Annotated in this window: 51 protein-coding genes; 15 read left to right on the plus strand and 36 right to left on the minus strand. The window is 33.7% G+C overall.

What is annotated here, in order from left to right:
- Positions 1–33 precede the first annotated feature (33 nt).
- Entirely contained in the window at positions 34–558 is a 525-nt protein-coding gene (locus DES36_RS09750) for a spore maturation protein (protein ID WP_113921017.1), read from the minus strand.
- Positions 551–1,132, minus strand: coding sequence for a nucleoside recognition domain-containing protein (locus DES36_RS09755; protein WP_242981749.1), 582 nt, complete (start codon positions 1,130–1,132; stop codon positions 551–553). The genes DES36_RS09750 and DES36_RS09755 overlap by 8 nt, the downstream gene beginning before the upstream one ends.
- A 205-nt stretch (positions 1,133–1,337) precedes the next feature.
- On the opposite strand from DES36_RS09755, the gene DES36_RS09760 reads away from it, so the two are divergent.
- Positions 1,338–1,577, plus strand: a complete 240-nt coding sequence (locus tag DES36_RS09760) for an AbrB/MazE/SpoVT family DNA-binding domain-containing protein (RefSeq protein WP_113921064.1) — start codon at positions 1,338–1,340, stop codon at positions 1,575–1,577.
- Between the two features lie 331 nt (positions 1,578–1,908).
- Here DES36_RS09760 and rsmI read toward each other — a convergent pair whose 3' ends face one another.
- The 28 genes from rsmI to DES36_RS09895 all read right to left on the minus strand — a co-directional run bounded on the left by rsmI (position 1,909) and on the right by DES36_RS09895 (position 30,874).
- Positions 1,909–2,745, minus strand: a complete 837-nt coding sequence (gene rsmI, locus DES36_RS09765) for a 16S rRNA (cytidine(1402)-2'-O)-methyltransferase (RefSeq protein ID WP_113921019.1) — start codon at positions 2,743–2,745, stop codon at positions 1,909–1,911.
- A 382-nt stretch (positions 2,746–3,127) separates the two neighbouring features.
- Complete coding sequence (locus DES36_RS09770) at positions 3,128–4,519, minus strand: NAD(P)/FAD-dependent oxidoreductase (protein ID WP_113921020.1); 1,392 nt, start codon at positions 4,517–4,519, stop codon at positions 3,128–3,130.
- A gap of 242 nt (positions 4,520–4,761) precedes the next feature.
- Positions 4,762–6,837, minus strand: coding sequence for a type I DNA topoisomerase (gene topA / locus DES36_RS09775; RefSeq protein WP_113921021.1), 2,076 nt, complete (start codon positions 6,835–6,837; stop codon positions 4,762–4,764).
- A gap of 383 nt (positions 6,838–7,220) precedes the next feature.
- Entirely contained in the window at positions 7,221–8,552 is a 1,332-nt protein-coding gene (gene dnaB, locus DES36_RS09780) for a replicative DNA helicase (RefSeq protein WP_113921022.1), read from the minus strand.
- A 188-nt stretch (positions 8,553–8,740) separates the two neighbouring features.
- Entirely contained in the window at positions 8,741–9,187 is a 447-nt protein-coding gene (gene rplI, locus DES36_RS09785) for a 50S ribosomal protein L9 (protein ID WP_113921023.1), read from the minus strand.
- The gene (locus DES36_RS09790) at positions 9,184–11,181 is read right to left on the minus strand and encodes a GGDEF domain-containing protein (protein ID WP_113921024.1); all 1,998 of its coding nucleotides are present in this window, start codon (positions 11,179–11,181) and stop codon (positions 9,184–9,186) included. Before DES36_RS09790 ends, rplI begins: the two co-directional genes overlap by 4 nt.
- A gap of 122 nt (positions 11,182–11,303) precedes the next feature.
- Positions 11,304–11,531, minus strand: coding sequence for a 30S ribosomal protein S18 (gene rpsR, locus DES36_RS15060; protein WP_187387074.1), 228 nt, complete (start codon positions 11,529–11,531; stop codon positions 11,304–11,306).
- 18 nt (positions 11,532–11,549) lie between these two features.
- Positions 11,550–11,960 carry a single-stranded DNA-binding protein gene (locus DES36_RS15065; protein WP_187387075.1) on the minus strand — a complete coding sequence of 137 codons (411 nt, stop codon included), beginning with the start codon at positions 11,958–11,960 and terminating at the stop codon, positions 11,550–11,552.
- 14 nt (positions 11,961–11,974) lie between these two features.
- Positions 11,975–12,262: a 30S ribosomal protein S6 gene (gene rpsF, locus DES36_RS09800; RefSeq protein WP_113921025.1), complete on the minus strand. Its 288-nt coding sequence runs from the start codon at positions 12,260–12,262 to the stop codon at positions 11,975–11,977.
- A gap of 129 nt (positions 12,263–12,391) precedes the next feature.
- Entirely contained in the window at positions 12,392–12,571 is a 180-nt protein-coding gene (locus DES36_RS09805) for a DUF951 domain-containing protein (RefSeq protein WP_113921026.1), read from the minus strand.
- Positions 12,572–12,590: 19 nt separating this feature from the next.
- Positions 12,591–13,211, minus strand: coding sequence for a CvpA family protein (locus DES36_RS09810; protein WP_113921027.1), 621 nt, complete (start codon positions 13,209–13,211; stop codon positions 12,591–12,593).
- Positions 13,212–13,506: 295 nt separating this feature from the next.
- Entirely contained in the window at positions 13,507–13,773 is a 267-nt protein-coding gene (locus tag DES36_RS09815) for a YkuS family protein (protein WP_170128261.1), read from the minus strand.
- Positions 13,774–13,829: 56 nt separating this feature from the next.
- A complete protein-coding gene (locus DES36_RS09820) occupies positions 13,830–14,324 on the minus strand; it encodes a hypothetical protein (RefSeq protein ID WP_113921029.1) in 495 nt (164 codons plus the stop codon).
- Between the two features lie 262 nt (positions 14,325–14,586).
- Positions 14,587–15,453, minus strand: coding sequence for a ParB/RepB/Spo0J family partition protein (locus DES36_RS09825; protein WP_113921030.1), 867 nt, complete (start codon positions 15,451–15,453; stop codon positions 14,587–14,589).
- Positions 15,446–16,222, minus strand: coding sequence for a ParA family protein (locus DES36_RS09830; protein WP_113921031.1), 777 nt, complete (start codon positions 16,220–16,222; stop codon positions 15,446–15,448). Before DES36_RS09830 ends, DES36_RS09825 begins: the two co-directional genes overlap by 8 nt.
- A 294-nt stretch (positions 16,223–16,516) precedes the next feature.
- Positions 16,517–18,241, minus strand: a complete 1,725-nt coding sequence (locus tag DES36_RS09835) for a sensor histidine kinase (protein WP_113921032.1) — start codon at positions 18,239–18,241, stop codon at positions 16,517–16,519.
- A complete protein-coding gene (locus DES36_RS09840; protein WP_113921033.1) occupies positions 18,241–18,921 on the minus strand; it encodes a response regulator transcription factor in 681 nt (226 codons plus the stop codon). The genes DES36_RS09835 and DES36_RS09840 overlap by 1 nt, the downstream gene beginning before the upstream one ends.
- 426 nt (positions 18,922–19,347) lie before the next feature.
- Positions 19,348–20,157: a nucleoid occlusion protein gene (noc, locus tag DES36_RS09845; protein WP_207657444.1), complete on the minus strand. Its 810-nt coding sequence runs from the start codon at positions 20,155–20,157 to the stop codon at positions 19,348–19,350.
- A 12-nt stretch (positions 20,158–20,169) separates the two neighbouring features.
- Positions 20,170–20,883 (minus strand): 16S rRNA (guanine(527)-N(7))-methyltransferase RsmG, encoded by a 714-nt coding sequence (gene rsmG, locus DES36_RS09850; RefSeq protein WP_113921035.1) that lies wholly within the window; start codon positions 20,881–20,883, stop codon positions 20,170–20,172.
- A gap of 10 nt (positions 20,884–20,893) precedes the next feature.
- On the minus strand, positions 20,894–22,771 hold the full coding sequence (gene mnmG / locus DES36_RS09855; protein WP_113921036.1) for a tRNA uridine-5-carboxymethylaminomethyl(34) synthesis enzyme MnmG: 1,878 nt from the start codon (positions 22,769–22,771) through the stop codon (positions 20,894–20,896).
- Between the two features lie 7 nt (positions 22,772–22,778).
- On the minus strand, positions 22,779–24,161 hold the full coding sequence (gene mnmE / locus DES36_RS09860; RefSeq protein ID WP_113921037.1) for a tRNA uridine-5-carboxymethylaminomethyl(34) synthesis GTPase MnmE: 1,383 nt from the start codon (positions 24,159–24,161) through the stop codon (positions 22,779–22,781).
- 319 nt (positions 24,162–24,480) lie between these two features.
- Positions 24,481–25,107 (minus strand): RNA-binding cell elongation regulator Jag/EloR, encoded by a 627-nt coding sequence (gene jag / locus DES36_RS09865; protein WP_113921038.1) that lies wholly within the window; start codon positions 25,105–25,107, stop codon positions 24,481–24,483.
- Between the two features lie 3 nt (positions 25,108–25,110).
- Entirely contained in the window at positions 25,111–25,779 is a 669-nt protein-coding gene (locus DES36_RS09870; protein WP_113921039.1) for a YidC/Oxa1 family membrane protein insertase, read from the minus strand.
- Between the two features lie 23 nt (positions 25,780–25,802).
- Positions 25,803–26,015, minus strand: a complete 213-nt coding sequence (gene yidD / locus DES36_RS09875) for a membrane protein insertion efficiency factor YidD (RefSeq protein ID WP_207657445.1) — start codon at positions 26,013–26,015, stop codon at positions 25,803–25,805.
- 4 nt (positions 26,016–26,019) lie between these two features.
- Positions 26,020–26,355: a ribonuclease P protein component gene (rnpA, locus tag DES36_RS09880; RefSeq protein WP_113921040.1), complete on the minus strand. Its 336-nt coding sequence runs from the start codon at positions 26,353–26,355 to the stop codon at positions 26,020–26,022.
- 48 nt (positions 26,356–26,403) lie between these two features.
- Entirely contained in the window at positions 26,404–26,538 is a 135-nt protein-coding gene (gene rpmH / locus DES36_RS09885) for a 50S ribosomal protein L34 (RefSeq protein ID WP_113921041.1), read from the minus strand.
- 125 nt (positions 26,539–26,663) lie between these two features.
- Entirely contained in the window at positions 26,664–28,583 is a 1,920-nt protein-coding gene (locus DES36_RS09890; RefSeq protein ID WP_113921042.1) for an ABC-F family ATP-binding cassette domain-containing protein, read from the minus strand.
- Between the two features lie 131 nt (positions 28,584–28,714).
- Positions 28,715–30,874 carry a type IA DNA topoisomerase gene (locus tag DES36_RS09895; RefSeq protein ID WP_113921043.1) on the minus strand — a complete coding sequence of 720 codons (2,160 nt, stop codon included), beginning with the start codon at positions 30,872–30,874 and terminating at the stop codon, positions 28,715–28,717.
- Positions 30,875–31,091: 217 nt separating this feature from the next.
- Here DES36_RS09895 and DES36_RS09900 point away from each other — a divergent pair, with 217 nt between their 5' ends.
- Positions 31,092–31,304, plus strand: coding sequence for a hypothetical protein (locus DES36_RS09900; RefSeq protein ID WP_113921044.1), 213 nt, complete (start codon positions 31,092–31,094; stop codon positions 31,302–31,304).
- 156 nt (positions 31,305–31,460) lie between these two features.
- Here the strand turns inward: DES36_RS09900 and DES36_RS09905 are convergent, their stop codons facing one another.
- The 4 genes from DES36_RS09905 to DES36_RS09920 form a co-directional block, all read right to left on the minus strand.
- Positions 31,461–31,703, minus strand: coding sequence for a Smr/MutS family protein (locus DES36_RS09905; protein ID WP_113921045.1), 243 nt, complete (start codon positions 31,701–31,703; stop codon positions 31,461–31,463).
- Positions 31,696–31,926 (minus strand): DUF1653 domain-containing protein, encoded by a 231-nt coding sequence (locus DES36_RS09910; protein ID WP_113921046.1) that lies wholly within the window; start codon positions 31,924–31,926, stop codon positions 31,696–31,698. The genes DES36_RS09905 and DES36_RS09910 overlap by 8 nt, the downstream gene beginning before the upstream one ends.
- A 176-nt stretch (positions 31,927–32,102) precedes the next feature.
- The gene (locus tag DES36_RS09915; protein WP_113921047.1) at positions 32,103–32,873 is read right to left on the minus strand and encodes a TPM domain-containing protein; all 771 of its coding nucleotides are present in this window, start codon (positions 32,871–32,873) and stop codon (positions 32,103–32,105) included.
- On the minus strand, positions 32,866–33,441 hold the full coding sequence (locus DES36_RS09920; RefSeq protein WP_113921048.1) for a LemA family protein: 576 nt from the start codon (positions 33,439–33,441) through the stop codon (positions 32,866–32,868). The genes DES36_RS09915 and DES36_RS09920 overlap by 8 nt, the downstream gene beginning before the upstream one ends.
- Before the next feature lie 435 nt (positions 33,442–33,876).
- Here DES36_RS09920 and dnaA point away from each other — a divergent pair, with 435 nt between their 5' ends.
- From dnaA to gyrA, 6 genes are all read left to right on the plus strand, one after another.
- A complete protein-coding gene (dnaA, locus tag DES36_RS09925; protein WP_113921049.1) occupies positions 33,877–35,226 on the plus strand; it encodes a chromosomal replication initiator protein DnaA in 1,350 nt (449 codons plus the stop codon).
- A gap of 235 nt (positions 35,227–35,461) precedes the next feature.
- A complete protein-coding gene (gene dnaN / locus DES36_RS09930) occupies positions 35,462–36,568 on the plus strand; it encodes a DNA polymerase III subunit beta (protein ID WP_113921050.1) in 1,107 nt (368 codons plus the stop codon).
- Positions 36,569–36,659: 91 nt separating this feature from the next.
- Positions 36,660–36,881 (plus strand): RNA-binding S4 domain-containing protein, encoded by a 222-nt coding sequence (locus DES36_RS09935; RefSeq protein ID WP_113921051.1) that lies wholly within the window; start codon positions 36,660–36,662, stop codon positions 36,879–36,881.
- A gap of 53 nt (positions 36,882–36,934) precedes the next feature.
- Positions 36,935–38,044 (plus strand): DNA replication/repair protein RecF, encoded by a 1,110-nt coding sequence (gene recF, locus DES36_RS09940; protein ID WP_170128262.1) that lies wholly within the window; start codon positions 36,935–36,937, stop codon positions 38,042–38,044.
- Positions 38,045–38,109: 65 nt separating this feature from the next.
- The gene (gene gyrB, locus DES36_RS09945; protein WP_113921053.1) at positions 38,110–40,014 is read left to right on the plus strand and encodes a DNA topoisomerase (ATP-hydrolyzing) subunit B; all 1,905 of its coding nucleotides are present in this window, start codon (positions 38,110–38,112) and stop codon (positions 40,012–40,014) included.
- Between the two features lie 26 nt (positions 40,015–40,040).
- Complete coding sequence (gene gyrA, locus DES36_RS09950; RefSeq protein WP_423230757.1) at positions 40,041–42,497, plus strand: DNA gyrase subunit A; 2,457 nt, start codon at positions 40,041–40,043, stop codon at positions 42,495–42,497.
- 219 nt (positions 42,498–42,716) lie between these two features.
- On the opposite strand, the gene DES36_RS09955 is transcribed toward gyrA, so the two are convergent.
- Entirely contained in the window at positions 42,717–43,136 is a 420-nt protein-coding gene (locus DES36_RS09955) for a cupin domain-containing protein (protein WP_113921055.1), read from the minus strand.
- 312 nt (positions 43,137–43,448) lie between these two features.
- On the opposite strand from DES36_RS09955, the gene rpe reads away from it, so the two are divergent.
- On the plus strand, positions 43,449–44,096 hold the full coding sequence (rpe, locus tag DES36_RS09960) for a ribulose-phosphate 3-epimerase (RefSeq protein ID WP_113921056.1): 648 nt from the start codon (positions 43,449–43,451) through the stop codon (positions 44,094–44,096).
- Between the two features lie 97 nt (positions 44,097–44,193).
- Entirely contained in the window at positions 44,194–44,355 is a 162-nt protein-coding gene (gene rd / locus DES36_RS09965; protein WP_113921057.1) for a rubredoxin, read from the plus strand.
- Positions 44,356–44,568: 213 nt separating this feature from the next.
- On the opposite strand, the gene trxA is transcribed toward rd, so the two are convergent.
- Positions 44,569–44,895, minus strand: coding sequence for a thioredoxin (gene trxA / locus DES36_RS09970; protein WP_113921058.1), 327 nt, complete (start codon positions 44,893–44,895; stop codon positions 44,569–44,571).
- Between the two features lie 301 nt (positions 44,896–45,196).
- On the opposite strand from trxA, the gene DES36_RS09975 reads away from it, so the two are divergent.
- The 5 genes from DES36_RS09975 (at position 45,197) to DES36_RS09995 (ending at position 49,436) form a co-directional block, all read left to right on the plus strand.
- Positions 45,197–46,585 (plus strand): aminotransferase class I/II-fold pyridoxal phosphate-dependent enzyme, encoded by a 1,389-nt coding sequence (locus DES36_RS09975; protein ID WP_113921059.1) that lies wholly within the window; start codon positions 45,197–45,199, stop codon positions 46,583–46,585.
- Between the two features lie 9 nt (positions 46,586–46,594).
- Positions 46,595–47,290, plus strand: a complete 696-nt coding sequence (locus tag DES36_RS09980) for a dTMP kinase (RefSeq protein WP_113921060.1) — start codon at positions 46,595–46,597, stop codon at positions 47,288–47,290.
- Positions 47,283–48,266 carry a DNA polymerase III subunit delta' gene (gene holB / locus DES36_RS09985; RefSeq protein WP_170128264.1) on the plus strand — a complete coding sequence of 328 codons (984 nt, stop codon included), beginning with the start codon at positions 47,283–47,285 and terminating at the stop codon, positions 48,264–48,266. The genes DES36_RS09980 and holB overlap by 8 nt, the downstream gene beginning before the upstream one ends.
- Positions 48,238–49,176 (plus strand): PSP1 domain-containing protein, encoded by a 939-nt coding sequence (locus DES36_RS09990; RefSeq protein WP_113921062.1) that lies wholly within the window; start codon positions 48,238–48,240, stop codon positions 49,174–49,176. The genes holB and DES36_RS09990 overlap by 29 nt, the downstream gene beginning before the upstream one ends.
- Before the next feature lie 89 nt (positions 49,177–49,265).
- A complete protein-coding gene (locus DES36_RS09995; protein WP_113921063.1) occupies positions 49,266–49,436 on the plus strand; it encodes a DUF362 domain-containing protein in 171 nt (56 codons plus the stop codon).
- The last annotated feature ends 390 nt before the right edge of the window (positions 49,437–49,826 follow it).

A 49,826-nucleotide genomic window follows, 5' to 3' on the forward strand; every position in this document is an offset into this window, starting at 1 on the left:
GTTACGACTGCTCTTTTATTAAAATATAAAAAGCTATGTAAACAATATATAACTAATTACAATAGATGCAACCATCCCCGATAAATCTGCGAGCAATGAAGCTTTTAGTGTGTATTTGTGTTTTCTTACACCTATCGAACCTAAATACAATGCAATGACATAAAAGGTCGTTTCTGTAGAACCCATCATAGTAGACGCCATCTTGCCTACTAGACTATCTGGATGATTGTTAATTAGGATATCCGATAAAATTGCTGTGCTACCGGAACCAGATATTGACCTCATTATGGCAAGGGGCAGGATTTCCTCTGGGATTTGGAGTGTATTTAATACAGGAGATAATAGGGAAATAATAAAATCTAATAATCCCGAACTTCGAAAGATCCCTATGGCAATTAACATAGTTATGAGATTAGGAAATACGGATAATGCCGTATTGATGCTCTCTTTCGTCCCTTCAGCAAAGACATCGTACATATTTACTTTTTTCTTTTTACCATAGAGAAGAATTAATAATATAATGATGGGTATTAAAGCATCAGATATGTAATCAAGCATATGCTTTATTCCTTTCCCTCTTATCACTCCTTCTTCGTAGAGTTAGCGCTACTATTACCCCAATTATTGTAGATATCGTAGTAGCTATTAGACTAGATATTATAATTGATGTGGGCTCCATAGACCCTAATGATGCTCTTAAGGCAATAACTGTAGTGGGTATCAATTGTATGGAAGAAGTATTGACGACTAAAAACATACACATAGCATCTGTAGCTACTTCTTTATCTTTATTGAGCTCCTGTAATTCCTTCATAGCTTTTAATCCAAAGGGAGTTGCAGCATTTCCTAAACCAAGCATATTTGCTGAAAAATTCAGGGCGATAGAGCCTAATGCTGGATGATCCTTAGGCACTTCGGGAAAAAGCCTTTTTATAATGGGATACATCATACTAGATAGAACTTGAATTAAACCAGATTTTTTTACAATCTCCATTAATCCTAACCACAAAGCCCATACTCCTATAAAGGTAATACACATCTCTACTGTTTGAACAGATGATGCAATGACGCCTTCCGTTATTTGCTTAACGTTCCCGTTGAAAAGCCCATATATTATACTTACAACAATCATATAAAACCATATACTATTGATCATATAAACACCTACCTCTTAGTAAATGTATCGATTATTTCACTCAATATGACACTTTTTTTTGCAAATCCATAATGTAATTCCCTTTTACTTTATTATATAGCATTGAATTGTCATATTTTATCTGATATAATTGTTCAGTACAATGTCGAAATTTGTATAAAGAGGGGAGAATTTGCTGAAGATGAAGTCTACAGGTATCGTCAGAAAAGTTGATGAGTTGGGGCGGATCGTTATTCCTATTGAATTAAGAAGAACACTAGATATTGATATCAAGGATTCTTTGGAAATTTATGTTGATGGGAATTTTGTTTTATTAAAAAAATATGAGCCTGCATGTATCTTCTGCGGGAACGCAAAAGATATTACAAACTTTAAAAGTAAGAACATTTGTCCAGATTGCTTGGAGCAATTACAAAAATAAGAACTTCTTCGGAAGTTCTTTATTTTTGTGAAGTAAGCTGCTCGCAATCGCAGTAGACACAAGATGGGCATTCAATGGCTTGCCAATTTGGATGCTGCGCTCATGTCTACGTAATGGTTGCAATCAGCCATTAGGCAACTACAGTGTAACCACGATGGCTACCTATAGATGCTAAGATTTTATTTACTATTTACAGTTTATTAAATTGTATTTATATTCATTTATATTATATTCGATATCTAATCTTCATTGAAGGTTTTTCATTATATTTTAATGTCTTTACCTCGCTCAAAGGAGAGTCTTCCGCTTTCCACATTCAGCTTTCAGCTAGTTACTTCTTCATAAGTTGCTCGTAAATCTCTCTCTTTGGTAATTCTCTGTCTTTTGCTATTAGCTTTATGGCTTCTTTTCGATCTATTCCTTTGTTTATATAAAACTCAAAATGTTCTTCTAAGCTTATGTTTTCCCAGTTATGTTCTTCGATTTCAGGAATATGACCTTCTACCACAAGAACAAATTCTCCTCTCGGTTCTTTTTGTCGAAAATGCTCTATTCCCCGGGAAATATGTCCGTGAATTACTTCTTGATGGAGCTTCGTCAATTCCCTTGCAATCGATATTTTTCTATCACCTAAGTGTTCTTGAAGATCTTCTAATGTTTCTAACAATTTATGGGGCGCTTCATAAAGAATCAAAGTGCATTCTAAAAAGCGAAGTTTTGCTAATTCTTCTCTGCGTATTTTCTTGTTTGTAGATAAGAATCCCTTAAAGTAAAAGCTAGTAGTATCTAGGCCAGACAATACAAGAGCGCTAATCGATGCACTTGCGCCAGGGACAATCTCTACGGTAATATTTCTCTCAATACAGGCTTGCACCATCGTTACACCTGGATCCGAGATCCCAGGCATGCCTGCATCGGATACAATGGCAATATTTTTTCCTTCTTGTATTAATTGGCATAAGTATTCGGATCTCATTTTTTCATTGTGTTGATGATAACTAATCATTTTTGACTTTATATTATAATGATTTAATAATTTAATGGTATTTCGTGTATCTTCACAAGCAATCATATCTACTTCCTTCAAAATTCGAACCGCACGATAGCTTATATCTTCTAAATTTCCTATTGGCGTAGCTACAAGATAGCATTTTCCATTTTCAGACATTTTTTTCCTCCTTTCTAAGGTGGTCAGGTGGTCAGGTGGTCAAGTATGCGACTTACGTCGCAGTAAACAATGAACATGGAACAATGAATAATGAATAATTTGGAAGAGTAATAAAAGTCGCATATTTGTACTGTTCAATGTTCAGTATTCATTGTTCATTGAAAGTTTTATACTCTTTTAATTCTAAATTTCCAATTATAAATTGTTCATTACGCAAAGTCATTTTCCGTCCGAGCAAGCTCATCTCATACAACAACAAGCAACCCCATAGGTTGCTTGTTTTCTTAGACCATTATATCACTTATTTTCTTTTCATCAATAAAAACAATTTTGATTAAAGTTAGTACTTCAATACTTATTAGCGTATTTAATTGTAATTAAACTATTGTTGTTTTATTATTTCTCTTGCCACATAAACGCCATTTGCTGAGGCTTGCATTAGGCCTCTTGTAATACCTGCGCCATCGCCTAATACATACATATTTTTTATATTTGTTTCAAAAGAATCATCTACTTTAACTTGGTTAGAGTAAAATTTGACTTCTACGCCGTATAAAAGAGTTTCATCACTAGTAAGGCCTGGGCTTACATGATCTAGAGCAATGAGCATCTCATCAATATCTTTTAATATGCGATAAGGCAATACCAAACATAAATCTCCTGGCACTGCATCCTTTAGAGTAGGTTGAATGTTATTTCGGTATAATCGCTCTACTGTAGTCCTTCTACCACGTCTAAAATCTCCATATCTTTGAACGATAATCTTATTTCCTGAAAGCATATTTCCTAGTCCAGCAATATGTTTACCATATGCTATAGGTGAATTAAAGGGCTCTGTAAATCCCTTTGAAACCAATAATGCAAAATTTGTATTATTAGTTTTTAATTCATCTGCTTTATAACTGTGACCATTAACTACAGCCAAATTATTATCATAAATCTCTGTAGCAACTACACCGCCAGGATTTGAACAAAATGTCCTTACCTTATCATCAAATGTAGGTGTATAGTAAACCAGTTTACCTTCATATAAAGATTCATTAATTTCTTCCATGACTTCATTTCTACACTCTACTCGTACGCCAATGTCGACCTTTCCGACTACAGTATCTACTCCATATCTTTTGCAGACATCGCTAAACCATTCAGAACCATCTCTGCCTACACCTATTACAACTTTATCTGCATAGTAATTATCATCTGCTTGTACACCTATTATTTTTTGGTCTTCGATGATAAACTCTTTTACTGGATTTCTAAATTTAATTGTAACGCCTTTATCAATTAAGGCCTTTTGTAAGTTTCCGTATATTGTATATCCTACTTCTGTACCCATATGTCTTACTGGACACTCAATAAGCTTTAAATTGCTTTTGATGGCTTTTTTACGTATATTTTCAATTTCTTGTTGCTTATCTACACCATATACTTTATGATCTGCACCAAACTCTAAATAAATATCATCACAATATTTAATTAATTCTTCTGTTTGTTCATACCCTATATATGATGGAAGTTCTCCACCTACATCTGGAGAAAGAGATAATTTTCCATCAGAATAAGCACCTGCTCCTGCAAAACCTGTAGTTATATTACAAGGTTTACAGCCAATGCATACATTTGTCTTTCTCTTAGGGCAGATTCTCTTTTCGATTGAATTACCTTTTTCAAACATAAGCACCTTTAAGTTTTCGTTTTGGCTCATTAGCTCCATAGCACAAAAGATTCCAGCAGGACCTGCACCAACGATAATCACATCGTATCTATTATTCATATATCTTACACTCTCTTTCCTCATAATCATACATTTGAATATTATCAGAAAAGTCAAGCAATTGCAATATGTTTTTGCGAACATTTATTAATATATTTCACCAAACATTCGTCTTTCTTACTATAGTTTTTCATCAGTGAGGAATATTTCTATTTCATATTTTCTATACTAAAACCAGCATCTTAATATAATATTTACAGTTTATATTCATAATTCCCTGCACAAAAAAAGCACCTTAGGTGCTATTTTTGTACATATCCGCACTCTTCACTAGGGCAATAAACCTTTTTGCGATTTCCATAGCCTTTTTGGAGCAATATCCCTTGACATTTCGGACATTTCTCAGGTATAGGGCGATCCCATGAGGTATATTCGCACTCAGGATAATTACTACATCCGTAAAAGGTTCTTCCTTTTTTCGTCCTTCTTACGACTAGTTCTCCCTCTTTACAATCTGGACACTTGACGCCTAGTTCTTCTAAGAATGACTTTGTATTTCTACAATCTGGAAATCCTGGGCAAGCTAAAAACTTGCCATACCTTCCCGTTTTAATGACCATCAGCCTTCCGCATTTATCACACTCTACATCGGAAACAGGGTCTTCTATTTTTCTTTCTTCCATGACTTCTTCTGCATATTTTAAATCTTTTTCAAAGTTGCTATAGAAATCTCCAATAATATCCTGCCATTGAACATTTTGATCGGCAATCTCATCTAATGAAGCTTCCATACCCACTGTAAATTCTACATCTACAATATCTTTAAAATAGGTCTCCATAAGCTCTGTTACTATAAATCCTAGCTCTGTAGGGTGAAGCTTCTTGTCCTCAACTTCTACATAACCTCGATTTAATATGGTCTGTATGGTTGGAGAGTAGGTACTAGGCCTTCCTATTCCCTTCTCTTCTAATATTTTTACTAGAGATGCTTCCGTAAATCTAGCGGGCGGAGAAGTAAATTTCTGCTCTTTATTGATATCTTTTAATCCTACAACTTCTTTTTCTAAAAGATGAGGAATTTTGTTTTTTTCTTCCTCTGAATTGTCTTGTCCATCATAGCCGTAAATCCTCATAAATCCTTGAAATACGAGTTTAGAGCCAGTTGATCTAAAATTGTAATCTCCACAATCTATGTTAACACTTAAAGTATCGTACTGGGCATTGGCCATTTGACTTCCTACAAAACGATCCCAAATTAATTTGTATAGCCTGTATTGATCTCGCTTTAAGGAATCTTTTACCTTTATAGGCTCTAGTTCCATAGTAGTAGGTCGGATGGCTTCATGAGCGTCCTGTATATTTTTCCCTTTTTTCTTAGTCTTGTTTTCATCACCTACGTATTCTTTTCCATATTGGCTAAATATGTAGTCTCTACAATTGTTTTTGGCCTCATCGGATATTCGAATAGAATCCGTTCTCATATAGGTTATTAATCCAACATTGCCATAGCCTTCAATATTCAAACCTTCGTAGAGCTGTTGGGCTAAGCTCATGGTTTTTTTAGTCGAAAAACTCAATTTCTTAAAAGCTTCTTGTTGCAATGTGCTCGTAGTAAAAGGCAATGGTGATTTACGAGTTCTCTTTCCTTCCTTGACCTTAGAAACAATAAATGGCTCTGTTAGTTCGGCAATAATTTTCTCAACTTCCTCTGAGCTTTTTATTTCGTGTTTTTTCTGATTTATTCCATAGAACTTTGCATCGAACTCTTCTTTTTCTTTGATTAATTTTAAGTCAAGTAACCAATATTCCTCACTTTCAAAGTCCATGATTTCTTTTTCTCGATCAACTATGATCCTCGTAGTAACAGATTGAACTCTACCTGCACTAAGGCCTTTTCTTATTTTCTTCCAGAGTAAAGGACTTATGCTATAGCCTACTAATCGATCTAGAACTCTTCTAGCTTGTTGCGAATTTACTAGATTCATATCAATTTTTCTTTTATGTTCAATGGCTTTTGTTATGGCATCTTTTGTAATCTCGTGAAATTCAATTCGATCTACTTTCGTTTCATCAAGCTTGAGATATTTAGCAATATGATAGGATATAGCTTCCCCTTCCCTATCAGGGTCAGTTGCTAATAAGATGGTCTTTGCCGTATTTGCTTCCTTTTTTATCTTTTTAAGAATATCACCTTTACCTCTTATAGTAACATAAGAAGGCTCAAAATTATTTTCTATATCAATACCTAGCTTACTCTTTGGAAGGTCCCTAACATGTCCCATTGTTGCTTCCACATTATAATTTCTAGGTAAATACTTCTTTATGGTTTTTGCTTTTGCAGGTGATTCTACAATCACTAGCGTCTTCGAAGCTGCCAATTTGTCACCCCCATATATTAACAGTTGTAAATTATAACAGATTCATATATTTAATTCAAGATTTATTGTTGACTAGCTCAGTATTATGTTTGTGTAAAATTATAAATTCATATAGAACATCAGTTTATTTTACATGAGTTCAAGTAAAAATATAGAAAATTTCCCTGTATGTAAAAAGACTTTTGGTTCTACCAAAAGTCTCATACTTTCGCGTAAATATATTCTCTTACTCAAATTAATACTTCCCCATTTTTTTCGTCCTTATACACAAATTCTTAAAAGTCTAATAAGTATATATCTAAGATCCTCCATCGCAAGCTAATAGGAAAATCTTGCTACCTCGCCTACAGGTGAGTAAAGGTTTTGCTTACCACCTTACTACCTTAATGCGCATAATCGTAGTCAGCAAATTGAGTATATTCTTCTAACCAAGCCATATCAATGGTTCGAGTAGCACCATTTCTTTGTTTCGCTATATTAACTTCTGCTAATCTTCTTTCTGCTGGATCTTTTGAATAGTAATAATTTCTAAACAAGAGCATCACTACATCCGCATCTTGCTCGATTGCACCGGATTCTCTTAAATCAGAAAGAATCGGTTTGTGATCTGCTCTAGCATCCGGAGCTCTACTGAGCTGAGATAGTGCTACTACTGGACAGTCCATCTCTCTGGCTAAAGCCTTTAGAGAACGAGAAATTTCAGATATTTCTTGTTGTCTACTCTCGCTTTTTTTGCTACCTTCCATCAATTGAAGATAATCGATCATAATAAGATCTAAGCCGTACTCAATTTTTAACCGCCTACACTTAGAGCGCATCTCCATTATACCTACTCCTGCAGTATCATCGATAAATATTTTGCTTTTTGATAAATTAGAGCTGGCATAAGCTAGTTTTTCCCAATCTTTTTCATCTAAATTCCCCGTTCGGAGCTTCTGACTATCTATATGAGCTTCACTACACAAAAGACGTTGAGTTAATAGTTCCTTAGACATTTCTAGACTAAATAGGGCCACAGATTTTCCACCCTTTACTGCTGCATTTTGAGCAATATTCAAAGCAAAGGCCGTCTTCCCCATAGAAGGTCTAGCGGCAATCAAGATAAGATCCGATCTTTGCAAACCTGCTGTAATATTGTCTATATCACGAAACCCCGTTGATACTCCTGTAATATTACTGCTGTTTTTTTGAACTTCTTCAATTTTTTCTAAAGTAGAAACTAAGGCCTGTTGAATGTGAATAAAGTCACCTGTGGACTTTCTTTGAGAAATATCAAAAATCCTCTTTTCAGCAGTTTCTAATATCTGTTCGGGCTCCTTAGAAGGTTCATAACATTCATTCATTAAATCTGTTGATGCATTAATAAGTTCTCTAAGGAGAGCCTTTTCTTGGACAATATTGCAGTAGTATTTTATATTTGTATAAGAAGGTACTAAACCAACTAATTCCGTTAGATAACTACTTCCGCCTACTCTCTCTAGAGTATTTGAATCCTTTAATTTACTGGATAAAGTAATTAAATCTACAGGCTTATTCTCTTTAAACAATTCTACGATAGCTGAAAAAATCTGTTGATGCTGAGGATTATAAAATTCCTTAGAATCTTGAATAATCTCTGTAGCCGTCAATATGGCGTCCTTACTTAAGAGCATGGACCCAAGAACAGACTGTTCAGCTTCTATATTATACGGTGGAACTTTCGCTTTTAAGTCCATGATACTTCCTCCCTTTTTAACTATCGTTAAACAGTCGTCTATATGCTACTCTGACCCAGCTCTCTGCTGGGTCATTCTATCTTTCTTTCACCCTACTATATAGAGAATTCAGCTTTCAGCTTACAAGTTTTTTATCCAACGAATGAAGCCATCTCTACACAAAAAGATGACTTATAAGAAGAAATTTTCTATAATGCTTTTACATCAATGTTCAAATTACCATATATTTGAGGTAAAATTTTAATTTTAACTTCAATATGGCCAATGTTTCGTATAGGTTCTGCTAGTTCAATTTTTCTCTTGTCTATTTCGATTTTTTCCATGTCCCTTAAGGCCATAGCAATATCCTTGCTTGTAATGGAACCGAATAATTTTCCTTCTTCGGAAGCTTTTGATTTCATTGTCAAGGTAGTATTAGAGATTTTCTCCGCTAACACTTTAGCTTCTTCTATTTCTTTTTTCTTTTGTGCCTCTTTTTCCTTTTGCATCTCTTCATTTTTCTTTATATTATCTTTAGTAGCTTCAATAGCTAAATTTTTGGGAAATAAAAAGTTTCTCACATATCCATCTTTTGCATTGACAATTTCGCCCTTTTTTCCTAATCCATTTACATCTTCTAATAAGATTACTTTCATGTATTAACACCTTCCTCTTTGTATTCTTTAATTGCTTTTTTTAGTAATTCCTTTGCTTCCATTATGTTTACATCTGATAATTGAGCACCTGCGATGCTCAAATGGCCTCCTCCGCCCAGTTTTTCAAGGATCAACTGTACACTAACATCACCTAATGATCTTCCGCTAATGATTACTTCATTTTGATCCTGCGCCATAACAAAAGACGCATCCACACCTTGAAGATTGAGCAGTTCATCTGCTGCTTGAGCTACTATTAGCTTAACCTTATCCGTCGAATTTTGAATAACAGAAATAGCCATATTATCTTTCGTTATTTCTGCAGCTTTTATAGCCTCAATTTTAGCTACAAATACATCTTTATCATCTTTAAGTAGGAATTTACATCTGTTAATGTCTGCGCCCTTCCTTTTTAAATAAGAAGCAGCCTCGAAGGTTCTAACTCCTGTTCTAAAAGAAAAATCTTTTGTGTCCATATATATTCCTGCAAGCAACGCAGAAGCCTCTATTTCTTCCAATTTAATATCATCGTCCATATACTCTACGATTTCTGTAACTAATTCGCATGTAGAAGAAGCATAAGGTTCTAAATATATAAGGATGGCATTTTCAATAAAGTCTGCACCTCTTCTATGATGATCCACGACAATGATTTTATCCGTCTTCTCTAGTATGGATTCATCTTCTAGTAAACTTTTTCTATGAACATCCACGACAATAACTAAACTCTCACTTGTGATATTTTTATTGGCGTATTCACTAGTCACAAATAAGTCTTTATAGCCTTCATCTATAAGGCTATCATACAAGACATCTATTGACGGATTGCTTTTGTTTAATACAATATAGGCATCCTTTTCTAAGAATCTACTACATCGATAAATCCCAAGAGCGGCTCCCAGACAATCAATGTCTGGAACTTCGTGACCAACTATATATACCTTGTCAGCATTTTGAATAAGGTCTTTAATACCGTGAGCTTTTACACGTGCTTTAACCTTTGTTCTCTTTTCTACTGCCTGAGATTTTCCTCCATAATAAGATATTTTTTCATCTTTTTTTATTACAGCTTGATCTCCACCTCTTGCCAAAGCGATATCTAATGCAGATTTTGATAATTTTTGGTTTTCTAGAAAAGAAGTAGCTTGTCTAGAGTGACCTATACCTATACTTAAGGTTATAGGCATATTGTTTCCACTTTGAGTTTCTCTAATAATATCAAGTACGTGAAATCTTTTTTCTTCCATTAAATATAAGTGTTTTTTTTCAAATACCATCAAATATTTATCCGTATCATACTTTTTTAAAAAAGCATTCATTTCATTTGCCCATGAATTGATTTTCCGATCAATAATCGCGCTAATAAGAGGTCTATAGCTTTCACTTGCATCCTGAAGGATCTCATCAAAATTATCAATTTGAATATATGCCATTAAAGGTTTTTGATTTATGTAATTTTGTTTTACCTCTTCTTGTTCTGTTATATCTAGCCAGTATAACATCGTAATATCTTCATTATTAATATTCTCTACTGCATTTAGAAATACTTTATAGGTTTTCCCTTCTAAAGCATATGAAATGGGCTTCTTATTTTCAAGCCCTTCTTTTATTTTTTTTAAATCTATATTAGGAAGTAAATCGGGAAACTTCATAGAAATTAGATTTTCCACTTTGCAAATACTGCTAAAGTGAGCATTATACCATACAATTTCACCCTCATTTTTAACAATGAGCAATGGAAAAGGCAAATCTAATAAGATATTTTGAGTTGCGGCATCAATATCTAGTGCAAGATTTTCGATCATTTCCTTCCAATTTTCTTTACTTCTACTAGTACTTACCGTCTTGTAATAAATAAGAAACACCAAAAAAAGTGCTGTTACAATAGATATTATTATATTATATTTAAACATAATTACAGCAAGTATGCCAATAATCCATAAGTATATATCCTGATTTGGCATAATGAACTTCTTAAATTTATGACTCTTCATTTACTCACCACCCTAAAGACAAAATGTCTTCCTCAAAACTGTCGATTTTATACTGAATCCATTTTTTATAATCTATATGCTTAGATTATAAAAAATGGCTCCACAAGGAACCATTATAATCTTTATTCTGCTGTATATGGTAATAATGCAACTGTTCTAGCTCTTTTAATTTGTACAGTTACTTCTCTTTGATGTTTTGCACAATTTCCGCTTACTCTTCTAGGTAAGATTTTACCTCTTTCAGTAACGTATTTGCTTAAAGTTTTTATATCTTTATAATCAATTTGGCTTGATTTGTTTTCACAAAAGTGACAAACTTTTTTCTTGCCTCTTCTAAAAGGTTTTGCCATTGTTCTCCCTCCTTCTTTCTAGAATGGAAGATCATCATCATCTTCTTCAATAGGATGAAAATCATCTAATGGAACACCAAAATCTTGATTAAATTCATTATTCGATTGATTTTCTCTTTTCGAACCTAAAAATTCAATTTCTTCGGCTACTACTTCAGTAACATAAACCCTTTTACCTTCTTTGTTTTCATAATTACGGGTTTGTATTCTGCCCTGTACCGCTATTTGGCTACCCTTAGATTGATATTTTGATAAGTTTTCACCCGTTATTCCCCAGGCTACGCAGTTTATAAAATCCGCTTCTTGTGGCTTATCTTTTTGTTTTCTTCTATTCACTGCTATAGAAAAACTCGCTACTGGGGTTCCTTGACCTGTATATCGAAGTTCTGGATCTCTCGTTAATCTTCCTATTAAAACTACTTTATTCATCTTCCATCACCCAATTAATTTTCTTTATTTATGATCATGTGGCGTATGAAATTTTCGTTAATTTTGAAGTTATGCTCTAATTCTGGTAATACTTTACTTTCTGCACTAAAGTTAATTAGAACGTAGTATCCTTCAGTATACTTTTTATCGATTAAATAAGCTAATTTTCTTTTGCCCCATTCTTCGATTGATTCAACTTCGCCAGCTTTTTCAATTGCTGCTTTTACTCTTTCGATAATGCCTTTAATTGCGTCTTCTGCTAAATCTGTTTTAAGCACAAACATTGTTTCATATTTTTTCATGTCTATTCACCTCCCCATGGACTATGGCCCTTTATAAAAAAGAGCAAGGAAAAAATGTGTGTCTTATTCACACATTATTTTAAAATATATCACAAATCTTATTATAGTACAAGTATTATTTTAGATAGGTTAGAGTATTTTTTTGATTCTCTTCTCAAATTTATCTCTTGGCAACATAACGATTCTCCCGCAGCCTTCACATTTTATCTTTATATCCATGCCTAATCGAATGATTTTCCAAGTATCGCTACCACATGGATGTTTCTTCTTGGTTTGTACTATAGTATTTAATTCGTAATTCTTGTCCAATGTGATTTCCCCTTTCTTATCAGTAAAATAAATAGCCTATATAGAAATAGGAGGCTAAAATAGAATTGTTGATTTCGTTGACTAAATCACCTTTAATACCTAACATCGCAATGGTGTAGAGGATACTCACAATCACTATATTCGATACAATACCTCTAATAAGTCCAATAACGCCACCGCCTATTTTATTGAAGAAATTTAATATAGGTAATTTAAAAACAGAGTTGATACCCCTGACGAAAATGGACAGTATTATTCTAATGATGAAAAAAATTAACAGAAAGCTAATAATATGTACAATTCCTTTTGCTATTGCATTTAGAAATTCATCCATAAAGGGAAGATCTCCCCCTGTGAATAATTGAGTTATATAGGAATGGGCACCATTAGGTAAGTTTTCGATAGATGCACCATTGTTTATGCTGTTTTGAATGCCTATAGGAATTAGGGATTTAATTTCTTCTAATATTTTAGTATTAGAAATCAAAAACTCTCCTAATCTTTCATAATAAGCATTTGCAGTCATAAATGAAATAACGAAAGAAAACAAGGCCGCCAAAGAAAAAACCAATCCTTTGCGAATCCCTGATAATATGCTAAAAACAAATACAAAAACAATCAACAAATCAAGCCAAGACATGTTTCCCTCCGTGAAATATATTCGCAGATTACCTCAGCACTACGAACCAATCTGCTATTTCGAACATTATATCACATTAATTTGTTGATGAATACCGAAGGATGTCGGAGAAAAGGAAAATTGTTATAATGAAATGATAAAGAAGTTAATTATAAGTATATGGTAATGCAGGTTTGCAGAAAGCGGAATGTGGAAAGCTCAAAACTCGCCCGAAGGCGAGTAGATTAGACCCTAGCATTATAATTCGTCTCTATTTAAGGGTTCTCCTTACCACCTTACCACCTTACTACCTTATTCAAAACAACGATGTATAAAGCCTCTTTCTCAATATATTATCAATGTCTTCAGGCGTTTTGTCTTTTATATCTATAATCAATACCCCATGATTGCTAGTACTATTCATCATACTATTATTTACACCATTTAAAAAGTCGCTATCATAAGTACTATGATACAAAACACCATCGACTCTCTCTTTTGAGTACAAAGAAACAACTTTATAATTCATCCTTCTCAGGCTATTGGCTAATTCTCCATATTTATTATCTAAGGCTACAATCAAAATAAAAACACCTCCACAATTAGTATGAGGTGTTTTTTCTTTTTTATCCCAAATTTCTATTGACTGTTTTTAGATTCTTTCGATTTTTTTATAAAAGAACCTAAATATCCTCCTATAAGCAAGACTAGTATGACTACAGCTACATTAATATCCATTTGTATATAAACACTGCTTTTTTCAAACAAAGTCATAATCGATTCAAATGGCTTATTCCAAAACAATGTTGGTGCCCCTATTATATAAAACAGAGAATAATTTTGGATACTACTTAATTCTTGTATGCTCTCAAGTATTTGCCCAGCTATTAAAAATAGTATGATTGGAAGAGTTGTAACAATGCTTAATTGGAGAACACTGATTTCTCTCTTTTTTTCTCCACTTATAGAATACTTTAGTGCTAATACAAAGTACATAGCCAAAATTAATATAGTAAAACTAATAGATACAGTAATGTTTTTATTAGAAATAAGCGAGTAAATAAGGCATATTCCCAAATGTAAAATATTCCCTATTGTCGCATATTTTAGTACATCATTCCAAACTGTTTTCATCTAATTCCTCCAGTATTACCTTATATTTCATGTTAAGTTCGATTTGTATGTCGAGTGTTTTTAGAATTCCCGCGTTATTTTGATAGCTGAAGTTTTGCCACCTTCGGATGGCTTAGTATAAGATCCTTCGACTAAAGCCTCAGGATGACAAAATAGCAGTCTGAGATCTAGATTGCTCACCTAAAGGAGAGTAGTGTTTTTCCCTTCAGCATTCCACTTTCCGCTTTCCACAAAGATGTTTCACGTGAAACATCCTTCTACATTATTCGATTAATTGTCTTATGATACGCTCTAAATCGTCATCGCTATAGTAATCAATTTCGATTTTTCCTTTTGAATTCTTATATTTAATTTTTACTTTTGTTCCCATATGTCTTTGGACTCTTTCTTGGAGATCAAGTATGTAATCTTGATCACTTCCCTCATCTTTTACTTTAGGATGATCTTGAGGGTCTTTCAATTCCTCTTTTTCTTTTAGAGTTTGAGCAATCTTTTCAGCTTCTCTAACAGACAAGTTATCTTCAACTATTTTTTGAGCTAATTTCTCTTGTAGATTTTCTGGAACGGACAATACAGCTCTACCATGACCTGCTGTTAGGGTATTTTCTTTTATCATATCTTGAATTTTTTCAGGCAGATGCAGTAATCTCAATGTGTTTGCAATAGCTACTCGGCTTTTCCCAAGTTTTTCAGCTAATTGGCTTTGGGTTAGCTCATATTTTTCCATAATCTCTTTATAGGCTTGTGCTTCTTCTAAATTATTTAAATCTTCCCGCTGAAGATTTTCAATCAATGCTACTTCCATTTTTTCTTCATCAGACAATTCTTTTAAGATTACAGGTATCTTCTTTATACCTGCCTTCATGGCAGCTCTCCATCTTCTTTCTCCAGCAATAATCTCGTATCCATTTTGGACTTTAGATACAAGAATAGGTTGAATTACTCCGTGTTGAGAGATAGAATGAGATAATTCCTGTAGTTTTTCTTCATCGAATTCTTTTCGAGGCTGATTTTTATTGGGGATAATCTCTTGAATACGAATCTCAAGAACTCCAGAGTCTGGTGCTTGCTCTAATTGAGGTATTAACGCACCTAATCCTTTTCCTAATCCTTTTTTTGTATTATTCACCAGAATCCTTTCCTTTCTTAATAAACTCCTCTGCTAATTCTTTATAAGCGATAGCACCTTTAGAACTAGAATCATATTCTTCAATGGTTTCTCCATAGCTTGGAGCCTCTGCTAATCTTACATTTCGAGGAATCATGGTTTCAAAAACTTTATCCTTAAAAAATTTGCGTACCTCCTCAGCTACTTGCAAGGATAAGTTTGTTCTGCCATCGTACATAGTTAGCACAATACCTTCAATTTCTAAGGGGATTTGGAGTCCTCTCCTCACTAAATCAATCGTCTTTACAAGCTGACTTACTCCTTCTATAGCATAGTACTCACATTGAATAGGTATGAGTACGGAATGAGAAGCAGTTAAAGCATTAATTGAAATTAAACCTAAAGAAGGAGGACAATCAATAAATATGTAATCGTACTTTTCATTTAATTGGTCTATAAGTTTTCTTATCCTAAGCTCTTTTTTACTATCTTGGTTGATTTCGATTTCTGCCCCTGCTAAATTGGCATCAGAAGGTACTAAATCCAAATTTTCATATCTCGTTTTTAAAATAATATCTTCCATAGAAATATTATTAACCATGCCATCGTATAATGTGTTTTCTAAATTATCCTTTTCAAAGCCAAAGCCACTAGTTGTATTTCCCTGTGGATCTGCATCAATGACCAGCACTTTATAACCTAATAAACTTACATAGGCACTTAGGTTGATATTAGTAGTCGTCTTTCCAACTCCACCTTTTTGGTTATATATTGAAACTACCTTTGTCATCTTCAGTCTCCTTTTGTCGATATAGTATCATTTTAACATTAATGTAATTTATATTAAAGGAAGTTTTGTATACTTTCATGAATTGGAAAAAAGGTGCTTGCGTACTTTCAGTCCTTAAACATTAGACCCTAGTCACTGGCTTGCATGTATTCCTCTTAGGTCTAAGATTCTTCGCTTGCGCTCAGAATGACAAAAGCAGCAGCTAGAGGCAAGGATTTTTCTAATATATAAAGACATCACATTGTGATACTGGTTTATCGCAATGTGATGCCTCAAGGAGTGTATTTTTAATTACTATCTACTTGTGTTATTAAATTTAAACCAAAATATAACGCCTCTTTCACTGTTTCTAGCTCCATAAGAAAAACCGTGTATTTGTAAAATCCTACCTGAAATAGCTAAGCCTAGACCGGTACCTTTAGAAAGGCTTCGGGCTGCATCACCTTTCTTAAACGGTAACCATATTTCCTCTATTATATTTTCAGGTATAAAGCTACCACTATTATATACTTCTAATGCATCCTCTACTATTCTTATGATGATCTTGCCTCCTGTAGGTGTATTATCAATGGCATTGACAAAAAAGTTATCTATAACTCTTAGCATCAAAGATTGATCCGCCTTGATTACAGCTTCACCGTCTAAAGAGACAGTTATTTCTTTTTCTTCCCAGATTGGTTTATAGCGCTCAATAATTGTTTCACATATGTCTGTAAGTGCCACATCTTCGAAATTTACTTTAAGGGAATCTGTCTCTAATCTGGTTAACTCAAGCATATTATGAATGATTTGATCCATACGAGTGACATTTGTCTGAATATGATTGGCATAATGTTCTCTTTTCTCTGTATGGACATTTGCTTGTAAATTCTCCGCATATCCAGCAATAATACTTAAAGGAGTTTTTAGATCATGAGCTAGGGCATTAGTCATTTCTTTTCGGTGATTTTCTAATTTTTCTTGTTGTTTATAGGTTTTAAAAGTTTGTTTTGCAAGTATAAAGGCTGCAATATTAAATGTAAAGAAACAAGAAATCCAGACAAACACTAAGCTTGGGAGACAGCGTTCCCCAATATTGATATCCCGTCCTACTACTGTCCAAAAGTCGCTTATGGCTTGACCATCATCTATCCTAACTCCAGTCTGATAAGGCATTGCTAAGTAGTAGCGATAAGTCAGTAATTCAATTCTTTGAGATAGATTTCTTTTAGATAGATTTTCTGGGTCATTATATTCATCAACAGCATCTTTTAAATTAGATTCTTCTACTACCATTTGACGGAGCTCGTTTCTTTTTTCATTATTGGGATTATTACGACTATGTGTGACAATGCCTCCACTTTCAACATAAGGCAAATTCCTTGTATTTTCATAATTTGATTCATAGACCACTTTATCTGTATGAATACCACTACTTGAACTTACATACCCTTCTTCATCAAATCCGTCAGCATACATAGGATTAACAGTGATTTTTTTAGGAATAATCATATCATCATCTATCCAAAAGCCTTTCAAGTCTACTGTATAGTGTGCAAGGTCTCCTATTTTTTTAGGCTGTGGTTCTACATATAAATATCCTTCAATCTCCTTTATCTTTTCTTCACTAAACCAATCCTCTGGATTTAAATAGCCATATCCTGTATAGTACTTATTTCCATCTGTATATTCTGTATACTGACACTGCCAGTACTTGTTCGTATTGAAGATAAGTTTATAATCACTTGTAAATATTGCTACTTCATAATCCATATTGTTCAAAAGGTAAGTCTCTTGTAATAACTCATTTTTTACTTTTGATAGATTTATTAACTCCTTCTCTTCATCTAAATACTCTTGAAAAACCTCCTCGAGACTATTATTAAAGTAAAAGGTATCTATCTGAAGCTCTGTTGCAGCAGCTTTTCTTTCTTCAGATATAAAGTACACGCTAAAACTTATCATTAGTAGCAGATAAGTAGCTAAAAACACACTAAAAACACGCAAGTAAATTATGCTCTTTACTTTCTTCTTTCCCATTACTTTCCCTCCAATTTATAGCCTTTTTTAAACACTGTCTTAATTTGTGAAGAGGCATCACCTAATGCTTGCCGTAGCTTTTTTATGTGGTTATCTACGACCCTATCATTCCCATCAAAATCATATCCCCAAATCCTAGTAAGAAATATATCTCGACTCATCACTTGACCAGGATTGTCCATAAGTATTTTTAGAATAGCAAACTCTATAGGTGCTAATTCTACTTCTTCTTCATTTACTATAATGATGCATCTATATGGGTCTAATTTTATACTACCAACCACCATCACTTCAGCCCTTATCATGCCTTTTGCACGTTTTAACAAAGCCGTTACTTTAGCATAAAGCTCTGCCAAAGAAAAGGGCTTAATAACATAGTCATCACATCCAAGCCTATAACCATGTAATCGATCCTCTTCACTGTGTCTTGCTGTAATAAAGATAATAGGTACATCACTGGTTTTTCTAAGTTCTCGACAAATTGTAAATCCATCTACCTCTGGAAGCATTACATCTAAAAGCACCAAGTCATACTCATCCTCAGCATATTTTTGTTGACCCTCTTCTCCAGTTTTAGCCATACTTATAATAAAAGCTCCACCACTTTTTTCTGTGAAAAAATCTGAAATAATTTCTCTCATCTCTGGATCGTCTTCCACTAAAAGAAGCTTAAATGCCATCCCCCTCACCTCCAAATATAGATTAGCACACAAATATATCTTTTTTGTATGCTCTTTATGCTTTACAACTTAAATACAAAGACAAAATACGACAAGAAAGTGCCTTTGGCACTTTAGTCGCTAGTCATTAGCCTTTAGTCACTAGCATTTGGGTATTCCTTTTGGGTCAAAATCCTTCGCTTACACTCAGGATGACTGAGCTAGAAGTTAAGGTTAAAAGTAGGGCTTTCCTATTAAATAAGAAGAGCGCCTGCGGCGCGTTAGCCACCAGTGGCCAGTCTTCAGCCATCAGTGGTGGGGTCAAATTTTACACGTCAAAGATTCAATTACATATAAAGAGGATTTAAATAATAGCTTAGTCCCAAAGTAGAACCTTGCTAGTTAAAAAAAAGATGCCCTAAGGCATCCTTCTCATTTATTTCTCACTTATTTCTTATTTATGGTTATTTTAATCTCTATTTTATCGCCCATATCTTTTTCTTTGTAATCTGCTTGTATTCCAGTCTTTAAGATTTCATTATAGGCGTTTTTTATGGTATTTAGATATATTCTCATATTAATGAAACTTTTAATGCGGGACCTGGAGTTTTTGGTGAGTTTTTCTTCGTGATTATTGTTGAGTACATTATCCCGTATTTTTTCTATAAGATCTTCAGATTTCTTTACATTAAGTTTTTTACTTATGATTGCTTGGAGGGCTTCCTTTTGCAAATCTTCTTCTGGTAGTCGAAGTAGTGCTCTTGCATGCCTTTCTGAAAGATTATTCTCTAGTAATTCTCTTCTTACATCATGGTTTAATCTTAAAAGGCGAAGCTTATTTGCTACTGTAGATTGATTTTTACCAACTTTTTGAGCAATTTGATCTTGAGTTAAATTGTGTCTAGACATTAATTGATTATAGCTCTCTGCTTCTTCTATGTAGTTTAAATTTTCTCTTTGAATGTTTTCAATTAATGCCATTACAGCAGAATCTACTTCTATTACTTCACTGATAATAGCTGGTATCTCAGTTAACCCTGCTAGTTTAGATGCTCTTAATCTTCTTTCCCCTGAGATCAATTCATAGGAATTTTCGTTGAATTTCCTCACATTAATAGGTTGTAGTACACCGTATTCCTTTATGGAATTAGCCAAATCCTCTAAAGCACCTTTTGCAAACTTTGTCCTAGGTTGATAAGGGTTTGGCTTAATAAATTCAACGGGTATATACTGAATATTCAATTTTTTACTTTCCATATACATCCTCCACTACAAAGGGTTTTTATTTGGCATTCCAGGCTTCCTAGGATATGCTGCTGGCGTAGCATTTGTTTTTTGGATGACAATAACATGTCTTTCTAACTCTGCAATAGGAATAGTACAATCTTCTATAGATTTCACTTGTCCACCTAAAATTTTCATAGCGTTTTTTGCTGCATCTAATTCTTCATTGTATTTTGGACCCTTGGATGCAATCATGAGACCATCTACCTTTACTAAAGGTAAACACAGTTCCGACAAAGTCTGCATATTTGCAACAGCTCTTGATATAACTATATCATATTTTTCTCTATATTTTTTATTTTTTCCTAAATTTTCAGCTCTTTCATGCACTAATTCTACTTTTATACCTAAATTCCTAGCTGCATCGTCAATAAACTTTAGTTTTTTGCCTACAGAATCTACTAAAGTAATTTGAATTTCGGGGTATAAAATCTTTAATGGAATACCAGGAAATCCGCCTCCTGTTCCTAGATCCAACACTTTAATACCTTCCTTAACATAATCTCTAGAGAGCATAATCAAAGAATCTACAATATGTTTTAAAATAAAATCTTCAGGCTCTGTAATAGACGTCAAATTAATGTGTTTGTTTGCCTCTAGTAAAATATCCATAAAGGATAAGAGCGCATCTGCTTGCTCATCCTTTATTTGAATATTTAGTTGGTTTAAAGTACTAATAAGTACGTTTTTTTCTCCCATTATAAATCACCTATGCTCTTCTTCTAAATTGTTCTAAATAAACCATCAACACTGAAATATCAGCAGGGGATACTCCTGATATTCTGCTGGCCTGTCCTAGGGAAGTTGGTTTTATCTTATCCAATTTTTGCTGAGCTTCTAATCGAAGTCCCTTTATAGATAAATAATCGATATCATCTGGCAACTTTCTCTTTTCCAGTTTTTTGTGTTGCTCCACTTGTAGCATTTGTTTGTTAATATAGCCTTCGTATTTTATCTGGATTTCTACTTCATCTGTAATAGATTTAGGCAAATCAGGTCTATCAGGGTCAACCACATGACAGTGTTCATATCGTATCTCAGGTCTCTTTAACAGTTCAATAAGCCTAATACCGCTTTTTAAAGGGGTACTCTTGATGCTTTCAAGATATTCATTTGTCTTCGCATCTGGCTTTACAATCACTTTATTTAATCTTTCAATTTCATCATGTATTCCCTTGTATTTGTCTTTAAATCTCTTGTATCTTTCTTCACTTATAAGACCTACTTCATAACCTTTCTCTGTCAATCGAATATCTGCATTATCTTGTCTCAGAAGTAGTCGGTATTCACTTCGAGAGGTCATCATACGGTAGGGTTCATTGGTACCTTTTGTAACAATATCGTCAATTAGTACGCCAATATAGCCTTCTGAACGATCTATTATAAGAGGATCTTTTCTCTGTACTTTTCTAGCAGCATTGATTCCTGCAATAATCCCTTGGGCGCCTGCTTCTTCATAACCTGAAGTGCCATTTACCTGACCAGCAAAGAAAAGACCTTCTATGGCCTTACATTCTAAGGAAGCATCTAATTGCATAGGGTCAATATTATCGTATTCTATTGCATAAGCAGATCGAACCACCTCTGCACGCTCTAATCCCTCTATGGTCTTAAGGACCTCTAATTGAACTTCTTCAGGCAAGCTAGAAGACATGCCTTGTACGTACATTTCATTTGTATCAAGTCCTTCTGGTTCTACAAAAACTTGATGCTTAGGCTTATCTGCAAAACGAACAATTTTATCTTCTATCGAAGGACAGTACCTAGCTCCAACCCCCTTTATATTTCCGCTAAATAGGGGAGATCTGTGTAAATTATCTCGAATGACTTGATGCGTTTTTTCATTCGTATAAGTTAAATAGACGGGAACTTGCTCAATATCGATTTTTTCCGTTTCAAAAGAAAATGGTACGATTACTTCATCACCATTTTGAATCTGCATTTTATCAAAATCCACCGTGTTTTTATCGATTCGAGCAGGAGTACCTGTTTTAAACCTCATAATATCAATATCTAAATCCTTCAACTTCTCAGATAAACCAATAGATGGAAATAATCCATTTGGCCCTCCACTATAACTAATATCCCCAATAATAATTTGAGAGTCCATATAGGTGCCTGTAGTAAGGATCACTGTGGGGCTACTAAAAATAGCACCTGTTTTGGTCTTAACACCGCTTATTTTTTTGTCTTCCACAATTAAATCAACGACTTCGTGTTGTTTCAACACAAGATTCTCCTGAGCCTCTACAGTCTTTTTCATTTCTAACTGATATTTATGTTTATCTGCTTGAGCTCTAAGAGAGTGAACTGCTGGACCCTTAGATGTATTGAGCATACGACATTGAATCATGGTTTTATCAATATTCTTGCCCATCTCTCCACCTAATGCATCTATTTCTCGTACTAAATGCCCTTTACCTGTTCCCCCAATATTGGGATTACATGGCATCATAGCAATCGAATCTATATTCATAGTTAATAATAGAGTTTTCAGACCCATTCTTGCACTAGCAAGTGCAGCTTCACAGCCTGCATGGCCTCCACCTACTACTATTACTTCATATTGTCCTCCATTGTAACTCATGTTCTTCCTACTTTCCTATACAAAAATTACTGAAAATTTCATGCATTAGTTGCTCATGTATTGTATCTCCTGTAATTTCGCCAAGGAGATTAAGAGCTTCTGTTATATCAGTAGATACGATTTCTAAAGGCATAGAAGCTTCTATAGTACCAATCGCACTTTTTAGACTTTTTAGAGACTCTTCTAATAGATGAATATGCCTGATATTTGTGACAATCTCAAAAGATTCTAATTCAAATCCTTCAGCGCTAACTTTATCTAACATCTTTTTCTTTAGTTCCTCTAATCCAATTTCCTCTACAGCCGAAATTTGAACAATTTCTTTTTCATATTTCAAAAGGTCTTCAGGCTTTATTGTCGTTTCTTTGTCTAGCTTATTTAGTATCAGCAGAGAATTTCGAGCTTGAATTAATTTTAATAATTCGAAATCTTCTTCATCTAAAGGCTGGCTTCCATCAAGTATAAGTAATATCAAATCGCTTCTTTCTAATATTTCAACGGACTTCTCAATGCCTATTTTTTCAATGATATTTTCTGTCTCTCTTACACCTGCTGTATCTATAATCTTAAAGGGAATTCCTTCAATAGTAATATATTCTTCGATAGTGTCCCTAGTGGTACCTGGAATCTCCGTTACAATAGCCCTCTTTTCTCCTAGTAAAGAATTGAGTAAGGAAGATTTTCCTACATTAGGTTTCCCGATTATGGCAGTATTTACACCTTCTCGTATCAACCGTCCATTTTGAGAATGATAAAGTAAGTTTTGAACCATGTCATGAGCTTCTCTTGTGTTTTGTAATATCTCGTCATAGGACATATCCTCTATATCATACTCTGGATAATCTATAGTAGCCTCTAAGTGAGCTAACATTTTAATGAGCAATTGTCTTATCTCACTTATTTTTTTTGATAAGCTTCCTTCTAATTGTTTCATAGAAATATCTAAACTCTTATTGGTCTTTGCGTTAATAATATCGATAATCGCTTCTGCTTGGGTTAAGTCAATACGTCCATTCATAAATGCTCTCTTTGTAAACTCTCCAGGGCCAGCTATATTTGCGCCATTTTCTACGAGCAAATTTAAGATGTTTCGAACGGGTACAATTCCTCCATGGCAATTGATTTCTACAATATCTTCTCTTGTATAGGTATTTGGACCAATCATTTTAGATACAAGAACCTCATCAACTATTCTTTCATCTTTTGGATCTATAATATGACCGTAAATAATTTTTTTATCGTCGTATTCTTCAAAACTTTTTCCTTTTGGCTTGAATACTTTATTTATTATATGAAAAGCCTGGCTTCCTGTCATTCGGACAATTCCTATGCCAGAAAAACCTACAGGTGTTGAAATAGCAGCAACTGTATCTGTAACATAACTATTCAAATTTTGTCACCTCGTACTTATATACTTATTTATTTAGTTTAACATGTAATCTTTATTTTATTTGATAAAAAAGTGCTTCTTTTTAATCCAACTATTACTTAAGTCATCCTGAGCGCAGCGAAAAATCTTGACCTGCCAATCCTAGATCCAAGATGCTGGTGACTGATAGCTGGTTACTTGATAGTAATACCTAATTTATTATGCCCGAAAGGCGAGATAAATTAAATGGTGTTACCCCTGTCAGGGTTGTTGACTAAAGCGCTGAGGCGCTTTCTTATTGGTTTTGCTCGACTCGTTAGTTCACGGAAAAAGACCAGCTTTAACTGGTCTTTTTTACATCTATGACAACTTTCCTAAAGGGCTCTTCCCCTTGACTGTACGTATGTACATTCTTGTTTTTCTGAAGAGTCGAATGAATGATTCGCCTCTCATAAGGGTTCATAGGTTCTAATTCGATTTTTCTACGAGTTTTTTCTACTTTGTGTGCCAGCTTTCCTGCTAATTCTATTAGTGTGACTTCTCTCTTTTTGCGATAATTCTCAGTATCTAAGTTCACTCTAATATACTGTTCAGATTCCTTATTAACCACTAAACTAGTCAAATACTGTAGAGAATCTAATGTTTGTCCTCTTCGACCGATTAAAACGCCCATGCTATCGCCTTTTAACTCAACAAATAGGACATTATCTTCTAATTTTGCCTCAATATGGGCATCAATATTCATAGCATGGCAAACTTCCTTTAAGAAATCTGCGGCAATATCACACAAGTCAAGCTGTAAAGTTACTTCTACTTTTGCAAGCTTACTTCGAAATAAGCTCATAAATCCACTGCTAGGAAGTTCTAAAACTTTTGTTTCAACTTTATCTTTAGTTGTATTTAATTCTTTAACTGCCCTCTCAATAGCCTCTTCTACTGTCTTTCCAGTTGCAACTACAGCTTTCATAAGCTATTTACCTCCCTCTTGGGTAAAAAGTGATCTCATAAAAATTTGTTGTACAAAGGTGAATATATTTTGAATAACCCAGTACAATGCTAAACCAGATGGAAATGTCCACGCCATAAAGCCAATTAAAAGTGGTGACATAATTTTCATGGACTGGTTCATTTGTTGAGCTTGTTCATTACCACCTGGAGTTTGAGAAGTACTCATATACAGGTAGGTAGTTACTGCTGCAAGAATTGGAAGTATGTGAAGTGGATCTGGTTGTCCTAAACTAGGTAGCCACAAAAAAGCTTTATCAATAGCATCATATGCTTCTTGAGAGCCAAATACATAGATTTGAGGTTGTTGTAATACCCTATACAGACCGATTATAATAGGAAATTGAATGAGAAGAGGTAAGCACCCTCCCACAGGATTAATATTGTGCTCTCTATACAATTTCATGGTTTCTTCATTAAGCTTTTCTGGATTATCTTTATATTTTTTTTGTATTTTTTGAATTTCAGGTTGAACCTTATTTGTTGCCTGCATAGATTTTGTTTGTTTGATATTAATAGGTAATAATATTAATTTTGCAATAAGAGAAAATAGAATAATGGCTATACCATAATCCCCCACAAAGTTATATATATAATACAGCATACTACCAAACAACTCGTATAATATGGTCATATATTCCTCCCTAAATTACCTTTTCACAATAAGGGGTCATACCCACCTGGATGAAAAGGATGACATTTTCTCAACCTGTTTATGGACAGGAAAAAACCTTTTACTGCACCATACTTATCAAAAGCTTCGTAACAATACTGGGAACATGTAGGATAAAACCTACACCTACCTGGCAGTAAAGGTGATATAAACTTTTGATAGAATCTTATACCAAGTAAGAAGATGTTTTTAATCATTTGATCACTTTTTCACTAGATTATTTTTCTTCATGAGATGCTTTACTGCACTCTCTACTTGAGAAAAAGAGCTAGACTCTATGCCTACCCTTGCAATAAAGATGATATCATATCCGGCTATAAATTTTTTGGCGTTTATTCTGTAACTCTCTTTAATTAGTCTTTTTACTCGGTGTCGAACTACACTATTGCCATTTTTCTTACTGACTGTAATGCCTAGTCTATTGCAGTTTAAATTGTTTTCTACATAATACATGATGAGCAACTTATTGCCATAGGATTTACCCTTCTTATAGACTTTTTGAAATGTTCTGTTGCTAAAAGATTCAATCTTTCCCATTTGTTCGCCTACTTTTATAGGTTGATAAAAAGGCCACAATATGCGGCCTTAAGCTGATAATCGCTTTCTTCCTTTTCTTCGTCTATTGCTAAGAACATTTTGACCTGTACTACTAGCCATTCTCTTTCTAAAACCATGGACTCTAGATCTTTTTCTTTTCTTTGGTTGATAAGTCTGTTTCATCTGGAACACCTCCTACTGGTAATACATTTATTAATAAATATATTTCATATTTTTCTATTTAATGTTTCACCCTAAAATTATATATTCAAAGATAAGGCTTGTCAAGAAAATTCGAGAGCACCGTACTACTTCCCAAACTCCTCTACTAAATGATTAAGGTATTCTTGCCTTTCCATTTTATACAGCAGTTCTTCTTCTATTTTGTCCTTTTCTTCCATTAATACTTGAAGTTTTTCAAATTCACTAGCACATAGTGATATTTCTGTGGAAATACGGTCAAGCCTTTCTTCTAGTAATTCAATTTGGCCATCTATACTTTCATATTCTCTTTTTTCATTGTAAGATAATTTTGTTTTGGTTTTTTCTTTCTTTGATTCTAGAATAGAAGCTTTACTTTTTTCTTCCATATAAGATTCTACAGTAGCTTCTAAGGAGGAATTACTATTCCAATTACTACGGGTTTCTTCTATATAATCAAAATAATTTCCAGTATATTGTGTAATTTTTCCTTTTCCATCTAAATAGAAGATCTTATTACAAATTCGGTCTAAGAAGTATCGATCATGAGATACGGTTATGACAGGACCTCTAAAATCGTCAATATACCCTTCTAATACGTTTAAAGTGTCGATGTCAATATCGTTTGTAGGCTCATCTAGTACTAATACATTAGGCGAGTCTATAAGGATTTTCATAAGGTACAGCCTACGCTTTTCTCCACCTGAAAGCTTATAAATTGGCGTCCACTGCAGGTCTGAAGGAAAGAGAAATTTTTCCATCATTTGAGAAGCACTTATTTTATTGCCATCAGAAGTAGTCACAAATTCTGCTGTTTCCTTTATATACTCAATTGCTCGAAGGGTTTCATCCATTTCTTCTATTTGCTGAGAAAAGTATGCCAATTTGACCGTTTCTCCTAAGGTGACTGTCCCATGATCTGGACTCAATTTTCCTATAATAAGATTTAATAGAGTTGTTTTACCTGCTCCATTGTCACCGATGACGCCTATTCGGTCATCTTTTTGAAAGGTATAAGAAAACCCATCCACAATATGTTTGTTTCCAAAGCTTTTGTGTAAATCCTCGATTTCAATAATCTTTTGACCTAATCTAGAATGAACGCTGCTAATCTCTATTTGGGTTTCTTCTATATCCACTTTAGCGTCTTTTATTGCTTCAAAACGCTGAATTCTAGCCTTTTGCTTTGTAGTTCGAGCTCTAGCACCTCTCTTAATCCAGGCTAGTTCTTGACGATAAAGGTTTTGCCTCTTTCGCTCCATAGAACTTGCCAACTCTTGTCTTTCAAGCTTTTTCTCAATATGATGAGTGTAATTTCCTTCGTAGATATATAGATGACCCTTATCTAATTCCATAATCTTTGTTACGACTCGGTCTAAGAAATACCGATCATGAGTGATCATAAGTAAAGAACCAGTCCTACTCTTTATATGCCCTTCTAACCAATCAATCATCTTATTATCTAAGTGGTTAGTAGGTTCGTCTAGTATGAGCAAATCACAAGGAGTCACTAGTGCACTAGCTAAAGCCACCCTCTTTTTTTGACCGCCAGATAAGGTACTAATTTTCCTGCTATAATCCTGAATCCCCAATCTTGTTAAAATAGTTTTAATCTGATTTTCCATACCCCAAGCATCACTTGAATCCATTTCATTACTAAGCTGAGAAAGCCTTCTTTGGATTTTTTCGTTTTCAGGCTCTTTGCTTATCTCGTCTAGAGCGTTTTGATAATCTCTGATTAATCTCAACACTTTAGAATCACCCTTAAAAACTTGTTCAAGTATACTGGAATCCTCATCAAATTCAGGATCTTGAGGTAAATATTCAATTTTCATACCGCTAGTCATCTGAATATTCCCACTTTCACTAGGTTCCATACCCGCTATCATCTTTAAAAGAGTAGATTTCCCAGTACCATTGATTCCAATAAGACCAATCTTTTCATCTACAATACTAAAAGATATATTTTTAAAAAGCACCTTTTCACCATAACTTTTCGATAAATTATCTGCCGTAAGTATACTCATTTAATCAACGCCTTTCTAAAAATGCAGGTGGTAAGGTGATAAGGTAGTAAGGTGGTAAGTAAAATCATAGTAGCCACCATTGATGGCTTAGGGGTTTTGCTTACCACCTTGAAGCTTACCACCTTACCACCTTACTTCGGAAACTCCATTCTCCAACTAAAGTAATCATTTTCTTTATTTTTCTCATAATATAGATAAGCTGTAAAGCGTTTTCCTTTTTTGCTTATAAAGTGATTACCGTAGACTTTTCCTTCTTCTAATAGTTTTATGACAACTTCTTTTGTAGGTCTTACTTTTAGAGCCTCTAAAAATTTATCGTTTTTCCAAACTACGAATTTACAACCTGCTTTCCAATTACTACATCCATAGCCTTTCGTTCCTTCAATTACATCACTTTTACATAGAGGGCACTTTCCTAAACTTTCGTGTTTTTTTTCATCCTTTGGCTTGATTTCATTAATAATGTGAAATTCATCTTTTTTTATTACATCTACAGCTGATGTAGTAAACATAAAGATTTCATTTAAAAATTCTTGTTTTTTTAATTGCCCTTTTTCAATTTCAGATAATGATTTTTCCAATCTACCTGTATACTCTAAATCGAGTAATTCCTTAACAGGAAACATCTCTACTAATCTTTTTCCCATATCTGTTACTGTGAGATTTTTTCCACTTCTCTCAATATATCCAACCGTCTCTAATTTTTTTATGGTTTCTGCCCGAGTTGCTGGCGTTCCAATACTAAAACCGCTTAATATGGCTTGTACCTCTTCTGAATCCTGTTCTCCATCCTTATATTTTTTTCCACAAGTCTCCATCACTCTTAGAAGAGTCTTTTCTGTATGTTTTTTTGGAGGTAGGGTTTTTTTCTCTTGTATCTTTGTTTTCATCGTATGAACGATGTCGCCTTTTACCGCCATTGGTAAAGTCTTGTCCTTTGACTGGATATCCTCTACCTTTTTCCAACCCTTTGTAAGCTGAATTCGACCTTTTGAGATGAATGTACCCTTTGCTTCTTCTACATCTACCTTAGTGACAAGAGTAGCCTCTTCATGTTCTGCTATAGGCATAAACTGCATAATAAAACGATTTTTTACAGCTTCATATACAATTTTTTCATCGCCATCTAAGCCTTTTGGCAGCAAATAAGTTGGTATAATAGCGCTATGGCTTTCTACTTTGCTATTATCAAAGACTCTCTTGTTGATTGAAAATACAATCTCATCTTCATAGGCTAAGCCTTTTTTAACTGTATTTAATACTTTTTGAGCTTTTGATGTTAGTGATTCCTCTAGGGCCATACTGGCTGTTCTAGGATAAGTTATGAATTTCTTCTCATATAAACTCTGAGCTATCTTCAATACTTTATCTGAAGTCCAACCTTTATATTTGCTTGTCACATGACCTTGCAGATTTGATAGATTAAATAAGCTAGGTGGATATTCCTTCTTTTTTTCTACTTGCTTGTCTATTATAATGCCATCTTGATCTTTAATTGCCTTTTGAACTACTTGAAGTAAGGCTTTTTCTGGGAATTTATCCTTATTCTCTAAGGTATAGATTCCCTCATATACTTCTCCACTTTTTGTCTTGAAATCTGCCATCAATTTATAAAAGGCCTCTGGTTTAAACTGTTCGATTTCCATATCTCTATCGTATATGATTTTAAGAGTTGGCAAGAGCACTCGACCAATATTTAAAGGTCTCCCTGACCCTCTCTGATATTTTAATGTTGCAACGCTGGTCAGATTAATCCCAATAACCCAATCAGCCCACTGCCTGCTAATCCCCGCATCTCTCAGGGGCTCCATTGTACTATTAGGCTTTAATTTTTCAAGCCCTGCTTTTACTTCTGTTGGCGTCCATTCATTTAACAAGAGCCTCTCTACGCTTTTGTTTACGTGTAAGTATTCTAAAATAATATCTCCAATAATCTGCCCTTCACGATCGTAGTCACAAGCTGATATTACTCCATTTACACCTTCTTTATTAATGAGTTCCTTAATGAGCTCAATTTGCTTAAAAGCACCTTCATCCACAATAGCACGATTTTTACTATTTGATTTGACTTTATATTCAAAGCTTTGTGGGATAAAAGGGTAGTTCTCCATTCGCCAGCTAGACATCTTTGAATCATAATCTTTTGCATCTAATAATTCTAGGAGATGACCAAAAGCCCAGGTAACTAAATAATCATTGCCTTCAAAATACCCATTCTTCCTCTTATTAGAATGAACTGCATCAGCGATATTCTTCGCTACAGATGGCTTTTCTGCGATAATTACTTTCATTACAAAACCCCTTTATATTAACAAAAACTGCTCGTTATTATAACACGTACATCGTTTTATCTTATTATAACATCTGTGCAATTGATATTTGCTTTTTCATTATAATTAGCATACAAACACCTAAAATCGGCACAATGTAGACAAGTATATAATCTATTTTTATAGATTTCAACATAAAAGATAAAAAACCCTCATAAGTATCTTTGAGGTGATTGAGATGTCTTTAAGTATAAAATCAAAATTAAAAGATGTATTTAAAGATCCAAATGGAAGAAGAGTGTTAGAAAAATATTTCAGTGAAGAACTAAAGCACCCTATGTTAAAGCTGGCTATGGGTTTAACATTAGAACAAATAGCAAAAAAAGCTGGCCCAGAAAAAGCACCACAAAGCTTAATTGATAAGATTGATAAGGAACTTAGGGATTTGTAATATTTAACAATGCCAAATAACTGGAGCTTTTTGGTTGGTTCGTTGGACGGTTGGACGAGAAATCTACAATTGCATTTATATGCTAGTAATATTACTTTTTATTGGCTTCCACTCATTAAATTTTCCAACATTCCAACATTCCAACTAATAATCTAGTTAATAGTCCATTTTCAACCTAAGTATGGTGATCCCACCGTTTAAGGATAAAATTTTCCGATCAATCCTCTTGTGTTTAAAATCTTTTCGCACCATATTGGCTAATTTATCGCCTCTATTGTTTCCGTGTATTACGACTACTTCTGTTATATTTATACTTAAATTTTTAAAAACTTTTTGTAAGAAACTTCTAGCCTCCATTACAGTCATTCCATGGAGGTCTACTTCTAATGAATTATCCATTGTTTCTATCCTCTACTAGTCTAAATCTTTCTACGATTTCTCCTTGGTACTCCACTTTTTCCGTCCACATGCTCAAAGGTCTGACCCATATACCCCGCTCACCATAAAGAGCTTGATACACAACCATATCCTCCATAGTTTCAGAGTGTTGAGCAATATAAAGAAGTAAGTAGTCCTTTCCCTTAAAATGTCTATACACTGCGTTTATTTTTAATGTATTCATATTTTCACCTATATATTTTTTAAGCTATCTACACCTTAATTCTAAGTTTTACATTATATGTTCTATGTAAAACCTTTTAAGTAGTTAAACTTTCTTTTTTTCACCAAAAGACCTAAAAGGACTACCATAATGCTAGTGACTAGCAAAGGAAAGTGCTAAAAAACGCTTTCCTTTGCTTAAAATCCTCTAGAACTTCCACCGCCTCCAGCGCTACCTCCTCCACCAGATCGGCCTCCGCCTCTTCCTCCACCACGTGAACCGCCTCTACCAATCGATCTAAGGACAGTATAGGTAATTACTCCTCCTGTAAACTTAAAATCTAAAATGATCAAAGGAACGATGAAGATAAGTGCTACAATAACCGCTAGAGGAGAAGGTCCTTCATTTTGACTTTGATCTTCTACTACAATTCCATCTCCGATGTAATTTTCTTCATAACCATATTCTTTGTAGATTTCATTTACGACAACATAAAAACCTTGTAGTATTCCCTCGCTATAATTACCTTCAGAATAGTAAGGAAGCATATAATCATCTTGAATTCTACCTGTTTTTCCATCTGTTAAAGTGCCTTCTAAGCCGTATCCAACTTCAATCCGAGACCATCTGCCTTCTGCATCTAGAAATAACAATACTCCATTGTCTTCCTCAGAATCTCCAATTTCCCATTTTCGAAACAAGTCAATGGTGTACTCTTCTAGGGGAACTTCTCCAATTCCTTCTACTGTAACCACTACAACTTGAGCTTTTGTCTTATTTTCTAGTGCGGTTCCAATTTGGATGATTTCCTCTTCTGTTTGACTATCAATAACATTGGCATAATCATTTACATAGAAAGCAGGAGTAGGTAAAGGAATTTCACTTGCCGCTACTCCTGAAGACATAAAAACAATTATTATAAGAAAGAGGAGCCCTAAGGTTTTACGAAATCTCCTATGATCATTCACCAAATAACTCTCCTACATCAGGATTTTCTGTAGCCCCTTCATCTGCTTGGAAATAATCCACACTATCAAATCCAAGAATATTCGCAAAAATCACTGTTGGAAAGCGCTTTACCTTAGTATTGTAGCTCTGAGCAACTTGATTATAATCTCTTCTACTATTGGCAATTCTATTTTCTGTTCCTGCTAATTCGTCTTGCAAATTGAGAAAATTGGTATTGGCCTTAAGCTCGGGATAATTTTCAGAAATGGCTAGCAATCGAGATAATGCACCAGACAATGCTGCATCCCCCTCAGCCTGTTCCTCTATAGTAGTAGCCCCTGCTAATTGGGCTCTCGCATCGGCAACTGCTGTGAATACCTCTTCTTCATGTTGTGCGTAGTTCTGTACAGTAGCTACTAAATTTGGTATTAAATCATTTCTCCTCTGCAATTGGGTATCAATTTGACTTAATGTATTATTCACAGTTTCTCTTTGGTTTACCAAACTATTGTAACTTCCAATACCGCCTAATACTAAAGCTACTAGTAAAATACCTATTATAACAAGTATTTTTCCAGAACCTTTCATAATAAAACCTCCTTAATATTTCATACTTTGTTATTTTTTATACTATTTACAACTGCTTGTTATACTTTCTACAATGTCTCCTTTATTTACCCATATTATATAATATTTCCAATGAAAACGAAAGCATTATGGGTTTTCCAGAAAAAAATGAGAATAATTGTCCACCTTATGCACATAATCGTTGATTCCATTATTTTTTTCTGTTATTATATATAAACAGATGTTGATAACTTATGTAAATATTATAAACATATCCACAAATTCTTGATAACTTGTGGATATGTTCATGTGTTTTGAAAGGGAAGTCTCCCTTTTTTACATTTTATGCCCTGTGAATATCTTTTTGTCAACAGGTGTTTATAATTGAATGCTTTTCAAAAACACATTTATTTATCTACATAGATATTAACAAGAAGCAGCTTCAGGAGGAATCGTATGGATAAAAATCTCGACAAATTATGGAATGATACTCTAAAAATTATTAAAGAAGAAATTACCCAGGTGAGTTTCGAAACTTGGATAAAAAGAATAGAACCTATTTCTTACTCTAATAATGTAGTTGTCCTGGGCGTAGAAAATGATTTTACAAAAGGTATTTTAGAAGCTAGATATTCCATCTTAATTGTCAATTCACTAAAACACGTTACAGGTGAGAATCTTGTTGTCGAGTTCACAATACCGTCTTCTACTCCTATTGTAGATAACACTCAACAGCCTATTTCAAAGACTAAGCAAGATAAACAAAGCTACTCAGACAATACGAATTTAAACCCTAAATATACCTTTGATACTTTTGTCATTGGAGACAGCAATCGCTTTGCTCATGCAGCTTCCGTTGCTGTTGCAGAAGCTCCAGCTCAAAGGTACAATCCTCTCTTCATTTATGGTGGAGTAGGTTTAGGTAAGACCCATTTAATGCACTCAATCGGTCACTACACCCTAGAGCAATCGTCTAATAAAAAGGTAGTATATGTCTCTTGCGAGACCTTTACCAACGAATTTATTGATTCGATTCAAAACAGAACAAATGTATCTTTTCGAAATAAATACAGAAATGTAGACGTGTTGTTGATTGATGATATTCAATTTTTAACCGGTAAGGAAGGAACTCAAGAGGAGTTTTTTCATACTTTTAACGCTTTACATGAGGCAAATAAACAAATCGTCATCTCTAGCGATAGGCCCCCAAAGGAAATACCTACCCTAGAAGATCGACTTCGCTCTCGATTTGAATGGGGGCTCATTACAGATATTCAAGCACCAAACCTAGAGACAAGAATTGCCATCATGAAAAAAAAGGCTACTACAGAAGAGATGGATATTCCAAACGATGTACTAAACTTTATCGCTAGTAAAATACAGTCTAATATTCGTGAACTAGAAGGTGCTTTAATAAGAGTAAACGCATTCTCGAAATTGACAAATCAAAAGATCTCTGTTGATGTAGCGAACGAAGCCTTAAAAGACATCATCTCGAATAACAAACCAGAAATTATCACTGTCGATTTAATTAAAGAGATTACTGCAAAATACTTTAACATTGAAGTAGAGGACTTTAACTTAAAGAAGAGGACAAGGGCTATTGCTTATCCTAGACAAGTAGCTATGTACTTATCTAGGGAACTAACGGATTTATCTTTACCTAAAATTGGAGAGGAATTTGGTGGTAGGGATCACTCTACAGTCATTCATGCTTATGATAAAATCGCCAAGGAAATCGAGTCAAACTTTGATTTTAGAAACCTTATCCAAAGAATAACGAAAGAAATACAAGGCAATACTTAATATTTTATCAATGTAGAGCAAAATTATGCTCTTAAAATAAGATATGTGAACATTAAGTCGCTTGTGGACAAATCTTAATAACTTTTCTTTAATTTCAACTTTTATCAACAAGTTATAAACGTGGATAATTTTAGACTTAAAGGACTACTTTAACTTATCAACAAATTCACACCCCCTACTACTATTATTACTAAAATAATTTAAATAAATAATTAATTATACGGAGGCTCTACTTATGAATTTTATTACGAGTAAAGATTCACTACATCATGCTGTCAATATTGTTCAAAAAGCAGTATCGAATAAAACAACTATGCCTATTCTTGAAGGAATCTTGTTTCGAATTGTGGACAATACAATCTATTTAATGGGAACGGATTTAGAAATTGGTATTAAGACCGTATTACCTGGACAGATTATTAGCAGCGGTAGTGTAGTTATATCTGCAAAATTGATTTCAGAAATCGTAAGAAAATTACCTGATGACGACGTTATAATAGAGCTAAAAGAAAATCACGTTCTCAATATTAAGTGTTCGAACTCTGAATTTAATATACAAGGTCAAAGTGGAGATGATTTTCCTCAACTGCCTGAAGTAGACTCTGCACAAGAAATATCTGTTCCAAAAGAACTATTTAAGGGAATGATTCGAGAGACTATTTTCTCTGTAGCTAAAAATGAAAATATTCCTATATTGACAGGTGAACTTCTTGAGTTACAAAATGGAATACTAAAATTTGTAGCTTTAGATGGCTATCGTTTGGCAGTAAGGCAAGGTTTTATAGATAATCCCATTAGTTTAAAAGAGGTTGTGCCTGAGAGGACATTATCAGAACTTTATAGAATTACTTCTTTAAGCAGTGAGGATAATATATATATGTCGTATTCCAAAAACCAGATTCTCTTCAGATTAGGAGGGACTTCAATCGTATCAAGGCTGTTAGAGGGAGAATTTATAAACTACAATCAAATCATACCTCAAAACTATACGACCAAAGTTAAGGTAGATGTTCGAGACTTACTGGCTAGTTCGGAAAGAGCTTCTTTAATGGTCGGCAGTGGGGAAAGTAATCTGATTAAGTTGAATTTTTCTAATGATACTCTTGAAATTCGGTCTAATTCAGAAATAGGAACGGTATGTGAACAAGTAGAGGTAGAGATGGAAGGGGACCCCTTAAAAATTGCGTTTAATTCTACTTATCTCATAGATGTACTTAAAGTTATAAGTGATGAGGAAGTATATTTAGAATTTACTACACCTGTAAGCCCATGTGTATTGAGACCAATTACTGGAGATAACTATACGTATTTAATTTTACCTGTACGATATATGGAACATTAAGATGCCAAAAGGTATCTACTGTGTAATCAGGCAAACCTACTAGTGGGTTTGCCTGATTACAGCTAGGGCAGTAAATGAAAGGAGTGTTCATATGGAAATAATAGAGATAAAAACGGAATTCATTAAATTATATCAGCTTTTAAAGTTTGCAGGCATTGTAGAAAATGGAGCAGTTGCTAAACATATTGTTCTTGATGGAGCTGTTAAAGTAAATGATGAAGTGTGTATCCAGCGAGGAAAAAAGATTCGACCAGGCGATGTAGTAGAAATAGAGGGTTTTGAATCTTTAAAAGTCATTGGCGAAGAGCATTAACTAAAAGGCTGTTAAGTTTATGAAGGATGCTAGACTGGGCAAAAGGGGAAAAAATGTATTTATCTAATATAAAGCTAAGTAATTTTAGAAACTATAATGCCTTAAGTACTGAATTAAGCTCGAATATTAATATTATAATAGGAGACAATGCTCAGGGAAAGACAAGTTTATTAGAAGCAGTATACGTCTTGGCTAGGGGCAAGTCGTATAAAAACACCATGAGTGAAATTATTTCATGGAATCGAGAATCCAGCCTTCTAGAAGGGACTTTTCATAAACAGTACTACAAAGATCATGTGCGGATTTCCTTGAATAAACCCAATAAGAGCGCTATTTATATCAATGATAAGAAGGCAAATAAAAGAAGTGCTCTCTGGGAAAATATTCAAGTTGTACTCTTTAGCCCAGAGGATTTAAAAATGATCAAAGAAGGTCCAGATCTAAGGCGAAAATTTATTGATAGTGGGTTAAACAATACAAAGCCAAGCTACGGAAATGTCCTTAGAGACTACTCAAGAGCCCTCTATCAGAGAAATAATTTACTAAAATCTCTACGCCGTAGCAATTACGGTAAAGAAACATTAGAAGTATGGGATCAACAGCTCGTTCATTTAGGACAGAAGATTATCATTTCTAGAATCAACTTTTTAAAAAAGATTAATTCTATCACAAAAGAAATACACTATACTTTAACAAATAAGCAAGAAGAACTAAAATTATTTTATATCTCCAATATTATTAAAAATGGTGAAGACATCGATCATCTAGAGGAAGTATATGAAAAGAAATTTCGCCAAAATTTAGAAAGAGACATACAAAAAGGATATACTAGTATAGGCCCTCATGTTGACGATATAAGAGTTACTATAAATGACTTCGATGCAAAGACTTATGGTTCACAGGGTCAGCAAAGGACAGCTGCCCTATCTTTAAAACTCTCCGAAATCGAATTAATAAAATCAGAAATCGACGAGAATCCCATTATTTTATTAGATGATGTTATGTCAGAGCTAGATGTAAAAAGACAAGAAAAAATTATTAAATACTTTGAGTCCTCTCAGGTATTCATCACGTGTACTGAGATGAATTTCGAAGATTTTCTGGAAAACTTTAATAAAAAAATATATACTATAGAACGTGGACAAATAGTAAAAGAGACATGAGATTTGTTTTATTCCATTAATTATATTATAATTAAGCTTCTATAGAGTGAACAGGAGGAACACATATGGCACAAGAGAATTATGGTGCGGAGCAAATTCAAGTACTAGAAGGCTTAGAAGCTGTTAGAAAAAGACCGGGAATGTATATTGGTAGTACAGGTTCAAAAGGTCTGCATCATTTAGTATATGAAGTTGTAGATAATAGTATCGATGAAGCTTTAGCAGGCTATTGTGATAAAATTACAGTTACTATTCACCAAGATAATTCAATCACGGTTATAGATAATGGTAGGGGAATCCCTACAGGAATGCACCCAAAAATGAAAAAATCAGCAGTAGAGGTGGCTTTAACCATATTACATGCTGGTGGAAAGTTTGGTGGTGGAGGGTACAAGGTTTCAGGGGGGCTCCACGGCGTTGGTATCTCTGTTGTAAATGCATTATCCGAGTCTTTACATGTAGAAATAAAACAAAATGGACAGGTATATAGGCAAACTTATGAAAGAGGAGTACCTACATCTGAATTAGAAGCAGTAGCGACAACCAATCGTACAGGGACTAAAATAACCTTTAGACCAGATCACAAGATTTTCGAGGAATTGGTATACGATTATGAAATATTAGAGCATCGTTTAAGAGAATTGGCCTTTTTAAATAAGGGCATTAAAATAAAATTAGAAGATGAGCGGGAAGAAAAACAAAGCAATGAATACCACTATGAGGGTGGTCTTATTTCTTTTGTAGAATATTTAAATAGAAATAAAGATCCTTTACACGAAAAGGTCATTAACTTTGAAAAGAAAAAGGATGATATATTAGTAGATATCTCAATGCAGTATACAGAGGATTATAGTGAAAATATATATGCATATGCCAATAATATTAACACTATGGAGGGCGGAACTCATTTAAATGGCTTTAAGTCTGCTCTTACAAGGTGTATCAATAATTATGCAAGGCAGTATAAGTATTTAAAAGACAGCGATAAAAATTTAAGTGGTGAAGACGTTCGTGAAGGTTTAACAGCAATTATTAGTATAAAATTGACGGACCCTCAATTCGAAGGTCAAACGAAGACGAAATTAGGTAATACAGAAGTAAAAGGTATTGTAGAAGTTGTTGCAAATGATGCTATCGCATCATTTTTAGAGGAAAATCCTAATGAATCTAAGGTCATTATTGAAAAATCATTAACTGCAGCCAGAGCTCGAAATGCTGCAAAAAAGGCTAGAGAATTGACTAGGAGAAAAAGTGTACTAGAGAGTACTGCATTACCTGGAAAATTAGCGGATTGTAGAGAAAAAGATCCTGCTCTATCTGAAATATACATTGTTGAGGGAGATTCAGCAGGTGGTTCTGCAAAGCAAGGTAGAGATCCAAAGACACAAGCTATTCTTCCACTAAGAGGAAAAATCTTAAATGTTGAAAAGGCTAGATTAGATCGAATATTGAATACGGATACCATTCGCTCTATGATTACAGCCTTTGGAACGAATATAGGACCAGAATTTTCGATTGATAGTGCCAGGTATCATAAAATTATTATAATGACAGATGCGGATGTTGATGGCGCTCATATTCGAACTCTTTTGCTTACTTTCTTATACAGATATATGAGAGGGTTAATCGATGCTGGCTACATTTATATTGCTCAGCCACCTCTCTATAAAGTACAAAAGGGTAAGAGAATAGAGTATTGTTATAGTGATGAAGAGCTAGAAAAGGTTATGGAAGAAATCGGAAGAGATAATAATGTTTCTCTCCAGAGATATAAGGGTCTAGGAGAGATGAATCCAGAACAACTTTGGGAAACGACCATGGATCCCTCTACGAGAATTTTATTACAAGTTACAATAGATGATGCCATAAAGGCAGATGAATCTTTTACCATTTTGATGGGAGATAAAGTTCAGCCAAGGCGTGAATTCATTGAAAAAAATGCGAAAAAAGTTAAGAACTTGGACATATAGGAGGTGCTTAAATGGATAATATGGACATGGAAAAACACGATAAAGTATTGCCAATAGATATCGAACATGAGATGAAAAAGTCTTATATTGATTATGCTATGAGCGTAATTGTAGGAAGAGCACTTCCAGATGTTCGAGATGGTTTAAAGCCAGTTCACAGAAGAATTATTTATGCTATGAGCGAACTGGGTTTATCCCCTGAAAAATCATATAGAAAGTGTGCCAGAATTGTCGGGGACGTACTAGGTAAGTATCACCCTCATGGGGATAGTTCAGTCTACGATGCTTTAGTTCGAATGGCTCAGGATTTTAATTACAGGTATTTATTAGTAAATGGACACGGTAATTTTGGTTCTATAGATGGAGATAGCGCTGCTGCCATGAGATATACAGAGGCTAAAATGGCTAAAATCACTGTGGAGCTTCTTCGTGATATTAATAAAAATACTGTAGATTGGATGCCTAACTTTGATGAGACTCAAAAGGAGCCAATGGTTTTACCTGCTAGATATCCAAATTTATTAGTAAATGGATCTTCAGGAATTGCAGTAGGTATGGCCACAAATATCCCGCCTCATAACTTGAATGAAGTCATCAATGCTACAATACATCTTATAGATCATCCTGATAGCAGTATTCAAGACTTAATTCAATATGTAAAGGGCCCAGATTTTCCTACTGGTGGTATTATTCTAGGAAGAGAAGGTATGAAAAGCGCCTATACTACAGGTAGAGGCAGGATAAAAATAAGAGCTAAGACTCAAATAGAAGATATTACAAACACAAGACAACGAATTGTCATTACAGAGATTCCTTATATGGTAAATAAATCTCGATTAGTTGAAAAAATAGCTGATTTAGTAAAAGAAAAACGAGTAGAAGGAATTTCAGATCTTCGTGATGAGACAGATCGAAATGGTATTCGAATTGTTATAGATTTAAAAAGAGATTTTAATGCGGAAATAATCCTAAATCAATTATATAAACATACTCAATTACAAGATACATTTGGTGTAATTATGTTGGCTTTAGTAGATAATCAACCAAAAGTTCTAAACCTAAAGGAAATGTTAGGATATTATATAGACCATCAAAAAGAGGTTATTGTTCGAAGGACTCAATTTGATTTGCAAAAGGCAGAAGATCGAGCTCATATACTAGAGGGCTTAAGAATTGCCTTAGATAATATTGACCGCGTCATTACAATCATTCGATCATCTAAAAACGGTGAAGTTGCCAAAGATGGTTTAATGGCTGAATTTGCGCTATCTGAAAAACAAGCCCAAGCAATACTAGATATGCGTCTTCAAAGGCTTACTGGTTTAGAGAGAGAAAAAATTGATCTTGAATACAGTGAGTTGATGGAAAAAATAGCAGAATACAAGAGGATTTTATCAGATGATAAATTCATTTTTGAAGTCATAAAAGAAGAGCTTCTTCAAGTAAAAGAAAAATATGGCGATGAAAGAAGAACTGCTTTTGAAGAGGATTATGAAGATATATCCATAGAAGACTTAATTGATGAAGAAGACGTAGTAATTACTATGACTCATGTTGGGTATATTAAGCGAATATCAGCAAGTACCTATACTGCCCAAAAACGAGGCGGAAAAGGTATAACCGCCTTAAGTACAAGAGATAATGACTTTGTAAATTATCTATTTACGACTACCACCCATCATTATATTTTATTCTTTACCAATAAAGGTAAAGTATATCGCTTAAAGGCATATGAAATTCCAGAAGCTTCTAGACAAGCAAGAGGAACAGCCATAGTGAATATACTTCAATTAGAGCAAGATGAAGAGGTAACAACAGTAATACCAATTAAGGAATTTGTCGATGATTTCTATTTGCTTATGAGCACAAAAAATGGAATCATAAAAAGAACAGATCTTTCTCAGTATGATTCCTCTAGGAAAAATGGGCTTATTGCTATTACCTTAAATGAAGGCGATGAACTGATTTCAGTGGAATTAACGGATGGAAATCAAGAAGTGATTATGGGGACAAAGAATGGATATGCTATTCGATTCTCAGAGAATGAAATAAGAGTTGTGGGTAGAACTGCTATAGGAGTAAAAGGAATTTCGCTTCGCGAAGATGATGAAGTTATTGGTGTAGGTATCCTTGATCAAGATAAATATATCTTATGCGTCACTGAAAATGGTTATGGCAAGCTTACTGATGATTCTGCATATCGTGCTCAAAATAGAGCTGGAAAAGGCATACAAACCTATAAAATAACAAACAAAACTGGAAGTCTAGTTGGAATCATCATATGTGACAAAGAAGACGAAATAATGATGATTAATAATCAAGGAATCATCATTCGCATAAAGACATCAGATATATCTGTGATGGGTCGAAGTACTCAAGGCGTACGTTTAATGAAATTAGAAAAAAATGAAAAGATCATAAGTGTAACGAAAGTGATAAGCGAAGATGAAGACGAAGATATAGACATAGATTCAGAAGAATAATAAAAATAGCAATCAGCCACCAGCGGGTGGCTGATTTTTTATAAAGCTCATACCTAGCACCTAGGAGCTTATATTTTTATTGAACAATGAAAAATGAATAATAAACATTGAACAGTACAAATATGCTAGTTTTATTATTTTTAGTATAATTTTAAATGTTCATTGTCCCATGTTCACTGCGACGCAAGTCGCATATTTGCTTACCACCTTACCACCTTGTCAGCTTACCACCTTATTTATTATACAAAAAAAACCAAAGGGTTCATCATCTGTACTAATAAATTGATGTGAGGCTCCTTTTGGGATGATGACAATATCCATAGGCTTAACAATATAAATATCATCATCTACTATTATTTTCCCTTCTCCTCTAGCCACAATAACTGCGTGGACTTCTTGTAATTTTTCAAGGGGAGTAAAGCCATCGAAGCTACATTCATAATAATTCAAATGAAAGCATGTGCCAAAGCCGTTTTCAATGATATGTTGCACAGTGGTTTCATTTTGATTTCTTTCTCCCTCAATAGAAGGCTTAAAATCCTCTTTTTCAACTCCTGACCAGGCAAAATGTTTAAATTTTAATAGATTACTACTTTTACCCAATATATCACACCACTTTCTATTTCTAGTATTTATCATTATGAATTTAGAATATATAAATATTTCTTAAAAGAATTCAATATCATCTAGTTTAACCAAATGGTGGATTTTGATGATAAAAATATATGTAAATAAAGGATAAAGAGTAAGATTACTTTATAAATATAGTACCGTAATAAATAAACAGAAGTAAGTTGATGTATTCTCTAAAATTATGTTATTATTAACTGTAACAATTTTCACAAATGATATACTATACAGATGAACAAAAAGAGCTTAAGAAGCTTGATGACATTATAAAAATATTTTAAATTTATAAAGATAGTTCATCTAACAAATGGAGGTACAAACATGGCAGTTAAAATAGCTCCTTCTATATTAGGAGCAGATTTTGGAAATCTTGAAAATCAAATTAAAAAAGTGGAAGAATGTAATGTAGATTTATTACATATTGATGTAATGGATGGGAATTTCGTGCCTAATATTGCATTTGGACCTGATCAGGTTAAAATGTTAAGAGATAAAACGAATTTACCTTTTGATGTCCATATGATGGTGCAAGATCCTGATCGCTTGATCGGCCGTTTTGCAGAAGCTGGAGCTGATATTATAACAGTACACCAAGAAGCTACTACTCATCTTCATAGGAGTCTAAACTTAATCAAGTCTTATGGTGTTAAATCAGGAGTTGTTCTATGCCCAGCTACTTCTTTAAGTACACTAAAATATGTTTTAGATGAAGTAGATATGATCTTACTTATGACAGTAAATCCAGGTTATGGAGGACAAAGTTTTATCGAAAATTCTCTAGATAAAATAAGAGCTCTAAAAGAGATGATAAAAGGTTACCCTATTGATATACAAATAGATGGTGGTGTCAATTTAGAAACAGCGCCTAAAATTGTAGAAGCTGGAGCAGATGTATTAGTAGCAGGTTCCTTTACATTTAAAGGGGATATACAAAAAAATATCGATGACTTGCGAAGAGTTGTTCTTTAAATTAAACTATGGGTGTTTAACATTTCACAAAAAGGGTATTATATAATTGTTAGCAGCAATTAGAAATAATATAAAATATTTTAACGGAGGTAATAAAATGAAAAAGTATGAATGTACACTATGCGGTTATATTTATGATCCAGCTGAGGGAGATCCAGATAGCGGTATTGCACCAGGTACTGCATTTGAAGATATTCCAGACGATTGGGTATGTCCATTATGTGGAGCAGGAAAAGAAGACTTTACAGTAGTTGAATAATAACGAATAGCTGAAAGCGAAATGCAGAAAGCTGAAAAAAACGGCTCGCCTTTAGGCGAGCTTCTTTTCTATACTAGGAAAATTCTACTTTTTAATCTTAGCTGTTACTTGAGTCATCCTGAGCGTCAGGGTTAAATCTTTGACCCGTAAGACTTGACCCTAGCACTGATGACTGAAGACTGGCCGCTGGTAGCTAATGCACCGTAGGCGCTTTTAAAGAGCATTTAGAATACTTTCATAATCAGATTTTGTTTTAGCTCCTACTTCTCTTCTGATTTCTTCACCATCTTTAAAAATCAATACCGTTGGGATACTCATAACACGGTATTTCATCGCTAAGCTTCTATTTTCATCTACATTTAGTTTAGCAATTTTTATCTTATCTTTATTTTCATCTGCTAATTCGTCAAATATAGGTAATAAAGTTTGACAAGGTCCACACCATTCTGCCCAGAAGTCTACTAAAATAGGAAGTTTGGACTGAAGCACTTCATTTTCAAAATTATTTTCATCAAGAATTATAATATTGGCATTTGCCATTTTTAACATTCTCCCTTCAATAGTTATTTTTTATTTGTACCCAAAAGATAGATTATTAACCGTCATCTAAAGAAAACACCATATGTATATAATCTAAAATTTGTGTTACTATTATCTTAATGTTATTTAGTATTTCATAAAATTCTGTAATTTCTGCGAGCCAATCCGCTAGTTTGCATATTATATCACATGTTTTTTGTTTGATAAAGCATAAGTTCCTATCTTCGCAAAAATCAGTGATTTTTAGCGTGGGTCTAGACTGCTTGTACTCTATCATATTAAGAAAGGAATTTATAGTTTCATGAAAGGATCAATATATAAAGCATTACAAAGAATAACAAATCGAGGAGATTACACGAGATTTCACATGCCAGGTCACAAGGGAAGAAGTAAAGATAATCTTTTTTCTTATGAGTATGATTTTACTGAAATACCAGGCACAGATAATCTAAATAGTCCAGAAGGCCCAATTAAAGAAGCTATGGGTGAAATAGCTAATATATATGGGGTAAAGAAGTCCTTTATATTGGTCAATGGTAGTACGGTTGGTATTCTTGCCTCTATTTTGTCCATTTGCAATAAAGGGGATTCTTTTTTGATTCCTAGGAACTCTCATAAATCTGTGTATTCGGCTTTAATGTTAAAAGAAATTAATCCAGTATATCTATATAATGATGAAGCAAATGAATCTTACCCCATGGTTAATGCAGAGCAGGTAGAAAAAGCCTTTATTAAGCATCCCCATTTAAAGGGAGTGATTATTACTTCACCTACTTACCACGGCATTTGCCTAGATGTAAAATCCATTAGTAAGGTGACGAATACATATAATAAGGTTTTAATTGTAGATGAAGCTCATGGGGCTCACCTAAAGTTTAATGAAAAATTCCCTACCTCAAGTGTAGATTTAGGTGCAGATATCGTTATACAAAGCACCCATAAAACATTAAATTCTCTAAATCAAGGGGCTCTCCTTCATGTGTGTAGCTCAAGGATTTCAACTAATGTAATAAAGAATTATATTAATATTCTTCAAACCACTAGTCCATCTTATCCTATTATGATGTCTATAGAAAATTCCGTTTTAGATGCGAGAGACAGGGGAAGAGAAAGACTAAATCAGTTATTATATTATTATAATAGAATTGAAAAAGAATTAAATAATACTCCTTTTTATTTAAAAGGGTCTGAGCTATTATCTAGTGGCCAAGTATTTGATTATGATAAGTTGAAAATTTGGATTGAAAGTCCTCAGGTTTCTGGAGTATACCTTTCCCATATCCTTAGAAAGAAGTACTCTATCCAAATGGAAATGTGGGACTATAATGGTGTTTTAGCCATGATGGGTATGGGAACAGAAGAAGGAGACGTAGAAAGGCTTGTATATGCATTAAAAGACTGCGCTCATTTAATTGAAGAATATTATGTAAAAAAGAAAAAAATATACTCTTATCCTATAACAAAAAAATGTATAAATCCTTGGGAAGTCATTGATAGAGGCAAGGAAGAAGTTCTTTTAATGGAATCTGTAGGACGAATTTGTGCAGAATTTATTATCCCTTATCCTCCAGGTATACCTGTTTTAGTTCCTGGAGAAAAAATAGATAAAAATACTTTGTTATTTCTTAGAAATTGGGAAGACAGTGATATTATGGGGCTAAATGAAAAGAAAATACAGGTTATAAAATAAGGAGGCAATATGGGAAAATTAATTGTAATAGAAGGTTTAGATGGGAGCGGAAAAGAAACTCAAAGCAAATTACTCTATAAAAGGTTATACCGAAACGGATATAAGGTCATGATGATCTCTTATCCTAGATATGAAAAAGAGAGTTCAGCTCTTGTTAAAATGTATCTTCGAGGAGATTTTGGTAAGAATCCAGATGAGATTAGTCCATATGTGTCATCTACTTTCTATGCTGGAGATCGGTATGCTTCTTATAAATGTGAATTTGAAGATTTTTATAATAATGGTGGTATTATTATTGCTGATAGGTATACAACCTCTAATATGGTTCATCAAGGGGGAAAAATAAGTGATGAAGAAGAATTCAATAAATACCTAAACTGGCTATGGAATCTAGAGTTTGAATTGTATAAGATCCCTATACCAGATAAAATTTATTTTTTAAATATTCCTTTAAACCATTCTATAGATCGAATTGAAAAGAGATTAAACAAAATAACAAATGGAGAAAAAAAGGATATACATGAAAACAATTATATCCACTTACACAATGCCTATAAAAATGCTAAAAGACTAATAAACTTATACCATTGGCACGAAATTGATTGTATGAATAAAGATGAATTTAGAACTATTGAAGACATTAATGAAGAAATATATAAGGATATTATTGATAATATAATAAAAGATGAGGTTACAAATGTTTGATCAGATTATTATAGACGAGAAAAATAAATATATACTTTCCAAAGCCATTGATTATAATAGAGTTAATCATTGCTATATATTTGTAGGACCTGAGGGGACCAATAAAAGAAAGACGGCTATAGAGTTTTCAAAAGCTATCCTGTGTTCGGTAGATAATAAGCCTTGCAATCATTGTACTTCTTGTAATAAGATGGACAGTGGAAATCATCCTGATTTTATTGAAATCTTTCCCTTAGAATCAAGCATTAAAATCAGTCAGATACGAGAAATACAAAAAAAAATGAATGTAAAATCCTATGAAGGGGATAAGAAGGTATTTATAATCAATAATTGTGAAACTATGGGTATCCCTGCACAAAATTCTCTATTAAAGACTTTAGAAGAACCTAATGCAGGCGTATATATTATTTTAATTAGTGAGAGCAAAGAGAGAATACTTCCTACAATTTTGTCGAGAGGTCAAATTTTATATTTTAATCCACTAGATAAGGAAACCTTTCAATCTTCTCTTAGAAAAAAGTATTCCCTAAAAGAGAGCCTTCTTGACGATGTATACGAATTAAGCCAAGGTTGTATTGAAAAAGCTGAAAATATCATAAAAAATCCAGAAGAAATCGATCAATTTAAGATCTTTAGAAAATATATTTTTTCTATTATGAAAGGTGATTATTCTCAAATCTTTGAATTTTCGAAGTGGATAAAAGATGAAAAATTGAGCAATGAGTACATCATAAACAATTTATTGATCCTATTTAAGAATGCCTTGTACGCTAAAGTAAATGGATCTTTGAATGTGTATAAGGAAATAAGTGAGTGTTTAACTTATGAAGGGTTTCATGATATAATAGGGAATATTATAATCTTACAAGGTGATTTAAAATATAATGTAAATTTACAATTACAAATCGAAAGATTGTTGTTAAGAATACAGGAGGAAAAATTAATTAATGATAAAGGTCATAGGAATACGGTTTAAAAAGGCCGGTAAAATATATTATTTTGATCCACAGGATTTTGAGCTAAATGCTGAGGATAAAGTTATTGTTGAGACAGCTAGAGGGATAGAATTTGGTACAGCTGTAACGCCTATAAAGTTTGTATCTGAAGAAGAGATAGTACCTCCTATAAAACCCGTAATTCGAATTGCTACTCACAAGGATGAAAAAACGTACAAGAAAAATAAAGAAAAAGAAGTTAAAGCTTTGGAGATATGCAAGGAAAAAGTAGAAAAACACAAGCTAGATATGAAGCTAATTGATGTAGAGTACACATTTGACAATAATAAGATTATTTTTTACTTTACGGCTGAAGGAAGAGTAGACTTTAGGGAATTAGTGAAAGATTTAGCTGCTATTTTTAAGGTTCGCATTGAATTAAGACAAATTGGCGTCCGGGATGAAGCTAAAATGCTTGGTGGTCTCGGACCCTGTGGCATTCCTTTATGTTGCTCAAAATGGTTAGGTGATTTTGAACCTGTGTCTATTAAGATGGCAAAAGAACAAAGTTTATCATTAAACCCAACTAAGATTTCCGGAATCTGTGGTAGATTATTGTGCTGTTTAAAATATGAGCAAGATTTTTATGAAGAAGTAGCCAAGAGATTACCTTCAGAAGGACAAAGAGTCATATCCCCTGATGGAGAAGGAATTATTATAAGGGTCAATACCTTAGCTGAATCTGTCATAGTAAAAATTGATGGAGATGAAGTAATCGTAAATGAATATAAATTAGATAATATTAAGTTACAATCCTCTTGTAAGGGATCTTGTTGTAAAACAAAACACAAAAAACAAGATGGAGAAGAAAAACAAAATCATACCTGCAATCATGAAAATCATGTAAAAAAAGAATTATTGACAAAAAACAAACAAAAAAGTGAATTATAATTAAAAAACCACTTGAATAATAGCCATTTTATTATATAATAAGAGCAGTGATAAGATACATACCTTACATATGTAGGAGGTGAATTTAAATGGCTTATACAATTAGTGAAGATTGCATCTCTTGTGGTTCTTGTGAATCAGAATGTCCAGTAGAAGCAATTAGTCAAGGAGAGTCTATATACGAAGTTAACGCTGACCTTTGCACAGATTGTGGTTCATGCGCTGATGTATGTCCTGTAGACGCGGCTCAAGCAGAATAATAGAATAAAACAATAAAAGCGACCTCATAGAGGTCGCTTTTTATTGCTTGTTGATGTTTTTGTGGATAAAATAAGACTTATTCACCATGAAACGACAAATCGATATAAAAGTTATCCACAAATTTTGCACAAAAGTGCATCAAATGTGGATTAATCACAATATTTAGTGGCGTTCGTTTGTTCTACACTAAATACAAAGAATAGAATGTAATTAAATGGAAGGGTATAGAGAATATTGTGGAAAACTTAGTGAGAAATGAACAAGAGAGAGTGGATAACTTACACATTAAGGGTTTGAATATTGCATTTCAAATGGACCATCGATGCTAACTTTTGAGCCACCTGATGCATTAAAATAGACCATCAAATGCATACTGATAGACCATTTTA

This window comes from Alkalibaculum bacchi (assembly GCF_003317055.1).
In the GTDB taxonomy this organism is placed as follows: Bacteria; Bacillota; Clostridia; order Eubacteriales; family Alkalibacteraceae; genus Alkalibaculum; species Alkalibaculum bacchi.

Bases quoted from the DNA above. Each gene is read 5' to 3' on its own strand.
- mnmG (WP_113921036.1), bottom strand. From the start codon at position 22,771: ATGAGTTACAATGGAGGACAATATGAAGTAATAGTAGTAGGTGGAGGC.
- jag (WP_113921038.1), bottom strand. From the start codon at position 25,107: ATGAAAGCTGTAGTTGCAACTGGAAAGACAGTAGAAGAGGCTATTGAG.
- trxA (WP_113921058.1), bottom strand. From the start codon at position 44,895: ATGGCAAATGCCAATATTATAATTCTTGATGAAAATAATTTTGAAAAT.
- DES36_RS09955 (WP_113921055.1), bottom strand. From the start codon at position 43,136: ATGATAAATACTAGAAATAGAAAGTGGTGTGATATATTGGGTAAAAGT.
- DES36_RS09890 (WP_113921042.1), bottom strand. From the start codon at position 28,583: ATGAGTATACTTACGGCAGATAATTTATCGAAAAGTTATGGTGAAAAG.
- dnaB (WP_113921022.1), bottom strand. From the start codon at position 8,552: ATGGACTTAAAAGCGAAAGTTCCACCGTATAATATAGAAGCTGAACAG.
- DES36_RS09995 (WP_113921063.1), top strand. From the start codon at position 49,266: ATGGCTTATACAATTAGTGAAGATTGCATCTCTTGTGGTTCTTGTGAA.
- DES36_RS09990 (WP_113921062.1), top strand. From the start codon at position 48,238: ATGATAAAGGTCATAGGAATACGGTTTAAAAAGGCCGGTAAAATATAT.
- DES36_RS09790 (WP_113921024.1), bottom strand. From the start codon at position 11,181: ATGAAGAGTCATAAATTTAAGAAGTTCATTATGCCAAATCAGGATATA.
- rpmH (WP_113921041.1), bottom strand. From the start codon at position 26,538: ATGAAACAGACTTATCAACCAAAGAAAAGAAAAAGATCTAGAGTCCAT.
- noc (WP_207657444.1), bottom strand. From the start codon at position 20,157: ATGGAAAGTAAAAAATTGAATATTCAGTATATACCCGTTGAATTTATT.
- DES36_RS09750 (WP_113921017.1), bottom strand. From the start codon at position 558: ATGCTTGATTACATATCTGATGCTTTAATACCCATCATTATATTATTA.
- rnpA (WP_113921040.1), bottom strand. From the start codon at position 26,355: ATGGGAAAGATTGAATCTTTTAGCAACAGAACATTTCAAAAAGTCTAT.
- rpsR (WP_187387074.1), bottom strand. From the start codon at position 11,531: ATGGCAAAACCTTTTAGAAGAGGCAAGAAAAAAGTTTGTCACTTTTGT.
- DES36_RS09905 (WP_113921045.1), bottom strand. From the start codon at position 31,703: ATGGATAATTCATTAGAAGTAGACCTCCATGGAATGACTGTAATGGAG.
- holB (WP_170128264.1), top strand. From the start codon at position 47,283: ATGTTTGATCAGATTATTATAGACGAGAAAAATAAATATATACTTTCC.
- DES36_RS09975 (WP_113921059.1), top strand. From the start codon at position 45,197: ATGAAAGGATCAATATATAAAGCATTACAAAGAATAACAAATCGAGGA.
- DES36_RS09935 (WP_113921051.1), top strand. From the start codon at position 36,660: ATGGAAATAATAGAGATAAAAACGGAATTCATTAAATTATATCAGCTT.
- DES36_RS09900 (WP_113921044.1), top strand. From the start codon at position 31,092: ATGTCTTTAAGTATAAAATCAAAATTAAAAGATGTATTTAAAGATCCA.
- dnaN (WP_113921050.1), top strand. From the start codon at position 35,462: ATGAATTTTATTACGAGTAAAGATTCACTACATCATGCTGTCAATATT.
- DES36_RS09910 (WP_113921046.1), bottom strand. From the start codon at position 31,926: ATGAATACATTAAAAATAAACGCAGTGTATAGACATTTTAAGGGAAAG.
- DES36_RS09920 (WP_113921048.1), bottom strand. From the start codon at position 33,441: ATGAAAGGTTCTGGAAAAATACTTGTTATAATAGGTATTTTACTAGTA.
- DES36_RS09760 (WP_113921064.1), top strand. From the start codon at position 1,338: ATGAAGTCTACAGGTATCGTCAGAAAAGTTGATGAGTTGGGGCGGATC.
- DES36_RS09895 (WP_113921043.1), bottom strand. From the start codon at position 30,874: ATGAAAGTAATTATCGCAGAAAAGCCATCTGTAGCGAAGAATATCGCT.
- rsmI (WP_113921019.1), bottom strand. From the start codon at position 2,745: ATGTCTGAAAATGGAAAATGCTATCTTGTAGCTACGCCAATAGGAAAT.
- DES36_RS09980 (WP_113921060.1), top strand. From the start codon at position 46,595: ATGGGAAAATTAATTGTAATAGAAGGTTTAGATGGGAGCGGAAAAGAA.
- recF (WP_170128262.1), top strand. From the start codon at position 36,935: ATGTATTTATCTAATATAAAGCTAAGTAATTTTAGAAACTATAATGCC.
- DES36_RS09810 (WP_113921027.1), bottom strand. From the start codon at position 13,211: ATGTCTTGGCTTGATTTGTTGATTGTTTTTGTATTTGTTTTTAGCATA.
- rsmG (WP_113921035.1), bottom strand. From the start codon at position 20,883: ATGGGAGAAAAAAACGTACTTATTAGTACTTTAAACCAACTAAATATT.
- DES36_RS09820 (WP_113921029.1), bottom strand. From the start codon at position 14,324: ATGAAAACAGTTTGGAATGATGTACTAAAATATGCGACAATAGGGAAT.
- dnaA (WP_113921049.1), top strand. From the start codon at position 33,877: ATGGATAAAAATCTCGACAAATTATGGAATGATACTCTAAAAATTATT.
- gyrB (WP_113921053.1), top strand. From the start codon at position 38,110: ATGGCACAAGAGAATTATGGTGCGGAGCAAATTCAAGTACTAGAAGGC.
- DES36_RS09840 (WP_113921033.1), bottom strand. From the start codon at position 18,921: ATGGCATTTAAGCTTCTTTTAGTGGAAGACGATCCAGAGATGAGAGAA.
- gyrA (WP_423230757.1), top strand. From the start codon at position 40,041: ATGGAAAAACACGATAAAGTATTGCCAATAGATATCGAACATGAGATG.
- rd (WP_113921057.1), top strand. From the start codon at position 44,194: ATGAAAAAGTATGAATGTACACTATGCGGTTATATTTATGATCCAGCT.
- rpe (WP_113921056.1), top strand. From the start codon at position 43,449: ATGGCAGTTAAAATAGCTCCTTCTATATTAGGAGCAGATTTTGGAAAT.
- DES36_RS09755 (WP_242981749.1), bottom strand. From the start codon at position 1,132: ATGATTGTTGTAAGTATAATATATGGGCTTTTCAACGGGAACGTTAAG.
- DES36_RS09830 (WP_113921031.1), bottom strand. From the start codon at position 16,222: ATGACAAAGGTAGTTTCAATATATAACCAAAAAGGTGGAGTTGGAAAG.
- DES36_RS09870 (WP_113921039.1), bottom strand. From the start codon at position 25,779: ATGACCATATTATACGAGTTGTTTGGTAGTATGCTGTATTATATATAT.
- yidD (WP_207657445.1), bottom strand. From the start codon at position 26,015: ATGATTAAAAACATCTTCTTACTTGGTATAAGATTCTATCAAAAGTTT.
- DES36_RS09835 (WP_113921032.1), bottom strand. From the start codon at position 18,241: ATGGGAAAGAAGAAAGTAAAGAGCATAATTTACTTGCGTGTTTTTAGT.
- rpsF (WP_113921025.1), bottom strand. From the start codon at position 12,262: ATGAAAAAATATGAAACAATGTTTGTGCTTAAAACAGATTTAGCAGAA.
- DES36_RS15065 (WP_187387075.1), bottom strand. From the start codon at position 11,960: ATGAATAAAGTAGTTTTAATAGGAAGATTAACGAGAGATCCAGAACTT.
- DES36_RS09770 (WP_113921020.1), bottom strand. From the start codon at position 4,519: ATGAATAATAGATACGATGTGATTATCGTTGGTGCAGGTCCTGCTGGA.
- rplI (WP_113921023.1), bottom strand. From the start codon at position 9,187: ATGAAAGTAATCTTATTAGAAGATGTAAATGGATTAGGAAAAAAGGGC.